This is a genomic window from Legionella navarrensis (assembly GCF_052527415.1).
Genome location: NZ_JBNVZR010000014.1, coordinates 1 through 57,671 on the forward strand (window position 1 = coordinate 1; position 57,671 = coordinate 57,671).

Below are 57,671 nucleotides of genomic sequence, written 5' to 3' on the forward strand. Positions count from 1 at the left end.
CTCCTTTGCCCACCCTACCCCAAGAAGGTAATATCGCCTGAATCATGGCTGATGCCATAATCCATAATTCAGACGATTTATTTATTTCACCGTTATTGACAAATTGAGGCCAGTGTCATGGCATGATGCCGGTGGTTTGGGATCAGCTGAAGGCGAAACGGGCGAGAAAAACGAATTGTTTGCGCTTTGTAACGCCTGATCAGGCGTGATGCTTCGAGCCTCATTCAAACAACCTTCCTTTGTCTGCTCATACAAGGCAATACGGGCATTAATGCCTTGAATGGATAGCTGCGTATGGGCAATCGCTGTACGTAACGCAGGAGTTTCGTCATTCTCAATACGACTCGACTCTTGCATTTGTCGGTTAATTGGCACTGATTCGTCGGCTATGCTCGCTTCATAGTGTTTTTTGGCCCGCATGACATTGAGTTTATCTATACAATGTATAACCAGAGCAGCTAAGAACAAACCGGTTGTTACAGCCAGAAAAACAGCTGGAATCAGAATCGGAACCAGGCTGAACGCTAACGAAGTCAATGTCGTGACCAGGAGGCCAATTCCCAATGCTAAAACTGCGGCGCCTAAGCCCACCGCGCCAAAGAAGATTAACATCCCCTTTATGGCTGATAACTTCCCTCGGTTGGCCGCCAGACTCGGCGCTGACTCTCTCGGTTGCTCTATTTGCGTACCCAATGCCTCATTTCTATTCGTAAACCGGGGATTTGACTCCTTTAACGTTTCAACTTGTGTTTCCTTTTGTAAAAGCTCCCGTTGTTGGCTGTTCAACATGTCGGAGGCTCTGCTCAATTCGCCGCGAGCGCCGCGCTCATGCCAACAGGCTAAGAAATAATTGCTCATTGAGCGCAACACGAGTCTAATCGCAGTCTGTTCATGAGCGCTTAAATTCTTAAAGCCTCCTGTCTCTATATGCGCATAAACCTGCTCTATAAAAACCTCTTGAAAAACCTCTTGGCTTTTTTCTGCCAGACTCAGTAACCTTTCGTATTCTTTCGAGAGTGCTGCGTAAGCCGCTTCAAGCTCTGTTTCTCGTGAGGAAAATGTGGCATCGTCTTCCTGTTCCATCTTACCGTTGAGCGCCTCTGACATCACGCGATTTTTATCGCTCTCATAGGCCTCAGCCAAAACAGCGGTTACCTCCGCCACAACAGAGGGCAGCGGTCTGGTGCTGATAATCGCGTCCTTTAGTGTTGAAAAATCTGCATCTCTGACAAATTCATGTACTTTTGTTGCCAGCAACTGGTTGATGTCGATCTCTGATAAACGCATGCGCTACCTCTCTTGAATTTGTCTAACACGGAAAAGTCTGTTTGCCTGAAACGTCGACATCATACCAAGCCAGGGAAAATTTACAACCATAATGGTCTTAAAAAAAGCAAACATCAATCAAGAGACATCGGTGCATCACCCTGACTCATATGGCATACATGGATTTTGACAAGGCACTTACTGCTCTTCCAATTCGTGTGCTCAAATGAAACGGCAGGAATAATAAGTCAGGTCACGGGTGGAGTCAAAAAATCAGCCGGACCGCGCGTTGAGGCAAAACAGATCTCTCCACAAACATCATCATGACGGGTATACTCTTTCTTTTTCTGCAAACAGGAACAGTTTTATGGCCAAAGCACCTGATTTTGAGCGGTCTATTGCCGAACTGGAAGACATTGTCAAACAACTGGAAAAAGGCGAGCTGTCGCTGGAAGACTGCCTGAAGTCTTATGAAAAAGGCATTACGCTGGCGCGAAAATGCCAGGATGTATTGACCCAGGCCGAACAAAAAATCGAAACCCTTCGCGTCAACAGCATTCAGAATGAAGAGACTCCCGATGACCAGGAATAACATGGCAGACGATCTGCTGCGCCATGAGACCATGCTGCAACAGATTCTGAGCGAAGCTGATATCCCCGCTCAGCGCCTGCGAGATGCCATTGCCTGGTCGCTGTTTCCCGGCGGTAAACGCCTGCGCCCCAGCCTTGTTTATCTCAGTGGTCATCTTTGTGCTGTCTCAGACGACAGTCTGGACCTGATTGCTGCCGCCATCGAACTGACCCATTGCTATTCTCTGGTGCATGACGATTTACCCGCCATGGATAATGACGACTTCCGGCGCGGCAAACCCAGTTGTCATCGTGCCTTTGACGAGGCCACCGCCATTCTCGTGGGTGACGCCATGCAGGCCATGGCTATTGACCTCCTGTTAAGCCGCCTGCCTGCCCACCTTAAATCGGAACAGGTGATTGCGGTCACCCGCGAACTGGTTCAGGCCAGTGGTGCGAGCGGCATGGTCAGCGGGCAAAGTCTGGATCTTTCTGATTTATGCTGTCCAGACATGAACGAATCCAGACTGCGGAATATCCATCACCTGAAAACCGGTCGACTCATCAGCGCCTGCATCAAAATGGTACTGGCCGCCAGCGAGGCAGACGAAACGCGCACGCAGGCCTTGATAAACTACGCATATCATCTGGGTCTGGTCTTCCAGATGCAGGACGATTACCTCGATGCCTACGCACCCCAGGTCATCGGCAAAGGTCATTCTTCCGATAACGCCAATAATAAAATGACCTTCGCCAGCCTCTATACACAGGCGGAACTGCAATCTCTGATTGCGCATCATTTTAGCCAGGTAGAAGACGCACTCACGCCTCTGGGCACCGATGGTGCCGAATTGCTGGCATTAAGTCGATCGATGCAGCGACGAGGAGCGACAATATGACCCACACCAACGAACCCGTTGATGCCGTCATCACCTGGGTGGACGGCCACGATCCCGTGCATCGCGAAAAACTGTCCAGGCACCTGGCCAGTCTGGGTATATCGCGACCGGTTGCCGCAGACCCAACACGCTTTAACCAGTGCGGTGAACTGGAGTATTGTATCAAATCCATTCTGCGCTACGCGCCCTGGATGCGAACCATCTACCTGATTACGGATGCACAGACGCCATCGTTTACAACAGAATTTCCCAAAGACAAAATCAAACTCATCGATCACAGCGATATCTTCACCGGGTTTGAATCCTGCCTGCCGACGTTCAACAGCCTGTCGATTGAATCGGTATTCTGGCGCATTCCCGGTCTGGCCGAACGATTTGTCTATTTTAATGACGACAGTTTCCTGATACGCCCTGTTCGATATGAGGATTTTTTCCGCGGTGAGAACCTCGTGCTGCGCGGCCACTGGAAAACGCAAAGCCAGAACAAATGGCGCAATCGCATAAAAAACTGGCTGCCTTTTATCGCCGAACTCTCATTCCTCAAAGATGCGCCTAACGAACACCGTAACCTGCAGGAAAACAGCGCCAGACTGGCCGGATGGCACAAACAGTTTTTCCACCAGCCTCATGCGCCCTTCCCCATTCGCAAAAGCATTCTGGAAGAATTTTTTAAGGAAAACCCAGGCCTGCTGGCCAACAACGTCCGTTTCGCCTTGCGTGATCCTGAGCAGTTCATGTCTGTATCTCTGACTCACCATCTGGCCATGAAGGACAGACGCATCACCATAGACTCCAGTCTGGATGCCGTGACGATTAACGCGGCCTGCCATTCTCTGAAAAAAATTCATCAGCGTCTGCACATGGCAGATAAAAACAGCAAGGTAGCCTTCATGTGCATGCAAAGCCTCGACGCGGCGCCTCCCGAAGTACAAAGCGAATTACTCAACTGGCTCGAACAAAGCCGTTCTGGAGAACATCATGAATCTGAACCTGGATCTACTCAGCACCGCTAAACTGCTTAAAACAGCCTCAGCCTTTGGCCTGTGGGCTGTTGGTTATATCCTCGCCCGCCAGGTACGCCGCCTGACGGAACGCGCCATGGCCCATCATTTTTCCCGTCATCATGTGGTGCTGGTCAGTCGCGCCCTGTTTTATATGATCTTCATCCTCTTTACCATCAGCGGTCTGCAGCATTTGGGTTTCAACCTCAGCGTGCTGCTGGGTGCTGCCGGAGTATTTACGGTCGCCATCAGTTTCGCCTCACAAACCGCGGCATCCAATTTGATCAGCGGCGTGTTCCTGCTGTTTGAACGCCCTTTCAAAATGGGTGACAACATTGAAATCAAGGGTATTAACGGCACTGTAGAGTCGATTGACCTATTGTCGACCAAAATTAAAACCTCGGACAATAAGCTGGTACGCGTGCCCAATGAAGCTTTGATCAAATCCGAAATTACCAACCTCAGTTATTTTAAAACCCGGCGTATTGATTTGCTCATCAGCGTCGCCTACAGCTGCGATATAGAGAATATCAAGGATATTTTGCTGACTGTTGCCAGCAAATGTCCCAATGTGTTACCCGATCCGGCACCCAAAGTTGCGGTAAACCGTTTTGTTGATTCATCCATTGAGCTCAAAATCATGGTCTGGACGCTCAACGAAGATTTTTCGAGTGTAAAAAATCAGTTGCAGGAAAACATCAAGGAACAATTTGATCTGGCCGGCATAGAATTACCCTCACCACTGGTGACCATTAACCGCGTTTAATCCAGGAATATATAACCATGACCATAGCTTTGCTTGCCACCGGCGATGAAATCATCCTGGGCGACACATTGAATTCCAACAGCTACCAGCTGGCTCATGCCCTGAGTTCAGAAGGGCTGGCGATGGGGCGGCAACTAAGCTGCACCGATCAGGAAAACGACATCGTCGGCTGCCTCGACTTCCTGGCCCGCGATCATAACATTATCATCGTCACCGGAGGGCTTGGACCTACCTCTGACGACCGTACACGCTTTGCATTAAGCCGTTTTACCAACACCCCACTGACCGACTTTCCCGATGCGCTCGAGCATATAAAATTCCGCCTGCGACACAGTAATCTGTCGATTACCTCAGGCAATCAGCAACAGGCCAGGTTTCCTCCCGGCGCCGAGTTATTGCCCAATCCGAACGGCACCGCCATGGGCTGCTTCTTCGCACACAACAACATCTGGTATTTCCTGCTGCCCGGTCCACCGCGTGAATGCCTGCCCATGTTTAATGACTATGTACTGCCGCGACTGCAAAAAACGCAGCATGACGGCACGCAGTTGTTGAAATGGCGTTTGTTTGGTGTGGCCGAAAGTCAGATTGCCCAGCAGCTAGATGACGCATTGCGTCTATTGGATTGCGAAACCGGCTACCGACTGGAAACACCGTATGTAGAATGCAAGGTGCGCTGCCGACCAGACATGCTGGCCGCGGTTCGCGCGGTTGTGGAGCCGGTGGTTGCGTCTCATATTATCTCAGGCATCGATAAAAAAGCATCCGAACGGCTGCGAGACGCCTTGTCTGAGTGGAAAATGCCCATTACGATTCTTGACGACGTCAGCGGCGGTTTGCTGCAATCGTTGATTCAGACTCCAGACAACGAACAATGGCTCAGTTTTTACAATAATCAGACAGGTCGCCTGCTTTGTCACATCAGTGGTCTACGAGAATACTGGAGCAGTCAGCCACGTGTTGGCACCACGTCTTTATCTATTCAAATTAAACACGAAGGCGGCGAGATCAACGAAACCCACGAGCTGCCTTTCCGCAGCCCGCTGGTCGTGCATTACGCCGCAGAATGGTCAAGCTTCCGGCTGTTTCAACTCATCAATCAGATTCATGATCGCATAGCATAGGGGCTTCGTCCCCTCGCCGCTGATGGCCGAAATGGAAAATACCGGCCCGGTCCAATGCAGACCATCGACGATACGCTGCTTCATAGCCTGACGAGCCTCTTCGTCGGGCAGGAGATCCATTTTGTTTAACACCAGCCAGCGGGGTTTATTGGGTAATTCCGGGTCATAATCTCCCAGCTCCTTGATGATGATTTTTGCCGATTCCACCGGATCACTGCCGTCAACCGGCAGCACATCAATCACGTGCAGCAAAACACAGGTTCGCGACAGGTGCTTAAGGAAGCGATGCCCAAGGCCTGCGCCTTCTGCGGCACCTTCAATCAAACCGGGAATATCGGCCATGACAAAGCTTTTATCAGCCGCAACGCTGACCACACCCAGTCCCGGATGAAGTGTTGTAAACGGGTAATCAGCCACCTTGGGTTTGGCACTCGACACCGACCGGATCAAGGTTGATTTTCCGGCATTCGGCAGACCAAGGAGGCCAACATCAGCCAGCACCCGTAATTCCAGGCGAAGGCGGCGCGAATCGCCAGGGGTTCCCGGGCTGGTCTGTCTGGGCGCACGGTTCACGCTGCTTTTATAGCGTGTGTTACCAAGGCCATGAAATCCGCCCTGAGCAACCAGCAGACGATCGCCGGCATGCTTGATATCACCGATCATTTCCTGGGTTTCATAATCGATAACCATGGTACCAACCGGCACCTGGATAATCAGATCATCCCCTTTTTTTCCACTGCAGTTGGCACCCATGCCATGCTGGCCATTCTGAGCCTTATAGTGACGTTTGAAACGAAAATCAACCAGCGTATTTAAATCGCCATTACCTTCCAGGAACACGCTGCCGCCATCACCGCCGTCACCGCCGTCGGGTCCGCCAAAGGGGATGAATTTTTCGCGACGAAAACTCAAACAGCCAGGGCCACCGTTACCGGCATCCACTGTGATGACCACTTCATCAACAAATTTCATGTCTCCACCCCGTTAATGACAATAAAAAAAAAGCCCCGTCAACCGGGGCTCTAGTGGAAAAAGTGCAATCACTCTTCCACAGCAGTAACATTCACAAATTTACGATTCAGAGCGCCTTTCGTATTGAAAGACACCAGTCCTGTGACCAGAGCATACAGGGTATGATCACGGCCGCAGGCTACACCCACACCTGGGTGAAGACGAGTGCCGCGTTGACGGACAAGAATCTCGCCTGCATTAACAAACTGACCACCAAAACGCTTAACACCAAGATACTTGGGATTCGAGTCGCGGCCGTTACGGGTACTACCGCCTGCTTTCTTATGAGCCATTTCTTTACTCTCCTACTTGCCGATCGCAGTGATTTTAACCTGCGTGTAATATTGTCGATGACCCATTTGCTTCATGTGGTGCTTACGACGACGGAACTTGATAATCTTGACTTTCTTGTGACGGCCATGTTCCATAACCAGAGCTTTTACCGCTGCCTTTGCAATGAAAGGAGCCCCAACGGTAACATTATCACCATCAGAAATCATAAGAACATCAGCAAAGCTGACTTCACTGCCAACATCGCCTGACAGCAGTTCCAACTTGATAACATCGCCTTCTTTCACACGGTATTGTTTACCGCCTGTCTTGATTACCGCATACATAACTCTTCTCCAAGCTCGCCGGAATGGCTCACACAAGTTCAACAAAGTGCCATATTCTATGAAATTACGGCTGCGACTTCAAGTTGATTTTAAAATATTGTATACTGCGTCGCTGGTCAAGCCATTGCCAAGGTCGCGAGGCAGGGTTTGACTTATTATTTTTTACTGGAGATTTACATGTCAAGTATCGTTTTGGAAGCACAATCAAGAACAGATATGGGGAAAGGTGCGAGCCGCCGCCTGCGTCGTCTTGAAAACAAAGTACCAGGGATTCTGTACGGTGGCGATAAAAAACCACAGACCATTCACCTGCAACAGAATAAAGTAATCAAAGCCCTGGAAAACGAAAGTATTTTTTCCAGCGTATTTGATCTGCGCGTAGACGGCAAGGTTGAGCACGTGATCCTGAAAGATCTGCAACGCCATCCGTACAAGCCGGTTATTTTACACATGGACCTGCAACGCGTTTCTGCCAAAGACGTATTGATCAAGCACGTTCCTCTGCATTTCATCAACGAGCAGGCTGCCCGTGGTGTAAAAGCAGGTGGTAAGATCAATCATGTCATGACACAGATCGAAATTCGCTGCCAGGCTAAAAATCTGCCTGAGTTCGTCGAAGTCGACATGATCGATGTTGGTAAGGACGATGTACTGCATCTGTCTGATCTGAAACTGCCCAAAGGCGTACAGTTTGCTTCTGACATCAACGATCCGGCACACAACCTGCCTGTCGTAAGCATTCACGCACTCAAAGGTGAAAAGCAGGAAGAAGCACCAGCTGAGGATGCTGCTGAGTAACAACAGGATAAGTACCGAGAGGCGGTTTCATTCCGCCTCTTTTTTTATCCGCTGACAGTTGAATATTTTATGACCATCAAACTGATTGCAGGATTACGAAATCCAGGCCCCGCGTACGAAAACACCCGCCATAATGCCGGCGGCTGGTTTGTCGCAGCCCTCAACGATTACTGGAAAGGCAGCTTTCGTGTCGAAAAAAAAATGCACGCCGAACTGGCCAGCATCGAGGTGAACCATCACTCATGCAAGCTGGCGCTGCCCACTACCTTCATGAATCTCAGTGGTTTACCCATACGGGAAATCGCTCAGTTTTATCGCATACTGCCGTCTGAAATTCTGATCGTCCATGACGAGCTGGATCTGGAGGCTGGTCGCGTAAAATTAAAAACCGGTGGCGGCCACGGCGGCCATAATGGCCTGCGCGACATCGCAGCCAATCTGGGCAGCACCGATTTTCATCGCCTGCGGATTGGTATTGGTCATCCGGGACACAAAGACCAGGTGCACGATTACGTGCTGGGCAAACCCGGACAAAACGACAAAAAACTCATCATGGCAGCTATTGATCGCGCCATCGATGCCATACCAACCTTACTTGGCGATACCATGGCAAAAGCCATGAGCCAGATAAATGGCTGAACCCCTATTAACTGAATCTGATTAACGAGGTAACTCATGGGCTTTAAATGCGGAATCGTTGGTTTACCCAACGTGGGAAAATCCACCCTGTTCAACGCGCTGACCAAAGCAGGCATTCAAGCCGAAAACTACCCTTTCTGCACCATCGAACCTAACGTAGGGATTGTTATCCTGCCTGATCCCCGTCTGGACGCCCTGGCCGAGATCGTCAAGCCGCAGCAGACGTTGCCAACCACCATGCAGTTTGTCGACATCGCCGGTATTGTTAAGGGTGCGTCAAAAGGTGAGGGTCTGGGTAATAAATTCCTGGCCAATATCCGTGAAACCGATGCCATCGCACACGTGGTGCGCTGTTTCAGCATGGATAAATCCGACGTTATTCATGTGTCTGGCCGGGTTGATCCCCTCAGTGACGTAGAAGACATCAATACCGAGCTGGCTCTGGCAGATATGGATACCGTTGAAAAAGCCCTGCTTAAGGTTAATAAAACCAGTAAAAGCGGCAACAAAGACGCTATCTTTGAAAAACAGGCTCTTGAGAAAGTCAAGGCGCATCTGGATGAAGGCCTGCCCGTGCGTACATTGAGCCTGACGCCCGAAGAAGAAGCGGTAACCCGCCGCCTCTTTCTACTCACAGCCAAGCCTGTTCTGTACATTGCCAACGTCGATGACAACGGTTATGAAAACAATCCGCTGCTGGATAAGCTGACTCAAAAAGCTGCCGAAGAACAGGCCAGTATTGTTGCGCTCTGTGCCGCTACCGAAGCCGAGCTGGTCGAGCTGGATGATGCGGATCGCATCGAATTCATGGCGGATCTCGGCCTTGACGAACCCGGCCTTAATCGCGTGATTCGTGCTGGCTATGATTTACTTGGCCTGCAGACCTATTTCACCGCTGGCGTTAAGGAAGTACGTGCGTGGACCGTACAGAAAGGCGCCACCGCACCTCAGGCCGCCGGAGTCATTCACACCGACTTTGAAAAGGGTTTTATCCGCGCCGAAGTGATTGCTTACGATGATTTCATTGCTCATCGCGGCGAACAGGGCGCAAAAGAAGCCGGAAAACTGCGTCTGGAAGGTAAGCAGTATATCGTCAATGATGGCGACGTGATGCATTTCCTCTTTAACGTCTAAACTATGATGAAAGCGCTCGCCGTCACAGGGTGTCTGCTCGTCATTTTACTGGCGAGCATGTATACCTTTGCGGCGTTTTACGTGGGCAGACAGGCGACCGTCGACAACAAGGTCCACTCCGATGTGATATTTGTTCCAGGCTCGAAGGCGTTTCACGGGAAAGGATACAATATCTGTCTGGTCGCCCGGGTAAAGCACGCGGTATCACTCTATCAATCCGGTTACGCATCCCGACTGATGTTCTCGGGCGGTACTGACACAGAAGATAAGATCAACGAAGCCGACACAATGAAAACCATCGCCCTGTCGCTGGGTGTACCGGCTCAGGATATTCTGCTGGAGCGCTCCTCCACATCCACCTGGGAAAATTTTCAGTTTTCCACCAGACTGCTGCAGACTCACGGTCTGCAATCGATGATTATTGTTACCGAGCCCTTTCACTCCCCCAGGGCCGTTCTGACGGCCAGAAAGCTGGGCATGACAGTAAGCAGCTCACCTGCGATCAACAGCGTTTGCTGGCTGAAACACGAGTATTTCTCCCGCTATTTCCTCAAAGAGCCGTTAGCTATCATGTGGTACGGACTGCTGGGCCGACTCTGACCCCGCAGGCTTCTTCTGCCAGGTCGCAGCACTCGCCACGATGCCCGGACTCCTTCCTGGCGAACCATAACAAAACCGATAAAATTGCTCTATAATAATACTTAGCTGCAGATTTTGAATCAAAAAAATTTGCTATCTGGAGAAGGACACTATGCATTTTTATGTAACCGACAGCAAAGGACTCTCCATTGCGCAGGGTAGTGACGCAGCCAGCATGCAAAGTGCTATCGATGCCCTTGAACAGTATCCTTCAGACAGGCAGCCATTTGTTTTATGCCTAAGCTATCCAGGCAAAGACAAGATGGCGCGCATTTCCTTCGGTCGAAAAGACGATGGCCACTGGTACTCCCGTTTCCACTTCTCTCAGACAGAAGATCCCATCCTCGACAGCCTGCCTATACTGCGCATGACAGCCGACGATACTGAGTTCGACGTACCCTTGCACGATGAAACCTTCGCCGATGACCTGAAGATTTTTATCCGTTTGCGCAGCCGCTACGAGTACACCTGGGCTTTACGTGAAAATCTTGAGCGCAGGGGATTGTTGACGCTGTGTGAACAGCTGGATACCTCAACACTCTGCGACTTGAGAAGAGCATGCATTCTGATTAATGAACGCCAACGCAAAAGGATAGAGCCTGAGTATCGGGAAAAATATTATCGAACAATCAGAGTACAGGCCGCAGCCAGTGCCAGGCAGTTTGATTTAACCGGAGACAGGGACACCATATTCGCAGGGGTGACCAGATTCCAGTCAGCCACGAAGGCGTTCATCGAGGCAGAGCTGGGCAAATGAACCCCTTTACGTTTATTTTGATTCCAGCAAACCAATATTACAATCCACCATACGGGCGATGAGCTCCGTCAACAGTGCGTCACCGTGAAAAGCGTGTTTAATAATCTCGTCCGAACTGATGTGACTGACGCCCACGCGCAGATCCCTGCCAATTTCCTCTTCGGTAAGCTGTTGTACGGCCTTAATGATTCGCTCCACTATCACCATGCAACCATCCTGGTTCGCCATAGGCAAAAGAAAATACATATGCTCTTCGTGACGCGATGCCAAATCGCTTTCCCGGAAAATCTGACGCAGGGCAATAAACAACTGGCTCAGCAGACGCTCGGCGTTAGCCTCACCCTGCCTCGCAACCAAATCACTCTCATTGATGATATTCAGGGTCAACACGCAGAAATAGATAGAGCTGTAACGCTCAGCCAGCTTCGTTTGCCAGGCTACTGTCGAGAGAAAGGAGGTATAATCGGTCAGTTTGAAGTATTGCTTGAAATTACGGAAAATACTCTTCTTCACACCACGTACCAGATACTCGGCATGCTCCGTCAGACGATACTCATACAAGCGACGTGAGCCCACTTCATTGAGTGAATAGTTTTTCTGACAGACAAGGCAAACCACGTTCAGTTCCGGTTCCGAAAAGAAGTGCCCGCATTTGTTGCACAGCTTATCTTCAATGGGTTTTTCATAATCCACACCCAGCTCAAGCAGACGCGTATTACAGCCACTGCACAACAAGCGTTCGTGGCGTAAAAATTCCGGCACAGGACCAATTTTCCCGCAGGAAAAGCAGTGCACAAATTTTTGCGCCTTAATATCAATGGATTTACAGCCAGGGCAGTTTCTCTTCAAATTCAGCAGACCCGAATCACAAGAGTTACAGGTCTGTATTTCTTCAAGCAACTTGTTTTGCTCCAGAAACCCCCGCACAACAAGAATCTGCAAAAAACCCCAGGCGTCAAATTCAAGGGATTTGGCAAACAAAACCGAGAACAGGGGAAACTCCAGCGCATAAGGGGACTGATAATTAATATAGCCCTGCATAAACAGGCCGGGTCGCGAATGCATATAGGACATCAGGCGGGATTTTTCGTCATTTAAATCCATCCATTCCTTATCAATAAGCGCAAGACGCTGATGAATGGCTGTCGCTCTCTCTGTCAATCTCTCGTCTGCCGGTCCATCAAAAAGATGCTGGAGATTATCCGCGACATCACCATGATAAAAAACCGGCACAAAAAAATATCCCTCTCGGGAGCGAAGTTCCCGCAACAATTCTATCCAGCTTTGTCCTTCAAGTTTGGATAAAATAACAGCATGAGGCGGCTGCTCAGGCAAATCACCAATTTGTGCTATGGTGTCCATTTTCAAGGGTAACAGCTGTTTTTCATTGATATTACTGACCACCCATACCGTTTGCTGCTGTTGCATCAAATCACTCTCCGCGATGATGGTTATCCAGTCCGTTGAAACAGGCAGTGATCACCTCTCGCCACTCGGCCGCCCCACCTGCCGAAGCAGGCACGTTTGAACGGAGCATTGCTCAAGGTCAAAACCAACCCTATTCTTTTGATTATAGACTAAAAAAAATGAGCCTGTCCTCCTGTTTACAGGATTTTTCGGGACGGGTTCCTGTTCACCAGACATTACAGGCAGATTTGCAGGCTCAACTTGACTTTACACCGCGCCAGCCTTAGCATGGGCTCATGCAAAGATTGGGGATAAAACAATGACGGTAGACCGTTTGAAAGCGCTCGTTTCCAAAGATTTTGATGCGGTTAACGCCCTGATCATCGACATCATTCAATCACAAATCGGCCTGATTGGTGATTTGTCTCAGCACATCGTTGAAAGCGGCGGTAAACGTCTGCGCCCCTTACTGGTACTGGTTTCGGCGCATGCCTGCGGCTACCAGGGTCATGCACACATCGCCCTTGCCGCGATGATCGAATTTTTTCACACAGCCACGCTGCTCCACGATGACGTAGTGGATGAATCCACTCTGAGGCGCGGCAAGGAAACAGCCAACGAAATATGGGGAAGCAAAGCCAGCATTCTGGTGGGAGACTTCCTGTTTACTCAGTCTGTCCAACTGATGGTCAAGGCTCACAACTGGGGCGTGCTGGATTTAATGGCCGACACGTCGCATCAAATCAGCTGTGGTGAAGTCAAGCAATTGAGTAACCGCCATAATTTTTCCCTGTCAATCGACGACTATCTGGACGTCATTCGCTCAAAAACCGCTCTGCTTTTCGCCGCCTCGACCAGCATCGGCGCCCTGCTCAGCGACGCCAGTGACAGCATAAAAACAGGTTTATACAATTACGGGCTGCATCTCGGTAACGCCTTTCAGTTAATTGACGACGCGCTCGACTACTGCTCCGATGCCCAGACCATGGGTAAAAACATCGGCGACGACCTGGCAGACGGCAAAATGACCATGCCCCTGCTGCACGTTCTAAAACACGGCACCCCCAAGCAGCAGCAGTTAATCAAGGAAAGTCTGGCAGAAGGAAAACGCAGCAGTCTTCCCGAGATTCTATTGGCAATAGAAGCAACAAATGCGATAGAATTTACGAAGCAGTTCGCCACCAGGGAAATGGATCTCGCCCTGTCTGCGCTTGAGGTATTACCCGAAACACCTTACAAACAGGCCCTGAAAGAACTGGCCGAATTTGCTGTCAATCGCGATCATTAACATCGGAGTGTAGCTCAGCCTGGTAGAGCACTGCCTTCGGGAGGCAGGGGTCGCAGGTTCAATTCCTGTCACTCCGACCATGTAAATCAATAGGTTACGAAATTTCCCGATCAATATTTCAATTTATAAAGTGCAGATAAAGTGCATTTTTATTGAATACCAGTGAACAAAGTGCATCGGACATTGAAAAAATCCAGGCGTGAAACCTCTCATACCGCCGCTGCTTTACGCTTGCCTTCACATCAGCAGATAGAATTTCATAAACTTGGTTTTAATCATTCAACAAGATTAGTAATGTTACTTGAAACGATTAAGCCAGCAGATTGAATAACAAAATGCTGGCTTAACGTATTTGGGGGGATTCACTTACGCAGAAAAAAAATCGGGCTGAATTTATCCTCGCTGCTGCTCCAGCCATAAATCGAGATCGTCTTTTAAGTATCTGACTGAGCGACCTATCTTGATATACTTTGGCTCCGGTGTTCTGTTAGCCAAGGTGCCATATGACCTATCTTGAGCCAAAAAAGAACGACTCATGCAAATGTAGCTGGCTGCTTCATGCTCTTTAAAAACCTTTTTATCCATCATTGCATCCTTATAGATATAAACTGATTTCTATGTAACTAAGTGCATTTTATACCTACAAAACGTATTGGATAAATATAAAAATACATACAATACGTATTAAATATTTTCCAAGACGTCTTGAATATCCAAAATACGCCTTTCGGCAGAAAATTTATTGCCAAAGCGTTTAATTCCTTTCTCACGCATTCCTGCTGCAAACTCTGAAAAATACCTGTCAAGATCCTCATGAGTCCGCAGACGGTATTGAACAATCAGAACCTGCCTGGCGTCATTATTTTCTGCAGGTGTCAAAATTATTGCCCCTACAAATCCCGGAAACTGGAGCATTTCTGTCACATGTTCCTGTAACCATGAGTAGAACTCCGAATAAATATCCCTTTCAACAAACAGGCTGACTTCGTAAATAACCATCATTTTTCCTTGAATTAAAAATAACCATAAAACACAGCGCGGCGCAGACACTAATCGGTATGCCGGGGTTTATATGATTATTTGCTGTTAACAGTAAATAAGGCATTAAGCCGCCGAATAAGGTCAAGCTGAGACTGTATGAAATAGCCAGAGCCTTACCACGCTGATTCACACGAAAACCTGAAACAATGTATGCTGGAAGAACCGAGTTCAATAACGCTTGTATACACGCATACAGTGCCAAGACCAGCATACAGCCAGTTACGCTTAAATGAGGCAGCCATGCAAAAATGGCATACGAGCATAACAAATACAGGGTGCTTGCTATTTTGATCTGCTTCTTAAACCCTATTTTGTCGGCCAGAATACCACTTATTGGTAAAGCCAGCATATAAATCAGTAACGGTATCAGCGTTATCAATAAGGATTGTTGGTGCGAATGGGTATCAAGGCGCGATGATAACCATGTGGGCATGTGGACGAACGTGATGTAAAAAGCTGATGCTGACAGGCTGGAGACGACAAATACTGATAGCAATCTGCGTTTTTGCAACCCGACAAGATTTAGGTAGCCTGATGCAATAGACGTATTAACAACAAGGTAATTTGGCAAGCGACTCCGAATAAATAACAAAAGAAGACATCCAGTCAGGCTCATAAGAAATGGAATTCGCCAGGCAAACTGGATCAGTTGCTCGTGAGAAAACGTATTTAATAACGATTAAATAGTCACATTTGCAAGCACTAACCCGGCAGTGCCGCCGACAAATGCCAGACTACCCGTGAATCCAGAATGCCCCCTCCCCTGCTCCACAGACATAACAATGGCCGATGGAAACTCCCGATTTTTTAAAAGCCGCAGTCAAGAATCTTCTCTATTTGTTTGATCAGCATATTTTGCTATCGACATGCCCTGGTGGCAGCTTTCTTATGTGAGTGACAATGGGCTGTCCGAAGACAGCCCGGCATCAATAACTTCGCCCTGATTTCCAGCCAGATTTTAAAAGCGTACATAGACACGAAACGGCGAAGCCCCCCCCATAGCCACTACATATAAATATATTACCCATTCTTAGTCTTTGGGCAAACTGCCTAGCGAAAATGTAGCAAATGGCATTTCATTTTTCCCAATCATTAAATTTCAGTACAGATTGGCGCAAGATTACTTGTATTTTATGGGTCTGTAATTTATCTTTCCAAAATTTTTCTCTATCACTTTGAATTTTCCCATTAGCGTGTTCAACTACTTTGAATGGAAGATCAGGAAAACCGCTTAGGAGCTCATTGAGATGAGGATCTAATCCAGAGTACCCAAAAAGCATGATCTCCTCACTTTCAGATATTGCTTTGGCTAAATAATTCCAATAAGTTGATAGCAAAATTGAGGAGGAAATAACCATTGGTTTGTGTTTAACATGCGTCAATACAAGATGCTTTCCTACAGTACCAAAATGGGTATTTTCAAAAAGCTCTGAACGATTCATTTTTTTACAGTTCCATCAATATCGTAGAAAAGTGGAGAGCCATGCAGATGAAGATAATACCCAAATTTCTTTCCTGGGAGCCGTCTTAAATTATTTGGACCAAACCCTGTACTATTCCAAACTCCATCAACTAACCATCCATCATATCCATCGCAAATTTTTTCCGTACACAGAGGCGAATAAAGTAAAGAATCATAATTTAATGTTGCAATATGTGAGTTAGTTTTTTTAATGAATGTCATCAATGGGTTCATGAAGGTGTCAGGAAGGCTTATGTCTGTTTTATGGAAAAAAGCTGCAACATCATGTACAAACTTCGAGATCGTTTTTGGAAAATCAGCAGCATTTGACTGAAGCCACTGCTCAGGAGAGTTTAGTTTTGACAACATCCAACAACAGATTTCTGCCACATAGAGATTATCCATGTCCTCCTCCCCCTCTGGAAAATCAAAACGACTCACCTCAGGAAGACAATCACTAATTAATTTTTTCTCATCGGTAGAAAGATCCCCACGTTCCCACGCCTCCTGAATAGCTACTTTTAATAAAAAGTCGCTATCATTTAATGCCATCCCTAACCCATTACCAAAAATGATCGTTTTTTTCATTTATATATCATCTCAACTGGTTATGATTCATCCATTAATACCAGTATAGACATAAGTTGATTAGCATATTTTCGGGAGAGCTAACTCAGCGAGAAAAACTCATCTGATGCAGCTATTCTATAATACAATCCATAACACAAACGAAATAGAGAGCAAAATACCTGCAACCAGCAACTGATATCGGCCTAACCTCTCTGTCGCCTTTCGCTCTTGAACAATCTGGCGCAGCAACACGCCCAGCTCGTTTTGTATGGATTGTACCGTTTGCCTGGAGCTGTCATTCAGCACCTTCGCTATAGCCTCCTTGTCCGAAAATCTGGCCGATGACATGGAGCACCATGCTGGAATCGAAAGCCTGCTCGGCTGGATAAAACGCCATTGTCAGACCGAATTGGGAGAAGCGCAAAGCTGGAGTGCATTTCATGCCGTTCTGAATTGTCATGGATTAACCATTCGAGAGCGCGGAAACGGCTTGATAATCACCGACCCAAAAGGGCTTTCCGTTAAAGCCAGCTCTGTATCGCGTCAATTCTCCAAAAACAAACTGGAAGAAAAATTCAGGATGTTTACTGCTGGAAATTCCAGCTCAAAGCCTGAAACCCAATACAGTAAAAAACCCATTCATGCCAACACAAGCGCGTTGTATTCCCGTTTTTGCGCCGAGAAGACAACAAACAAAACCCGGCTATCCGAGACATTATCTACTGTCACAACACGGAAAAATCGCCTGATAGAACAAGCAAAGCAGCATGCTCGGCTTAAACGTACGGCGATCAAGCTGATAAAGGGGAGGCTGAACAAAAAGGTTCTTTATGCGCTAACCCATAAATCCTTGCAAACCAAACTCCAGCTAATCCGCCAACAATACACTCATGAACGCCAGCGAGCCTTTGAGCAATACCAAAGCCGCACCTGGCTGGATTGGTTGCAGTATGAAGCCAAACAAGGAAACAAAGACGCTCTCGCAGCATTACGCACTCGCAGGGTAAAACCCGACACCAACAGCTATACCCTGAGCGGAGAGGGTAATCCATCCCGAAATAATTCACCAAACCAGAACATCCCAACAAAGCAGGGAACCAACATTCATCGAACAAATGAATGCACCATTCGTGATGACGGCACAAGCCTGATTCTCTCCATAGGATTTTCAATTCAGGGCTTAAAAACCGCCTTGCATATGGCGCAAAGAAAATTTGGCAACACAATCAAAGTGACTGGCAGCGAAGCCTTCAAACAAGCGATCGTACAAATAGCCGCATCGTTCAAAATACCCATTCAATTTGAAGACAAAAACCTTGAACAGCAACGCCAGCAATTATCGAATAACCTTACCCAACAGGAGTATCAAAATGAGAAAACCAGAAAAATCAGCAGCCCAACAACTGGAAGAAGCACTCAAACAACTGGCACAGGAAACCGGTTCGGAAGACGAAATGCTGGCCGAAACCCTGCAACTACAAGACAGCAAAAGCCCAACCCTGGAAGCATTGGCAGCAGCCCGCCGCCCGAAAGTAAAAACCGCCTGCGAAACCTGTCCGAACTCCGTGTGGTTCAGCTCTCCCGAGGACGTAAAGTGTTATTGCCGGGTTATGTAAATGGTAAGCTGGAGCGCAAAGGAGCCAAATTTGATTACAAATTGTGATGGGCGGTTTCTCGGGCAGAAATGAAGTTTGAAACATAGCCATGCTTTGCATAAATAATCGGTTCGCACAAATAATCTCCACTATTAATATTGCCTTAATAAAAATAATTTATAATTTAATACAGATTTAAATAATGTGAGAATCCGAGTGAAAAATTTAAGATTGAGTGAAGCAGGTACTAATGAATGGGGATACGCTAGAAGCATTGCTTTGCGCCTTATGAGTTCCGGGTATATCTCCAGCTCTTGGGGTGATGGTTATCGTTCCCCTGGTACAGCCCCTTATCTTACTCTCTCCATTTTTTCTGCAGATCCAAACGAAACAGATTACAATTATTATAAAAATTTGTTAATTTCTTATGGTGTCCCGGAAGAAAACATTAGAAAAGGGCATGAGCCCAAAGTGCATTATGGTGATCCTAACAAAACTGGTTGGTCTATTCAGTTTTCAGTGGTGGATAATATTGATGATGTTATTAACATAGTAAACGGTTTTATCAACGATAACCGATATAACATTGTTGATAATGATGATGCAAAAAAAGAGTTGAAAAACTTGCCTGAAGAGTTGGTAAGACTTTCACGTACTAGTACTGGAACAAGCTCCTCTTACCAGCGTAGTAGTAGTAATAGAATCGAAGAAATCAGCCAGCAGATATTAGCCAACGAAAATCAACCTCTTCATAACATTTTTAGTAATGCAGTTCAACGATATAATAATTCACGACAAAATCGATTTACATTTTTTGGATTAATACAACGCTCTTCAACTCAACGAAATACTGCAGTTGATCAACTAAGATCTGCATATGATTCATATAAAGCTGATTATTGGTCAAAAAGCCGTGATGAGAGCAAGAGGGATTTTTTGGCTGCTGTGATTGATATTCGCAATAGAGTTCAGGCAGATCATCTGCGAGGTTCTCGATTTGCAACTGCAGGATTAACCAAAAGCGGACTCGTTCAAGAAATAGACCATGCTTTGACTCAGTGTGTTGAGCAGGGAATATTTACCCAAGAAGAGGTCGGGAATTTACAACAAACAGCTATTGATCACAGCCCAACACGAATTGCAACGTTTTAATTAAAATATAGTAGTTCAAACTTGATCTGACGGATTCGGGTTTTTCAGAAACACCTGTCAAGTCAAGTTTGTGCTGCTACGCATCAGATACTATTTGATAATTGAAGATCATTACTATTTTTCTGAATCCAGTTGTAACGATGAAAAAGCTTATCAACAACAGGTTTTTCCTGGCGTTTCACCCCATCCATCCCAAGCATACTGTTACTGGCCAACTCATTAAAATCACTGAATCTTTTCGGAACCAGATCTTGCTCACTGGGCGCAAACACAGGAAACACGATAAACCCATTGACCTTGTTGCATGCTTCCATTGCCATTTCCTTGCCGGGGTTAATGCTCTGGGTGATTTCCAATCCCTTATCGTCATCTGCCGCGATCACTATGGGCTTATGAGGAAACTTTGCTTTCAGCTCTTGCGCCACAGCCTTTAGATTCCCGGCATCAAATGCGGAAACAGCCGGCATATCCAGAGCCTCTTTCAACATTGCTGCTGTAGCATAGCCTTCTGCAATCACAATAACAGGTGCGCTGGCCAAACTATCAAAACCACCGACCACATGAAAGCAACCCTCTTTGCGGCTGTTTTTCGCGAAACGCTTTGTGCCGTCTTCGGATATGTATTGCAAGCTCCATAGCTTGCCGTCTATGTCCATGGCTGGTGCGCAGGTCATTTTTCCTTCATTACTCAACTATCTGAAACGTTGACCACTATCAAAAATCGGAAATATCGCCTGATAGAGCAGGCAAGGCAACAAGCTCAACTGAAACGTACAGCCATCAAGTTGAGAAAGGGAAGACTGAACAAAAAGGTTTTGTATGCCCTGACCCATAAATCCTTGCAAACTAAACTCCGGTTTATCCGCCAGCAATACACCCATGAACACCAGAAAATTTTTGAGACATACCGAAGCCTCACCTGGCTGGATTGGTTACAGCATGAAGCCAAGCAGGGAAAAAAAGATGCTCTCGCAGCATTACGCAACCGCAGGGTAAAACCCGCCACGAACAGCTATACCCTGACCGGAGAGAGCAACACGTCTCCGAGTAAGCCGAACAATCCAACAAAACAGGGAACCAACATTCATCATAAAAATGAATGCACCATCCGTGATGATGGCACAAGCCTGATTATTTCCAGAGGATTTTCAATTCAGGGATTAAAAACTGCGCTACTGATGGCGCGGAAAAAATTCGGCAGCACGATCAAAGTGAACGGCAGCGAAGCTTTCAAACAAGCGATCGTGCAAATAGCCGCATCGTTCAAAATGCCTATTCAGTTTGAAGACAAAGACCTTGAACATCAACGCCAGCAATTATCAAATACCTTTATCCAACAGGAGTATCAGCATGAACAACACAACAACATCAGCGGCCCAACAACTGGAAGAAGCCCTCAAACAACTGGCACAGGCAACCGGTTCGGAAAACGAAATGCTGGCCGAAACCCTGCAACTACAAGACAACAAAAGCCCAACCCTGGAAGCATTGGCAGCAACCCGCCGCCCGAAAGTAAAAACCGCCTGCGAAACCTGTCCGAACTCCGTGTGGTTCAGCTCTCCCGAGGACGTAAAGTGTTATTGCCGGGTTATGTACATGGTAAGCTGGAGCGCAAAGGAGCCAAATTTGATTACAAATTGTGATGGGGTTTTTCTTTGAAAGATTAACATTAAAAAAATATTTCAATCTGAAGTTACAACGTTTTCTGTTGAAACTATATATGGGGCAGATGAGATGAACATATCTTATCTTATCAATTAATTCAGAATATAACAGGTAAATTTTGACTATATTTAGAAAATAAAGTGTTGTAAAATTTAGGCTCAACGTCTTTACAATATGCAATCCATCCTTTTAATTTTTCAATCTCATCCTTTTCCATTTTACCGAGAGAGAAGTGATTTATCATCGCTCTAATCAGTTTCTTTTTATCTCTCCCTATAGAAATGCTTTTGGTGGGTGTTAAGATTAGTCCGGTGATCCTAACCCTCTGCTTAAATGTGCATTTTCTTTCTTTTTTTATGTTGAGCTCCATATTCAAATAAGGAATTTCACTCAAAAAATCATTGATTTTCTCTCTTATAATTTCAAGCTTATAATTCTGATTTGAGGAAAAAGTCATGTCGTCTGCGTATCTAGAGTAGCATATATTGTTCTTGATTGACCACTCTGTCAATTTTCGATCAAAATCAAACATTATTATATTTGATATAAATGGTGAGCTTGGTGCCCCAATGCTTAACTGAAATTCATTTTTAAAATAATCTGTATATAAATTTAATAAATAATCAGGGTTGTTTTGATTTGATTTTATAGAATCATAAGCCTCTTTATTTCTCATGCTTTCTTGAGATTTTTTAAATGTAAAAAATAGCTTTATTAAATTAACAATAATCAACCGATCGTAATTTTTTTCTTGTAAAAACAGAAAAAAATCATTGGCCTTTATAGACGAAAAAAAATCAACGAAGTCAAATTTGTAAAAATATCGGCTATTTCTATGTGTTTTTATGTTTTCTAAAATCCCATTTTTATTTTTCCGATATGCTTTTGCAGATTCGTGAATCGGAAACAATCCCTCTAAATGAGATAAGTATGACCGTTGTAAATTTTTTAATTTTTCTGTTGGCTGAGCAATTGTTCTTCTACCGCCACTCTTTTTATCAATCTCATAAAACTTATAATGGAATGGTAGAGTAGCCGATAAATTTGTTAGCAAATCTATATAGATAGCCCCTTTTTTTTGTATATTTTCAATGTCATTTCCGTTTTTTTTCTCCTGTCTAATTATATCGGCTTTCATTTTGTTTAATGGCGATTTATTCAAATATATTTCATTAATAACTGCGACTCTTGTTTCGTTGATTTTTTTTGACTCCTTTCCTTTTTGATATGCATATTCAAGAAAATAGCTATTATTTATTGCAAGATAAAATCTTTCCTGCCCAATGATTCTTGTTTTTATTAAATTTAGTTTCTCTAAAACAAAAATCATTTCTTCAAAGTCTTTTTCCATGTTTTTTTTATTTTCATTGTTACACGCAATTTTAAGAGTTTTAATAAATATTTTCTTCAACCCTTTTTCATCGGCAACAACAAATAAATTAATTAAGTCAATAAGCAATAGAATATGATAGTATTCATTTGTAAAATCACATGAATAAGTCTCATATTTTGTTTTCCAATCTAATAAATCAGAATAAAGATGAGGTAAATTTATTTCGGGATCTGTATCATTAATACAAAATACTTTTTTTTCCTCATGAAATTCATAGTTCTTAATTGGCCCCCATCGAATAAATGAATTTGATTCCTCCCCGATATAAAATTTTTCACTAATTATGATAAATAGCTTTCTTCGTATTAGGGGATCACTTACAAATGCCCCTAATTCACAAGCAGAGCCATAACTTTCACAGATAAGAGGGATTATGGATACAAGAGCAGCATAGTATTTTTCTAGTTCTAAAAGATCTTTTGAGAACATTTGCCCACCCTGCCAATCCATAGCTTTTTCCGCAAGAATGACATTGTGTCCTTGAGTAATTAATTTATTTCCAAATTTTTGGCGAAAAAAACCAGCATCGACAGCGCTTCCACCACATAGAAATATTAATTCAGGAGGCGGATTAGTTCTGACGTTTTTAAAATCGATCGTTTGAATATAGCGTTTAATTATATCCAATGAATTCCCTTTTATATTAGTTGGTTTTTATCTTAAAAACCGAGATATCGGATGAATTTTATCAAGAATTGGTAAAATTCATCCGATATCTCGGATGAAAAAGCAACCAATCTGATTCATAGCTTGGTGAAACACCCAGCATAACCGTCTATTCCGCATAAAAACCATTAGAAGTATGGATTATCATACAGACTTCGTCAAATAACGCTTTTTATCTCTTTCATTTGGTTATTTGCTAGTAGCCAAATTTTTCAAGGTTATTAAGTGATTATTTTAAGAGCAGGAAATCCCCTTGGTAATTCAAGCTCCGCAGTCACCAGAAGCGAGTAGAAAAGATTTGATTTTAACCACAGTAGTTTATTGTTAAGTGCGGGTCGCTTCTGTTAGTACAAAATATGTATTTCAGCATGACATGTATTGCGGACATGTCGCCTAAAAGAAATATCTGACAATTTATCCTCGTCTGCATATTCCTTAGCTTCTAATATCTATCCTTATGCATAGAATTTCCAACTTATTCTTACCATTTGCCGATTTTTCAGATGTGCTTGTCAGGCTAAACTTGAACTACTGTAGATTACTTACTATTCGGTAATTGAAGCTAATGATGGTAGTGTGTAAACAACTATGCATGCTCTCCTAAATTGCTTGTGATTATCGTAAGTAAAGAAAACCGACACTGTTATTTAAACACTACCAACGTACGACGGCGCCACTTACCGTGTGGATTGGCATGAGCATATGCCGTAGCCTCTATCATCCTATGATGCAATTTATTGCTTTCATTTAACACATTCATTATAATGTTTATACTAATAAGCCATTAATGCGCGAAATCTCAATACCCACGATTAAATGCCTTCTAAATCAAACTTAAAAATACCTTTGCTATATATTTGATCACCATCAGAAATAAAGTATCCTTGACTGCCATCAATCTCTAGATTGAATATTGTTTTAAATATTTCTGTAAAATGAATCATTTTATTCCACGTTACACCTCCATCCATAGATTTATAAATTGTAGATTGAAATAGCACATATAGTTCTGATTCAGATTTGAATACTACCTGAAAGTTTATGTCGCACCTGGCATTTTTTTGGCAAGAATTAGGAATTGTTTTTATATCATTTCTTCTGCTAGCATAAATACTACCAAATCTTGTTAATGTTTCAATTGTAAGATTATTATTGTCGTTAAAAATCTTAATAATTTTGTCTTCATTAATATAAGTACAAGATTTATTTGTGATCTGTGGGTATTTAAAGCTTGAGAGTATATTATAACATTTATCTTGCTGATCCAATTTACCCAAAAATCTCCAGCTCACTCCTTTGTCATCACTTTTAAATAACCCGTTTATGGTTAAAACTACTATATCATTTTCATTGTTAAATGCCATATTTCCATAAGGTAGTCTCTCAACTGGCAGGTTGATATTATGAACATCGTCATTTTCAATATTTAATGAAGTGTATATTCCTGACGTGGTGCAGTAAATTCTTTCTGATTCAACTTTTATGCTTTTTGAATCACACATAGCGCTTTTTAAGTTACGTAATTTAATCCAAGAATCACCATTGTCCGAACTTTTCAAAAGCGAAATGTATCCATCTTTGTCAGAAGAAATTAAATATATAACATTTGGTTCAGATGAAAAAAAACTATAAATTCGTACTGCGTCATCAACTTTTATTTTCTCCCATGTTAATCCATCATCTTGAGAGCGAAATAGTAAAGATTTAATTTTACTATTATATAAGCCATTTTGTGGATATTGCATCGAAAATATTGTTCTAGAATTATTTGTTTTGAAAATATTTTTTGAAGCAAAACCATTCGCTTCAAAAAATGGATCAGAAACAACTTCATTGTCAATATTTAGATACTGCTTATATAAGCCAAAGCCTGTTCCAATAAAAAACTTTTCATTTAAATTTACAGTTTTCACAGCATTAGAAATATTTTTGTACTTCGAGACACCATATCCTGGTTGTAGATACAACTCTAAATCAGTTTTGTTATTCTCTATTCTATATACATATCCATCACTAAAGCCAATATACTCATAATTCCTATCATGGGAAATCAAGGTAATTCTTTTTTTATATTTGTCTGTCTCGGAGGATATGTATATTGTTTCCCATGTCAATCCAGCATTTATTGATTTTACTAATATTTGTCCAACAGAATCATCTATCAAAATATAAACTGCATACTCAGTGGCATCAATCTTAGAGTATGGTGCTCCTAAATTCCGACCAAAAGATGACATATTTACCCAAGTTTTTCCACCATCAATTGACTTTTTGAAACCTTCAAGTGGATTTTTATGAGAGGGTGATGCATAAATAAGATTTTCATTTACATAATCTATTGCATCACCATTTGGGCAAGATTTTTCTTCAAAATTATCGTTTGAAAAATTTCCTTTATATAAACAATATCCATCATATAAAATTAATTCATTATTATTTGTTAATTTCATGTAGTTAGCTGAAATAGGCTTTGGAACAATTACTTTAGACCAAGAGTAGCCTCCATCTTTAGTTACAAAGATTTGACTCTCCCATTGCCCCGGTGAATACAGAGCATAAATCACATTGCCATCATTCGTTTGGATCATCTTTACTGGTCTAGTGTATGAATATATATATCCAGACGGAACATAGGTTTGAAATGGTAAATTACCGTTTATTGAAAACCAATTTTCCCCACCATTTATTGTTTTATACAAACCGTTTGCCGTGCTAATGAATCCAATTTTCTGTAAATCATCTAAGAAGAAAATATGATTTATTATTCCTTGATACGGGCCTTGAATTTGGATAATTTCACTAAATGAATTTATTGATATTAGGAGGAGTAAAACGGTGATATATCTTTTCATTGGGAAGCCATAGAGAAAATTATGGCTGAATTATAAACACTTTGAAGACTGTGATCAAATAATGCCCAAAATCCGCATGGATTGAATGCCCAATAACTTTAACTTCTGGAGTTGAATTATTTAATTTTTAAGTTTTTTTATCCATATTCTGTGTCAACGGAATATGGATAAAACGATCGAGACCTAATATGTAGTAGTTTAAAACTTGTTCTGATGGTTGCCTATTTTCTAGGCATTTCTATCGGGTCAAATTTAAACCATTACACATTACATACTATTAGATAATTGAAACTCTGTGCTGTTTTGTTGCTGAGTCCTTCTATATCGATGAACAAGCCCATCAACAATCGGTTCTACCTGTCGTTTAACTCCCTCCAGCCCAAGCGCACTGTTATTTGCCAAATCATTAAAATCGCTGAATCGTTTAGGAGCAAGCTCTTGTTCGCCAGCCGCAAAAACCGGAAAAACGATAAACCCGTTGACCTTACCACATGCTTCCATAGCCATGTCCTTGCCAGGATTAACGCCTTGAGTCACTTCCAGCCCCTTATCGTCATCCCCAGCAATCAAAATGGGTTTATGCGGAAACTTTGCTTTCAGCTCCTGCGCCACTAATTTTAAATTCCCGGCATCAAAAGCCGAAACAGTTGGCATATCCAGAGCTTCTTTCAGCGTGGCAGCCGTTGCATAACCTTCTGCAATTACAATAACAGGTGCGCTGGCCAGACTGTCAAAACCACCCACCACGTGAAAGCAACCTTCCTTGCGACTGTTTTTGGCAAAACGCTTTGTGCCGTTTTCTGTGATGTATTGCATGCTCCAAATTTTGCCGTCTTTGTCCATGGCTGGAACATAGGTCGTTGTGCCTTCCTTGTTAGTATAAACGCCGGAAAATACAGGAATCTGCTTGCTCTTGAGATAAGGGGTTTTTGACCGAATCGGCAGAAGCGTGTCGAGCTTTAACTGGAGTGTTAAGGCTGTTTCCTGCTGTAGTTTTGCAAGGCGCTCGGTTCGTTGTTTCAGTTTATCCATGGCCTCTGTAGTCAATCTTTGCTTCTGCTCAGCATTCAAGGTATAGCCTTTGCTTTTCCATTTAAGCTCCACACCCGTGCGGTTATTTTTCATATAGCCTGCTTGGCAGGCCGTCCGTGTGTGCGACATAAAAGCCGGATTTTTCGCCTTTTTTATCGCCTTCTACTGCAATGCGGTGGGTGTTGCCGTCCATGATTGGGTGATTGCTGGATACGATACAGCCGACGCTAAGTAGCGTATCTTTAAACTCTTCTGTGATATTCGTTGCAGGCTGGGCGTTTTGATTGCTGGGTAGCCAGGCACTTAAGCGGTCAAGGGGTGCGCCTTCTCTGGCGTACCAGCATTTCTCCGTTCTATCCCAGACGATGGCTGGCCTGCCGTCTTCCAGCTTTCCTGCAATGGCTTTCGCCTGCTCTTTTTGTTCGTAGGGAATAACCAGTCTTGTATTTTCAGATAACGGCTGTTGCATGAGGGGAATATCCTCTGGCTTCTCATCCATGATTAAGGGCGTTTGTTCCAGCGTCTGGGTTAAGGCCAGCAGGTGAGACTGAATTTTTTCGGCATCTGCGGCAGCGCGGAATATTTCCAGTGGGTCGTTCTCCAGTACCCGGATCCATGATTTGATATAGGAGGTGTGTTGGGATGGATCGTGGCCTGTTCTCAGCTCGTCTCCCAGCAGCATGCTGGCGATTTCATCCCGCAGTTCTTCACGGGCATAACCTTCACTGCCGAAGGGATGGAGTAAATCCCGGTTTAATCTCGATTCGTGGCCTATCCAGTGTGACAGCTCGTGCAGAGCGGTGGCGTAGTAAAGTGCCGCTTCTTCAAACTAATGTTTGGGTGGCAGATGGATGCTGTCGGTTGCGGGTCTGTAAAAGGCGCGATCGACCTCGCTGTGATAGAGCGCGGCGCCTGAGTTTTGCAGGATCGCCTCGGCAATCAGGGATTCAATATCCTTATGTTTTTTCTCCTGTTTCAACTCCTGAGTGGGTTCGTCTGTCCAGCATTGCTTTTCAAGCCAGTTGGCCAGGTATTTCCAGGGAGGAACCCAGCTGCCAGCGGCAGTGGCTTTTGTGCGTTCGGCGATTTGGGTAGCAAGTGATTGCATGATGGTGGTGAACAGCGACTCATCGAGAGGCAGCTTTTGGAAAACCTGCCAGGCCTGTTCACGGGATTTTTTTTCGGGATAGGCAAGCCAGAACTGATCGAATTTGCTTAATAAATATATATAAATATTATCTTTTATAAGAGGTGTGACGGCTTTATTTTGAACGGAAAAATCCCTTGAGGCCAAAGGACAATTTAAAATCAGTTTCATATCTTCGGATTGCAAAGAAATAACGCCGGCACGCTCAAGACCTGCCAGTGCACGCCTGACCTGAGCACGGGAATAACTGACGCTTTTGATACCTTGATGCGGTTCGGTGTAGAGCTGCTCAGCAATGGATTGCAAACTGATCCCGCGCTTGATACCCACGACTCCGGTCTTCATGTCCATGTTAGGCCTAATTCCTCTCAAGTACGCCAGCTGCTGGATGTGGGGTAAACCACTTAACGCTGCCAGCTCATTTTCTGTTATTACAAAATCCATTACATTCCCTTTGAATTTCCTCTGACCTGTAACGTCATCAAAATTAAATAAAATTAACTCCCTGTTGATTTTGTACTCATGCTCAAATACATTGATCAAAGCAGTGGCAACAGATGGTGGATCAAGACTTCATTTTTTTATGATTTCACTGCCCCCAAATACGTATTGATGAAGGCATTGTTCGATTTCTATGCCATAATGTATGTGTATTTAATAAAATTATACCTATAATACGTGTTATGCGTATAAATAATTTATTCAGGTTTGGTATGGTGCAAAACAGTGAAGAACAAAGAAGTAACATTGGCAAGCGCATCAAGGCCGCCAGAAGTTTTGCCGGTATTTCCCGTAAAGAGCTGGAAAGCAAATACGGGATCAGCATGCACACGCTGCAATCCTGGGAGCTTGGCAGAAACCCTTTGACCGAAAAAGCTGCGGCCAAACTGGTAGAAATTCTGCATAGCACGGGTATTAGCTGCACTACTCAATGGTTATTGGAAGGCATCGGAAAAAGTCCAAGTATGATGTCATCCGAATTCGTACCCTTTCAGGTTAACAACGAATTTGACTCCTTGCTTAGCCAGGAAACTACGCTTCAAAATGAAATTGAATATTTCAAATCCAATAATCCCAATGCGGTAGTAATTATGGTATCTGACGACACTATGGAGCCAGTGTACGACTCCGGGGATTTTGTGGGAGGCGTTCAGTATCGCAATGCCAACGATATTGAAGAATGTATCGGCCATGACTGCATCGTTGAAATCGGGGAAGGCACTTATTTCCGCCGATTGATGAAAAGAAAAGATAGATACGCCCTGGTCTGCCTGAACGCTCAAACTCAGCTTGAGGAACCAGTGGTATTCACAAAGAAAATACTGGCTGCTGCTCCTGTAATCTGGCATCGTTGGAAATTTATCAAACCGGATTAGAACGCAGCAAAACCGGAGGTATGCCACATGATTGACTTATATTACTGGCCAACGCCAAATGGCCATAAAATTACAATATTCCTTGAAGAAGCAGGCCTACCCTACCGACTCATACCGATCAATATTTTCAAGGGCGAGCAGTTCGCTGAGCAATTTTTGAAAATCTCTCCCAATAATCGAATCCCGGCCATTGTAGACCATGATCCAACGCCCATAGCTATTTTTGAATCGGGAGCAATCCTGCTCTATCTCAGTGAAAAATCAGGACAGTTCCTACCAACGGATGCGCATAATCGGTATGAAGTGCTTCAATGGTTATTCTGGCAAGTCGGCGGCCTCGGCCCAATGGCCGGTCAAAACCACCATTTCAACATGCGGGCACCGGAAGTTACCTATGCACGGGAAAGATACATCAACGAAACCACACGTTTGTATACGGTTCTTGATAAGCATTTGAAGGGACGTCAATTCATAGGCCAGGATTACTCCATCGCGGATATGGCTTGTTATCCATGGATCCTGCTTCATGAGAAGCAAAGCCAGAATCTGGATGATTACCCTGAATTGAAACGCTGGATGGACAGTATTCAAAGTCGTCCTGCTGTGCAGAGGGCTTATGAGCGGACGAAGGAGTTTGATGTTGATCAGCCTATGACTGAGGAAGCTAAAAAAATTCTATTTGAACAGAAAAAAAACCTTTAATTTATATTGCGATAGCTAATAAATACGAATAGCATAGCCATTAGCAGTTTCATGACACTAAATGGTGCATTATGTTGTTTGAAATCCCAGGAAAAGATCCTCTGTATGAGTTAATACGCACAAGAAATAACAAACAGGATCAGAAAGCAAAAGCATACTGGAATGGTATTTATAGTAAAATACAACAGTTCTTGGATCATAATTTTAAAATAGAACTTTCAAACGATTTTATGGCCAGATTATGGGAATTAAAAGTAGCCAGCTATCTAAAAATGTTAAGCGAATCCCATATATTGAATCTTAATGAATTTAAAACAAAAAAAAGTGCGCCTGATTTTTGCATTTCACTTAATGATCAAACTTTTTACATCGAGTGCGTAACCGCCAGCCCAGGCACTGTAGATTCTTTAAAACATCCTTTGACATCTACGCCCATTTGCAGATCTACTCCTAGAACAGAATATAAAGAAAGAATAACTCAAGCAATCAATGAAAAAGTAATCATTAAATATAATGGAAAAAAGTCAGATGGTTACAAACATATCATGGATGACGCCGGACTAATCATCGCATTGTCATCAGCAAAAATTGAAATCCCTAATCACCCTTATGATAGCCTATTAGATTTAAGCTGTTTATTTGGTATTTCTGAACGAAATATGGATGTAAAAACCGGCGAATTATTTTACGAATTTCAACCAGAGTTTCGGAAAAAATCAACTGGAAATCCAATTCCATCGACCTTTTTTTTAGATGAAAAATATTCTTATATTAGCGGTATTATTGTCTCTCATCATGCTCATGTATTCTATCCAGAATATGAAGAGTTTAATTGGCCAAAATCCAAGAATGACTTTATTCTAATCCATAATCCCAATGCTAAGAAACGTATCCCATCACAATATTTTCCTGTACAAGAAGAATATGAAACAACTATTGACAATAACCTTGTCCGAATCTCTCAATTAGTACCTGTTGAACATTCAACCATAAAGTCCGATGTCGAAGAGGTACCAGCTTAAAAAGATATTCAACTAAACCATCCATTCAATTTTCTTAACTGCATTAATCTTATACTCCGGCGCCAAATGCGCATATCTCAACGTCATTTTAATATCAGAATGCCCCAGCAGCTCTCGAACCGTATTCAGATCAACACCAGCCATAACCAGCTTGCTGGCGAAATGATGGCGTAGATCATGCCATCTGAATTCCGTTATCTGGGCTTTATCTAAAATAGTCGCCCATGATCGCTTTACGTGATGGAACGGCTGATCATTTTTGCTTGGGAATACAAGGCCACTTTTGTCAACGCTCTTTTTATGGAGCTGCATCATAATCCTGTATGATTCATCGTTTAATGGAATGTAACGGGATCGGCCGTTTTTGGTGATGTCTCCAGACAGTATTAACGATCGTTCCTTCAGATCGACCATAGCCCAGGTTAAATTGAATAACTCGCCCCGGCGTAGGCCGGTGTTGATGGAAATCAAGACCATTGGCATAAAGTAATCAAAGCATTCATCGCTTTCAAACTCAGGATATTGCGGATAATCTCTTGCCTTTCGCCATTGATTTGCATTGGCTCTATCCTGTTTTAACTGTGCATCTCTGTCCAATAATGCCTGCCGTAAGCGTGTTTCTTCCTCGACTGATAAATATCTCACTTTCGGGGAGCGATCAATTTTAAATTGCTTTAAGCTTTTTATGGCGTTTTCTTTTAAAAAACCCCATTCTGTCGCTTTGGTCATGACGGCTTTCAGCGTTGTGATGTTTCGGTTAATAGTAGCGGGGGCTGTGCCTTCGTTAAGCCGCTTGACTCTCCATTGCTCCAGAACTGCTGGTGTAATATCTGTCAAAAGTTTCGAATTCAGTTTGTTAAAACATCGGTGAAGAGCGGCCAGTGTTTCTTCACCTCTTTTATGGTGAGCCAGAACCCAAGGCTTGTAATCATTTTCAATAAACTCTTTTAATGTTTTCGGCTTGTTGGATCCCCGCTTATTTTCAGGTTTGATGCCTTTGTTGAAATTACTTAATACCTCAATGGCCTTTTCACGAGCTTGCGCCGCTGAAATAACGCCCACTTTACCCAGAATAACGCGCCCACCACGAGCATACTGGCACATGTAACACATACTTCCGGTTGGATGCACTCTGATCAGAAAACCCTTTAATCCAATGTCTCTGACGTCATACGCTCTTTTTTCTTCGGGAACCAGAGTTTTGATCAAAGAATTACTTATTTTTGCTTGCATCTTTGTTTTTCATCCTCTTTTCAATAGTCTTGATTTCCCGATCAAAATCAGACTCAATTTTTTGTTGTTTATTAAATTTTTCATATTCAGAAAACGCTTTCTGTTCCGCAAGCTTCCGTGAAACCTTGCCGTAGTCTTCCAAAATCTTATACTCATTAAACTCAAGGAATTTATTTACACTCACGGAAAATTCCTCCATCGTAAATGTGTTTCTGCGTTCAATGATCCCTTCTATATAATCAAAAAAAGCAGTAACTGTGCGCTCAAGTTTTTTTATTTCCTCTTCCGTGAGATAGTTTTTACCAACAGTGGTATCCGATTTCAAAATTCGACCATCAGGTGCATTTTTGTAAGTCAGCATACCCATTAGTGGTTTGCTGGCGTCCGCTTTGGTATAAATAATTTCCGATGCCGTGTGGCCAGTAATAGCAAAGTGAAATTTATCCTGGACGTGGGCATAAAACTGACGTGTTATCTCCGAGTTTCGATCGTAATCAATACTGCATTCAGCAAAAATATCCGTAATCTGCTGATAAATGCGCCGCTCACTGGCGCGAATGGAACGCACGCGCTCCAGCAACTCACGAAAATAATCTTTACCAAAGTAACGACCATTTTTCAAACGGTCATCATCCAACGCAAAACCTTTAATGATATAGTCTTTGAGCAATTTTGTTGCCCAGACTCTAAATTGTGTGGCTTGCCTGGAATTAACTCTGTACCCCACTGATATGACGGCATCCAGATTATAGTATTCAACTTTGCGTTGAACCTCTCGTGTGCCTTCTTTTTGAACTGTTTCCAAAATGGAAATAGTTGCTTCACGCAACAGCTCCCCATCGTTATAAATATTATCCAGGTGCTTGGATATCGCGGGGATTCCTACACCGAACAATTCAGCAATTCGCTTTTGAGTCAGCCAAAGGGTTTCATTATTTAACAAGACCTCTACTTTAATTTTACCATCAGGAGTGGCATAGAGCAGAAACTCTGTTATTTCATCATTAATCGTCAACTCATTTATCGGCTTTTTGCTCATCGGCTACCTCTTGCAAGATCAGTAATTCATTGTTGTATGTAATTCTACCTTGACCGCCACTTTATAGCTGAGCACACTGTAAAATATTATGCTCCTGTTAATTGTGCATGCACTGCCTGCACAATTATAAAGTGCAAATAAAGTGCAATTTATTTATATATGGTAACATGACAGTGAATGACTACGCATCAAAAATACGCATAACACAATGAAATCAAATAATATTTAATTCATAGAGATACATAGGGATACACTGAGAATCAACAGTCTTATCCTTCGGGAGGCAGGGGTCGCAGGTTCAATTCCTGTCACTCCGACCATATAATACAAAATCAAGAGATACGTCACATGATTGACCTGTATTACTGGCCAACACCCAATGGCCGGTCAAAACCACCATTTCAACATGCGAGCACCAGAAGTTACCTACGCACGGGAAAGATACATCAACGAAACCACGCGCTTGTATACTGTTCTTGACAAGCATTTGAAGGGGCGCCAATTCATTGGTCAGGACTACTCCATCGCAGATATGGCCTGTTATCCATGGATTTTGCTTCATGAAAAGCAAAGCCAGAATCTGGACGATTACCCTGAATTGAAACGCTGGATGGAAAGTATTCAAAACCGCCCTGCTGCGCAAAGGGCTTATGAACGGGCGAAGGAATTTGATGTTGATCAGCCGATGACGGAGGAAGCAAGGAAAATTTTGTATGGTGGGAGTATTAAATAGTGAAAAAATCTGTATGACGCTCTCGCTAAAAAATAAATTAATTGTAGTAGTGTGATTACCGAGGGAAACTGACGGACTAATTACCAGGCGACTTTGTCGTTATACAATATAACTTGGAGATGAGTCATATAATAAAAATGTGATAACTGGTCACACACATTACCACTGCGGCCACATTAAAATAGCATTCTCTTTTGACAGCGTAATAAGCCCATGGCTTTTTTGTCAAAAAACGATATGCTGATATTTTATTAAATCAGATTTTATTTATATGCCAAAAGTTATCTTAATGAATGAAATTATGTCAGATGGTATCGGTGATTTCTCACATTTCCTTGATATCTATCTTTTTTTGCGTGATCATCCTGAAACTCGTAACTTTGAATTAATACCAGTAATCTGCTGTGACAGAGATCCTGTTAAAACCAATGTTGAATCACGGTTTAACAAAATTCTGAATAAAATTAATTCGTATAATATCCCTCTCTATTTCTATGGTGATAAAGAGGCATATAATAATGATTTATCAAAAAATATATCACTAATTCAGTGCTTCACTGAAGCAGTGCAAATTATTAATATTTCATACCCTGCTATTGGCGTCTTCAAAAAACTGCTGAGTTATGCTAATCCAAAAGCAAGGTTAAAATCGATAGGAGAACATGAATATAATTTTGCCCCTGAGGGATGGATATCTCGATCATTGGGTCTTGGCCCCTATAGTTATGGGATTAAGTGCAAACAGATTGAGCCATTAGAACCGGCTGATGCGTTTGCTGTAATTGAAAATTATAACCCCTTATTTACGCAAGCATTGTTGAAATTCACGAGTTCTGATACTTTTTTTTCATTCCAGGAAAATAACATATTTACTTCAGCTTATTTTCAGCCCACAAGAACAGCTGATTTAAAATTATTTTTATTATTATTTTCTGTTAATCAAAGTCTGCCAGGGAACAAAAACATTGCTATATATTTATCCACAAACACAGCCAACAAATTTGCAGAGGAAATTAGCGGCTCACCTGAATATAAAGAAATATTGAGTAATACAGACCTCCAGCGAATTGAATGGATTTATCCTGATGAAGCTCAGATCAACATTGAAATTAATTTAACTGGCAAAAGAGTAATAAGAATTTTCTCTGGATTCAACCTTTGTGATAAGGCATACAGCGCACTATTTCAATGTATAGGGATAGCGGCGGTAACCGGCGATAATACTCTGGAGCAGGCGATCTCATCGCATGTATTACCTTTTTATCGCTCATATAATTATGGAAATAAGAGAGCAACATTATCAGCAATTAAAAACATAATTAAAGAAAAAATCGAGATCTCGTCTGAAAAATTGCGCCAGGATTTGCAATTATTTTTTGAATACGCTCTTGTACCTGAAAGAGATGATAATCCACGATGGTTAAAAACATATGGGCAATTTGCTGAAGAATTTAAGCACATGGATTTGGTCTCTATGATCAATATCTGGCCTGAAATTGCAAAATATATTAATGATAAATACAATTTTTTTAATCAGTTGGAAGATATTTTTTTTGAGGATTTAGATCCAGAATTACTCGCAACAGCTAGAGCATTGGATAGCGAAGGAAATAATCAGGACTTGCGGTCCCAGGTTGTATTTACCCAACAAGAGAGGTTCAGCTTTTTCTCAGCAAGTAAAAATAAAATTCTTATTGGAGGAGCTGTTGCAGCGACGGCAGCAGCATCGTGCGTATACTGGGCTATCAGCACGTTATAAGATAAAGTATGGCTTTACTTTCTCAAATCCTGGCCATAACCTATGGCCAAATTCAGTACATGCCACACCTGCTCGGCATGTGAAAGGCGACAAGCTCGATCCGGTTACGCGTACCCCCAGGTATTATGATTGGGTTTGGGAGTCGATGGCAGCTTATGGGAAAACGGTTTTTTGGAAATTAACCCCGGATTATATAAATGCAGTGAAAGGAGCAATGCAATCTAAATGAAACAAATGTTATCTTGCGTAATAAGTTTTTATACATCCCTATTATTTGCAGCACCCCCAGCGGAAGTAATTAGTTCATGTGTTAATAATCATGCCGTTAGCCCTACTGTCACGATAGATGCGCTTGAACAACCACGGCTTATAGAAATGCCTGAAACTGGTTGCGAAGATCACTATGAAAATTCGATTGATAATTTGACGTATGGAGGTATTTTCTGTAATGACTATGGATATATAACATTAAATAATCAACGAATAAAACTAAGCGATGCCGTCAATTATTCTGTGAATCCCGCAATGAAACCCGGTGAAAAAGGCGATAAATTAGATTTATGGGCTAGATGGTTTAAAATAGACTTTTCAAATAATACCTGGTTATGTATTGTATCCGCACCATCCTCTGGAGATGGTGGGAGTGAAGCAGAATACTATATTGTAGAGAATCCCTATTCTTCCAGTCCAATATTAAATTATCATTTTTTTAAAGATGACCTAATACCTGCCGGATCGTACACAGATTAAATGCGTGTACTCTTGCATTAATGTATTTACATCAACTTGAAGAAACCATAGGCGCAGAAAAATAATTCGATTGCGTTCTGATAATTGCTGTAGTTGAAATTAGGGTTGTAACGATTTCCCAAGCTGGATCTAAAAATGATGGCTTAAAAGCAAAATTGGTTAATACAATAAATAAAATTATGATTAATCCCCGGGGAAAAAAGCCATAACACTGTGCTAAGAAATATAAAATAAACTATCATTCTTGCGTTTCTATGTAATTTTGGTTTTAAAAAACCGGGCAGGTCACAGGCCTGAGCGACGCTCTTTATCTTCCATTTATTATCACGCCTTGTATAAATGATCAAAATACTACCACAAACATCTTTTCTTGCATTATAATAATTCATAGTGAACATTTAATAAAACGAGCATTCGATTGGACATTAAAAATAAACATGAAGTAACCTGTGGGATTCTAAAAGAGCCTTCCTGTTTAAACAACGCTCGCGCGTTGTTGTATGAGTCCTATATAAAGCATCTTGCGTGGGAAATTACCCATGACAACCCATCAAACATTAAAATTAATCATGTAGATGAGAAAACTACCTTAACGGATGACTACGATGATTTTTCCATATGGTTTTCGATAAGCTGTAAACAAGAGGTTATTGCCTGTGCCAGGCTTTGTCGTGAAGACCAGAATGGCTTATTGGAATTAGAGCGCTATGAGAATGCCACGCGCAGCATCAAGCCCCTGCTGGATTTAAAAAAAGAACTCAATATCATCGAGCTCAATCGCGAAGCAATTTTACCGCAATATTCAGACCAGAAGGACTTATATGGTCTGATATTGCTGAAAGAAGTGTTTGAGTACTGTCTATCTGAAAATTTAACCATACTGACCACCAGCAATATTCCGGATTGGACTTCAATATATGAGCTGATATCATTCAAGTGCCTGGATGATTACACGTTTAAGTACTTTGATTCAGAACCATCTCCCGTCTCTGTCTACCTGGCTAAGCCTGATGATATTCGAGAGTTACTAAAAAATATCCATCACTGCCTGGAAAGTCGCGAGAACCTGACACATCGCTCTGGACAAGGCGCCCATTAAAAAACAAGGTTAATGTAATGTACGATTTTAATGTGTTTGAAAATGCTCGCCAGCAATACGCTGTTCCGAGTCTGCCTTTTCTAGACGCTCAGCGAAAGCAGGCTTTGACAGAAAAACCATGGCAAGGCTTGAAAATACTTCATAACGTTCCGTTGACGTTGGCAACCCTGTTTAAAATCGAAGTACTGGCTTTGGGCGGCGCTGAGATCACCGCCACCAGCATCAAAATATTACCTCCCGAGAAACGCGCCATTGATTTGTTGAGGCAAGCCCGGTTTAAGGTGCAACTTGAACATCAGTTTGATGAGGAGTTTGATTTCCATCTTGATTGCTGTGGTGAGCTGCTGGTTTTGCCTCCACCAAGGCTTGGAGCAGTTGAACTTACCCAGACAGGAAGCAAATTATACCAGAATTCTGTCCTGGATTACCCGGTCGTTTCTGTTGATGACTCGCGGCTTAAGTTGCTGGAAACATTTTTTGGTACAGGCGATGGGTTTTTCCGTGCTTTAAGTCAGCATTATCAAGACGAGGAAATACGCAACAAAGCCTTTGTCATATTTGGTCATGGAAAGGTTGGGCGTGGCATTATTTACGCCTTGAGGAAAATTACAAACAACATCACTGTCATTGACATCGATATTAATCCCGCCACGTGTATTCCAGGTGTTACCTACATTGACGCTAACGATTACCATCGCGTGAAACAAACCATCAGCTCATCCTGGTGCGCAATAACGGCGACTGGAATAAATGGCTTAATAAGTAATTTTTACAAACTGACCAAAAAAGATTTTGGTTCATGTTTTCTAACCAACATGGGTGCCGATGATGAATATGGGGATAATTTTTCGTTGAATGATGTTGCATTTAATAAAAAACCCTTTAATTTCTCCCTGGACTACCCTACCGCATTACACTACCTTGATCCCGTTTTTTACGCTCACAACATGGGTATTGATTTAATTTTATCCGGCAAAACCGCTAAGGGATATAATGTTTTTCCTGATGCGCTGGCGCAGATCATTCTTGAAAAATGGCAGTTTACTCATAATGAAAATATTGATAACACCCTTGGCTGCTGATGTTTACAAATGCTAAAAAAGTCATTGCAAACCCCGTCCTGAACAATCACAACCTGATTAATTAACAAGCACACTCCCTGGTAAAATGTACTACAATTTAAGTGGAAAGGACTCTTCGGACACGTTATGACAAAAATAAAAAACGGCATGATGCAACATCTTGTTAACAGCATGCCTGGCATGGTTTTTTGGAAATCAACCGAGCTACGCTATCTCGGTGCGAATAAGAGATTCCTGCAGTTTTTAAATTTGGAACATCTTGAGCAGTTGCTGGGAAAAACAGATAAAGACCTGAATTGCAGCGCTCAAGAGCGGGATTATTTCAGTAAATCCGACTGGCAGGTGATACAAACCAAAGAGTCTCGGCATGCCATACAAGAGCGCTTACAACGCCCGGATGGCAGCGTGGTATCCTTGACAACCGATAAACACCCGCTTTATGACGACAATCAACATCTAATCGGTATTTTATGTCTGTCATCCTTTGAAACAAATAATCAATCTGCCGTACAAACCTACCTGGAAAATATAATAGCCAGTGTACCTTATTATATTTTCTGGAAAGATACTAATCTGGTATACCTCGGATGCAACCAAAAATTTTCAGGCCTGGTGAATAAAACACCGCAGGAAATTATAGGCAAAACTGATTTTGAGCTGGGATGGAAAGAAGGCGAAGCCGAACTGTTTGCTCAGGGTGATAAAGAGGTCATGTCAGGGCAGCCCAAGGTAAATGTCGAAGAAACGCTGCTAAAGCCTGACGGCTCCAAAACCATTATGCTCGTGAGCAAAGTCCCCGTTTTTGATAAAAATTCAGCTTGTATCGGTGTGCTTGGAGTTTCCGTTGACATTACCGAACGAATAAAAATGGAGCATGATCTTATCCTGGCTAAAGATGCCGCAGAATCATCCAGTCGGGCAAAAGCCGAATTTATTGCCAATATGAGCCATGATATCCGCACGCCATTAAGTGGAATTGTTGGGATGTCCAAATTATTGGAGGATAGCGCACTCAGTGATGAAGAAAAGCAGTATGCCCGCTGGGTTAATGAAAGCGGCAACCAGTTACTGGAGCTGTTAAATGGCGTACTGGATGTCATATCAGCTGACAACATCCAGGAAAGCGACCTGCATCAGGAATGCTTTGACCTTTATACAACCATTGAAAACATTGGTCGTCTGGAGCTTCCAGCCATGCGGGCAAAGAATATTGAATTTAAGGTCATGATTGACAAACAGGTTCCTCGCTACGTCATCAGTGACAAAACCAAGTTTCATCGGATTTTATTAAATCTGTTAGGTAATGCCATTAAGTTTACAGAAACAGGCTATGTCAGGATTCAGATAAAATTTCTCGGTCATAAAAACGGTGAGGTACAGCTTGAAACAAGCGTCGAAGACACGGGCATTGGCATACCTGAAGCGGCACAGGCCAGTTTGTTTGACCGTTTTTATCGAGCCAACCCCTCTTACAAAGGAATATACCGTGGTCACGGATTAGGTTTGCATATTGCACAAAAATACGTGGCTTTACTGAAAGGTGAAATCAAGCTGACGAGCCAGGTAGGGAAAGGAACTCGCTTTTACTTTACCTTGTCTCTCAGGGAAGGTACTCGTAAAGCAGCGAAGCAGGCCGAGGCAAGCGAATGTTCGCGCCTGCCAGCCCCCTGTCCCCCAACGACATCCCTCAAATCAGAAAAACCTCATCTTCTGCTGGTTGAAGACAACATTATTGCCCTGCGCCTTCTTGAAACTCTGTGCACTCAGAATAACTGTCAGTTTACATCGGCCACAAATGGCGAACAGGCGTTGGAATCAGCTAAAGCGATGCCCTTTGACTTAATAGTCAGTGATATAGGATTGCCGGGGATTACTGGGATTGAGCTTGCCCGCAGAATCCGTGAAGAAGAAAAGCATCACAACAAACCTGCCGTTCCCATTGTTGGACTTACAGCCCATGCCTTGGAGGAAGCAACCCGACCCGGCCTGCAGGCGGGGATGAACAAAGTCATACAAAAGCCTATCCGGTTTGATACGATGCAGTCACTGATTAAGCAGTATGTATATTCTACTTCACAGCCCGACGAACAGCTCTCGGTCAAACCAGCAACAGGTCTCGGTTTGGACTTGCCCGAAACAGAACAACAGTTATTTGAGTTAGAAGACTACCCATTGCTTGACATCGAACAAGGGATTAACAGCATGGGAAATATTGAAACATTAAAAGATTTATTAAAGGACATGCTCGCGTTACTTCCCATAGACGAAATGGAACTGGAAAAAGCCTACTCTGCCAAAAACTGGGGACTTGTTGAAAAAACAGCCCATAAAATCAAAGGTGGTGCTGTTTATTGTGGTACGGTGAAAATGAAATATGCCTGTCAGTACCTGGAGCGATACCATCGAGCTGGCTATAGCGAGCTGCTGGAAAAACTGTATCATCAACTCATTCAGATCATAAATGAGACCCGGCGTTCTATTGCTGACTGGTTGAAATAGCAGGCCTTGTCGAGATTTTAAAATCATGAAAAAAAATGGCCGAATATTGAACTATAATTACTATAGGTAACTACCTGGGTACGTCATCCAGAGCGTAGCGAAGGATCTCAAGTTGTTTAGCATTGAGCCAAAATCAGGAAATCCTTCACTACGTTCAGGATGATGCGGTTTCATTATGTTGATTGAAAGAACAAATTTATCCACAACCTGAGTAGTTACTACCATACGACAGAATTGTTGGAGTCAGTCATGTGTAATTTAAGGGATGTATTAATTTTTCTTGCCGGCGCCGCCTTTTTTCATACCATAAGCCATATTATTTTGCCTTATTTTATAAATATGCCGTTAGATATAGGGTTCATGGTATTAACACCAAAATTGAATTTCTGGGTTATTGGGGTTAGTGCCTTAATTACAATTGCCTTGTTGTGGTGGGCTCATAAGCTTCGTAAAAAAGAATGAAGATCAGCTGACACACGTCGGGCCCCTTGCTCGCCCGACATGTCATATTCTGTCATGCATCAAACACACTGGTTATCTTGTCTCCATTATGGCGCGGTATTATGGGGGACAGGCTCAGGCGTTTCGGCTGGCAGCATTTCTGGCGTGCAGAAACCATATGCCAGGACAAGCAACGCCCTGTTAACAATTAACTCGCTGGTGACATCGAGACAGCCGGTTTTTCTTAACTCTACCAACTCATCTTTACTGAAAAATGAATCGAGTATGTAGGCATCTTTTGATAAGGCTTTCCTGGTTATAATGCAAATGAGTCTGCTTTCATGAAAGCAAAGAACGACGCCAGGATTTTTATTTTCCATAGCTAACGACAGAGATGGAGCCCACTTGTAAGCGAATAAGGCACTTTTCGTTGAATCGTGGTCACGCGCCTCAGAGGAGGAATGGGATAGTATGGCTTTTTTGACATTGCGTGCCAAATCCAACAGTAGTTTGCCGGAAGCGGTTAGCCCACCACTGCCAGTTATCTTTTTGCCAAAAATGGCTCCGATTAATAAACCGGCGCAGCCACCAACGGGGCCCCCAAGCATGGTTCCAGCAGTGACACCTGCTCCGGCAGATCCAAAAAAGCCTATTAGTTTCGTACCAGCATGTCTATGCCGGCAAAGCAATTCCGCATCTTTATTTTCCATACGCAAAATGATGAGCAAAATATCGGCAGCCAATACCAGCTGGCTCACTTCCAAACGCTCTTTGTCTGTCGGGCATTGGGAGTAACGATTATGATACTCATCAGTTGCGTTATCTATTTGCGTCAAGACATGCCCCAGGACTCTGGCCTTGGCTGTCTGCAAAGCATCTGAACCACAGGAAGAGAGTTCCTTTTGTTTTTTGCGCAATTCTTCAATTGTAATGTCAGTTGCCACTAATAACTTATGATAGCCAAGTAAGGATTTTTCAGATGCCGCCATTTTAATACTCCCTGTTTTATCCTGAAAAGCGGAGGTTGAAAACAGGGTGATAGTAACGCATTTTTTTTTATAAATCAGTTCTTATTCAAAAAACTCTGCCGATTGGAAGGGGGTTATGGCCTGTGCTCCGGCCTTCGCCAGGTCGTGGAAAAGGGAGAGCCTTTGTCATCAGAAACGGACGCCCCCTCGTCTCCCAGAGTTTAACGTCCCCCTGTCCCCTGCATGTTTGCAGGGGAATTTAAAATACAATCGATAAAGCCCCGCCACCATCATGTCAATAAAAAACACAGCCTGCTCAATGATAATGTCATAATTCTGCACTAATATTAAGATCAGAAAAGCAAAAAAATGCTTGTAGCCTTTGGAAGGAATAGTTATGAAGCAAGCACAGACGTTGTTGGCTCGCCAGGGAATTTATGACAAACGAGGTGCTGTGTATGCCTACGAACTGCTGTATCGCGGCAGAGATGAGCGCCATTCGCACGTAGATAACCGTGATGAACAGGCAGGGATTCGGGCGACATCATCTGTTATTATTCAGCTGTTTGCCAATTTTGATATCGATGCCATAATCGGAAAAAAAACAGCGTTTATTAATTTTACCTACAGCGACATTGTGCGCAAAACTCCGGCACTCCTGCCCAAAGACAGAATTGTTATTGAAGTTCTGGAAACCACAAGGGTTGATCGCGATGTAATCTGCGCATTACAGGACCTGCATCAGGAAGGTTATAAAATTGCACTGGATGACTTTGTCTGGCGGGAGGAGTGGCTTCCTTTGCTTGAAATAGCTGATTTTATCAAAATTGATGTTCTCGGTCTTAACCAAGGGGAGATGAGCCGGCGATTCGCGCAGGTAAAAGCGTTTAAAGGCAAACTGCTGGCCGAAAAGATCGACAATAAAGAGCAGTTCAAACAATGCATTGCTCTGGGTTTTGATTATTTTCAGGGCTTTTTTCTAAACAAACCGGACATATTCAGCGGACAGCCCTTAACAGAAAACAGAGCGCAGATACTCCACCTGCTTACCGAGTTAAACAAGGAAGACATCTCAATAGCCAGTCTTGAACACAGCATTCTCGAAATTCCAAAGCTCAGTTATCGAATTTTACGTATTTCCAACTCGGTATATTATTACAGTGGTAAGAAAAACCGCTCGCTCACCGATGCTATTTTTCGCCTGGGTTTGACCAACGTACGCAACTGGACCAATATGCTGTTGCTGGCCAGCTCATCTGACGCCTCACCCGATCTCCTGGAGCGGACATTAATCCGCGCAAAAATGTGCGAGCTGCTGGCTCGAACAATCAACTATCAAAACCCACAGCAGGCCTTTACTGTTGGTATTTTTTCAACCCTGGACGGTATGCTCAACGAGTCACTGGATGTCCTGCTGGCCAAAATACAACTGGAAGAAAACATTAATGAGGCCCTGCTTTATCGTACGGGGCAGCTGGGTTACTTTCTCAGGCATGCCATAGATTACGAGGAGGCCCGCTTTCATAATTTAAGACAGAGTCCCTTCGAACGCGAAGATCTTATCAGTTGTTATTTTGCAGGCATTCAATATGCAGACAGTATTATCAAATCCCTTCGTTAAGCAAGCAAAGCGCTTCCTGCCGTCCTGAAGAACAGATACGAAATCAATCCCGCTTTTCTTTTATGCTATAGTTAAGTAACAAAGGGATTGGTGATAATGAGAGAAAAAGCGAGTTTGTGGCTATACAGTAGTATCATTTTTTCCAGCCTGACGATAGTTCTTGGTGGGTCGGTGGTGGCTGGCTGGCATATCGGAGCCACCCAGTTGCTGCAATACCAATCCGAAACCATAGCGATGGTATACAACACAGCCCTTTCCTTCGTGGTTCTTGGTATCAGTATCCTGCTGTTGCTTTTTCATCATTACAGAATCAGTCAGCTCCTTACAATACTCGTCATGACCCTCTCCTTTCTGGTTATTTTTCAAACCATGTTTGATATCAATCTGCACCTCGACGAGCTTTTTTTCAAACATTACTACAATATTGCCAACGCCTTCCCCGGACGTATGGCTCCCAATACAGCCGTTTCATTTATTATGGCAGGAGTGGTTATTCTCATTATTGGAAGAGCCCGCTGGAGTTATTGGATGGGTATTGCGGCGTCCGTAATAGCCATTCTTCTCTTGTTTATGTCATTGTTCTTTGCAAGCGGTTACATCTCATCGCTTCAGGCCGCCTATGAATGGAGTCGCTTTACACCCATGGCGCTTAATACAGCCCTGGGATTCATACTGTTGTCTTCGTCGCTGTTGTTTTCCCTTATATATATATCCAGACATCACCCCGAGTCCATATGGTCGGCAATGCCCGCGATACTTGGCCTGGGAATGTTTTTAATTAACAGCCTGCTTGCCTTGTCCGTACATCAGCAGGAATTAATCAGTCATGTAGACACGTGGCTGCCGCTGATAATTTTTATACTTGGTACAGTTTTTACCTTGCTTTTTACCTTACTACTCTATTATGTGCAGCTGGAAAGAAAACGTTCGGAAGAGGAACAAAGACTCAGAGCGCTGACCGAAGCGACGCTTGATGCGACAGGCGATGGTATTATCGCGTGGAATAATAAAGGGATTATCACCCATTTTAATCATAGATTTTCTGAATTCTGGCGATTACCTGAAGAAAAAATTAAAGGTCAGACTGTTTTAAGTTTACTGGCAGAGATGTGTAATGAAGCAGAAAATGAGCAGCGCTTTTATGAAGATATGACCACACTCATCCAGCCCTCAAAAAATTATAACCAAATGACGCTTACGCTAAAATCAAATCGATTTATAGAAGTCCATGTGCAAAACTCGAAAACACCGGGACTTCCATTTGTTCAGGTATTGAGCTTTCATGACGTTTCTGATGCAAAAAATCTTGAAAAAGACATGTTGCATCGCAATACCTATGATCAATTAACCGAGTTGCCCAATAAAGTCCTGATCATACAACTGCTGGATAAGGCCATTCATGATGTTTTACAAAACAAACATCAAGTAGGTGTGTTTATCGTTGATATCAGTAAATTCACACAAATCAATGACGTATTTGGTCGCAGTAAAGGTGATGAGCTCATTCGCATCATCGCTGAAAAATTAAAAACCGGTATTGGCAGCCTGGGTACCCTATGCCGGCTTGGTGGGGACGAATTTGTTGTTATTGCTTCGTTGAAAGATGGCTCCGATGGCCAAAAGCTGGTTAATAATATTGTATCCGTATTAAAACCCAGTATTGCGTTTTATGACAGTCAGATCAATATTACCTGTTCGATAGGTGCATCGATCTGTCCCCAGGATGGCCTGCAGGCTGAGGAGTTGTTGCGCTGCGCGGACATTGCCATGATTCGCGCCAAAAAACAGGGGCGAAATTCCTTTATGTATTACGCCAGAGAGCTTGGGGCATATACCTATGACAGGATGCTCATGGAGAATGAACTTTATGTTGCTCTGGACAAAAAGGAATTCGAGCTGTATTTCCAACCATTGGTCGAGCTGAAAACCAACCGGATTTTTGGCTGTGAGGCCTTGCTTCGATGGCATAATTCAAGGCTGGGCCTGTTAAGTCCCGATAAATTTCTACCCATTGCGGCAGATCTGGGGCTGATGAGCGATATTGGAGCCTGGGTCATCAATGAAGCCTGCAGTCAATTACATTACTGGAGACAGGAGGGACTGCCCCTTCTCAAAATGTCTGTAAATGTTATGGCCCACCAGTTTCATAACAATCGTTTGCCTGATGATATCAACAAGGCGCTTCGGCGTTACGATTTGCCACCTGAATGCCTTGAAATTGAATTGACAGAGCAGGTTCTTATTGACGGCTCCAAAGAAGTATTCAACATTCTGAACCAGTTAAAGCAGGAAAAAATAACGATTTCACTGGATGATTTTGGTACAGGGTACTCCAGTCTCAGCTACATTAAGAAATTTCCTCTGGATAAATTAAAAATTGATCAGTCCTTTGCCCATGATTTACTGCAGAATGAAGATAACAAAAATCTGCTCAAGGCCATTATTCACCTGGCTGAATCAATGAAATTATCGGTTTTGTCTGAAGGAATAGAAAACCAGGAGCAATTGAATTTTCTTATCGCCAATCGCTGTATCTATGGCCAGGGTTTCTATTTTGCCAGACCCATGCCTTCATCAAAATGTCTGCATTTTATTAAAAAATACAAACCCGGTGTTATCAGCGCCATCAGAGAAAACCTCCGAAGTTTTTAATTATCCCTTAAGCACAACTGTGCAGACCATTGGCTAACACATCACATCCAGAACACTCTTACCCATAAATACAGAAGTATCATGCCAACAACAGGTATGATCACAAAGGCGAAAAAAAGCCGTATCTGAGTTCTGTTCTCTGACGAGGAGCGGTAATAGTTGATAAATTTCCTGAAAATAGACATCCAGCCCAGCCTTTTATTTTAGATGATGTAAGTGACAAATCCTGTTCATTATAAACAGCTCCTCACTGAAAGCGCAAAACGGTTACAGTTGCAGGGCCTCAACACAGCACGATAGAAAACAAATCAGCCTCTCGTTGTTATTATCCCCGGCATACATGGCTTTAGACATGCTGTGCACAGGTTTATCCACAGAAAATGTGGATAAGGTGCATGCTCATGGCAGTGTATCAGGCAGGCTGAAACTCAATGCTGGCAAGGGGCGGGATAAATAAGATGATAAATACGGATGAAAACAGGCGGCTTGACAAAAATAAGTATCCACAAGGGGATAAAATCGGATATATGACTACCGGGTTGGTTATCATAACAAAAATAAAATGAAAAAACAGTCTTGACTCACATTATTTTTTCTTGAATTTTCGACAAGTGTGTACTACCGGGGTTTCGCCTTGATTTTTAATGTAAAATTAATTTTTTACCCCTGCCCAGGACCAACATGACAGAAACAAGTACTCAGGCTAGACTGAATAGTACAAAATAACGCCTAAGGCTGTTGACAGTCAGGAGAAAGGAATCATGTCAAGCCATGAAGAACACGCGCAACAGGGATTTCTTGAAGAATGGTTGCTGGACTTTGCGGATTATTCAAAAAGGCATTTGCGGGTCATTTTAAAACGCCTTCCACGAGTAGACGCCAAAAAACTGATCTTGATTCATACAAATCGAGTCCAGACCTTCTTCTGGGAGAAAAAGCCGGTTGGCACGCGCCAGATATTTGATGCCATCAAACATAATCCGTTTATTGAAACGCTGGAATTAAGCAATGATTTTGTCAAATCATTTTCCAGACCAATGACCAGGCAACGTTTGTATATCAATGCCAGGCAGCTGGCGCATATGAAGGGATTAAAGCATTTAATTCTGCACAATCACGAATGGGACACACTGTTTGTGCACAGTTTATTTGCGTTCCTGGTTGACGAAACCTGCCGGCTTGAAACGCTGGAATTCAAACATCCCCTGTCAGACAGCGATTACCAACAATTGCTGGCCCATCTTCAAAAAGCACCATCGCTGACAATCTGTAAAGGGATAAATTTTAAAATAGAACGCCCGCCAATGCCTCTTCGTGAATTGACGGACACCTGTTCACGTTGTGAATAAATTCACAGGTACGTTCATCACAGATTACAACGCGCTGTAGGCTGGACCTGATGAATCCTTATCCAGGCACGCTGAAACAGCATCGATGCCAAGGGCCACCGGATAGGTAAGGAGTGCTGAAGCGGCTGCCAGGACTGCGGCACCCAGGGACAGGGCACAGGTGAGGGCCGTACAAACGGGCAACACAGGTACCACCGTCAAAGCGACACAGGCGGCGAAACCCAAAAACAATCCTGCGTACATATCCCCTTTATCCTTGTTGGCAATACGCATAAAAAGTGACGTATAGGGAGATATCGCAAATTTAGCCGTCTTGTTAAACAGAGTACCGTAATACGAAGATAATTTATCTGTAGCTGACATAGCTTTCTCCAGAGGTTAAATTAAACAAACAGTCAGACTGACCACTTGCATAGCGTAACACCTGACTATTAAGTAAACATTAAGAGATCATGGAAAGCGCAAAGACGGTGGGATGTTTTCGTCGTCCGGCTCATCGCCAGACGAGGCTGCGCTATCGATTTGGCGCATATGTTCGAGCATCTTTTCTTCGAGACGCGTGATGCGTTGATAAGAGCGCGGGCGTATGGCATGCGTTTCACATCGTTCCATACATTCACCCACGGTATTTTTTTCCTTCCATTTTAACGTGTACGTCAGCTCGTCGGCTATGAAGGCATTGTCCTGATATAAGGGTGTGACCGTAACATGAACCACCTCTGTAAGACCATCCATCAGCTTCTGTGCGATAAAACGCTCTATTCTACCGAGTGTTTCATAGTTTGAAGCGGCGGTTCCCGGGATGAGATTTTCAACACTGTCGGCCCCGCCGAGAAAGCGGGCAATCAGGTGAGACCAGTGGTACTGATTTCCTTCATCAACCACCTTTGTACCATCTTCAGCGCAATATTGAAACGCCACTTTACAGCTGCCCCCGACCAGCTGATTCTGGCCTGTGCGGCGCGGCCTGCCTGCCTGCTCAATCAGCTTTTGCAGGGTGCAGGTATACTGGATGGGTACCGCCTTCGGAATACTGAACGCAATGGGCTTCCTGTCACGGAGATGCTCTTCACCGCGAACCTGTTTAAACGCCTCTTTTTCTGGTGTCACAGGTTTATACACCACAGCAGAGCGGTTAGTGAAGAAAGGATAAACCCGTGTTTTTTTGCCCGGTGTTTTAAAGAGCTTACGATGAGCGGCATCCGGGGTGGCCGGCAACAGATGCTCAACAACCCGTACATTCAGATCTTTCAGAGGCGTACGCGGAAGTGAGCCGGTCTCTGCATCGGATAACAGGAGTCTGTTTTCTGTCGTGTCAGCGGATCGACTATAACGGGTATAGCGTCTTCTGAGCGCGTGATACGTCTGAGGTGCTGCGTGCTGTCTGGGTGAAAGATGACTTAACATCCTTGCCATTGACACCTCACTCATATCAAGAACCAATGCCAGGGTTCTGAGCAACATGGGCGCAGTTAAGCGCTTTTTGCGAGAACGAAGACAATGTTCCTGCAGCTCCTGCCACTGCGAGCTGTTCAAATCAAGCTGTAGAACGCCAGGCAGGGTCTTTTCGACGCGTTGACGAAAAGCCTCTGAGGCCTGCTGCTTTACATACGGCATAACAAATATCCACAAAACGACCTATAAATTGATTATAGTTTATCACAAAAACGAGCATCGCAGGGATTGCTTCACTTTTTTCGCGAGAAGCAGTCAATATCTTGAATGGAACTTGCTGACATCTTGCCGATATCATCGGGATTATAGACATTTTTGCAAAGATCAGGCAAAATCGCCGGATCTTTGTCTATACTCAGCAGATATGAAAAAAATTCTGGTACTGCATGGCCCCAATCTCAATCTACTGGGAACACGGGAGCCCACCATATATGGTTCAGCCACGCTCGCGGAGCTGAATGCGGCTCTGTTGAATCAGGCACGCGCGGCTGGCTGTGAACTAAGTACGCTTCAAAGCAACAGCGAAAGCGTACTCATCGACGCCATACAGCAGGCCATGACCGCCAATACGGACTATATCATCATCAACCCGGCCGCCTTTACTCACACCAGTATTGCCATTCGGGATGCACTGGCTGCAAGCCATATCCCGTTCGTTGAAGTACATATTTCCAACATTTACGCACGCGAAACCTTTCGTCATCATTCCTATATGTCAGAGCTGGCAGAGGGCGTCATATCAGGGTTTGGTGTCAAGGGGTATCAGCTGGCATTGCAGGCTATTTTGGATGGGTTCAGTCAGGCAGGTTAAGCCTTCTGACTGTTCCTGAAATGACATAACCATCAAGAGAGTTCATAGTAATGGATATTCGTAAAATCAAAAAACTGATCGAGCTGCTGGAAGAAACCGGTATCTCTGAAATTGAAATCAAGGAAGGGGAAGAATCTGTTCGCCTGAGCCGCCACAGTTATCCAGCGGAAACACCTCAGCCGATACGCTACCTGCCTCAGGCGGCCGCTCAGCCAATACCGGCGCCCGTCGCTGCTCCTCAGGCACCGGCTGTAACGGCACCCGTGGAAAGCGCTCAAAAAGGCGAAAGCGTTCCTGCTGGTCATAAAATCCGCTCGCCCATGGTTGGAACCCTGTACACCAGCCCATCGCCAGAAGCTCCTGTATTTGTCAGCGTGGGTCAAATGGTCAAGGCAGGCGATACCCTCTGCATCATTGAGGCCATGAAAATGTTCAATGAAATCGAAGCCGATAAAGCCGGTAAAGTGGTTGCAATACTGGTTAATAATGGCGATCCGGTTGAGTATGATCAAACCCTGTTTATCATTGAATAAGAGGCGTCCCCATGCTCAATAAAATTGTTATTGCCAACCGCGGCGAAATAGCCCTGCGCATTTTGCGTGCCTGCAAAGAGATGGGTATTCAAACGGTTGCGGTTCATTCCGATGTGGATAAAGACCTGCTGCACGTGCGACTGGCCGATGAAACGGTCTGTATAGGCCCTGCCAGTTCACAAAAAAGCTATCTGAACATTCCCGCCATCATTTCGGCGGCTGAAATCACCGACGCCGTTGGTATTCACCCCGGTTATGGCTTTCTGTCTGAAAATGCCGATTTTGCCGACATTGTTGAACAAAGCGGCTTTACCTTTATCGGCCCCAGAGGTGACACCATCCGTATGATGGGCGATAAGGTTTCGGCGATTGCGGCCATGAAACAGGCCGGCGTGCCCTGCGTGCCCGGTTCGGATGGCCCCCTGTCGGATGATGATGAGCTTAACCTTGAACTGGGACGTAAGATCGGTTATCCGGTTATTATCAAGGCAGCCGGCGGTGGTGGTGGCCGAGGCATGCGAGTGGTTCAGACCGAATCGAACCTCTTGAGCGCTATTGCCCTGACGCGCTCGGAAGCGAAGGCTGCTTTCAATAATCCCATTGTGTACATGGAAAAATTCCTTGAAAACCCACGACACATCGAATTCCAGGTTCTTGGCGACGGCCATGGCCAGGCCATTCATCTGGGTGAGCGTGACTGCTCAATGCAGCGCCGTCATCAAAAAGTCATTGAAGAAGCACCGGCTCCCGGCATCACGCCAGAATTACGCAGTGAGATCGGCGCGCGTGTTATCAAGGCCTGCTGTGACCTGAAATATCGTGGTGCTGGCACCTTTGAATTCCTTTATCAGGATGGCTGTTTTTATTTTATTGAAATGAATACCCGGATTCAGGTTGAACACCCGGTTACCGAAATGATCAGCGGAATCGACCTGATCAAGGAACAAATCAAAATTGCCAGTGGTCTGCCCTTCACCCTGAAGCAGGAAGACATTGTTCTGCGAGGACATGCGCTGGAATGTCGTATTAATGCCGAAGATCCACGGACGTTTATGCCTTCGCCTGGCACCATTCGTCTGCTGCATCAACCCGGCGGCCCCGGCGTTCGTTTTGACTCGCATATCTATAGCAGCTATACGGTTCCACCTAATTACGATTCCATGATAGGCAAGCTGATTAGCTATGGCGCTACGCGTGAAGAGGCCTTTGGCCGTATGCGCAATGCCCTGGATGAAATCATTATTGACGGCATTAAAACCAATATTGAGCTGCATCAACGACTGGTTCGTGACGAGCATTTCCAGCAGGGTGGCACCAATATCCATTACCTGGAAAAACTTCTCAAGGAACAAGCGTAATGTGGTATCAGCTGACTATAGAGCATTGTCCACGCGCTGAAGCCGATATGGCCAGCGATGAGCTGGAAGAAAGCGGTGCCGTTTCGGTGACACTGACCGACAGAAACGATGACGCCATTCTGGAGCCGGAGCTGGGCACCATGCCCCTCTGGCCAGAGGTTGTTGTTACAGCACTGTATACCGACGAAGAGCTTGCCAGCCTGAGCCGGGCTACGCTCAGCACCCGTCACCCAAACTGGACATTCAGACTCGAAATACTGGAGGATCAGAACTGGGAACGAGCGTGGATGGATAATTTTAAGCCACAGAAGTTTGGTAAGCGTCTGTGGGTTTGCCCATCATGGTCAACCCCACCGGATCCTGATGCGGTCAATCTGATTCTTGATCCAGGCCTTGCGTTTGGTACCGGCACACACCCAACGACCAGTCTGTGTCTGCAATGGCTGGATCAGGCGGATCTTCAAGGCAAATCCCTGATTGATTACGGCTGCGGATCCGGAATTCTGGCACTTGCCGCCCTGAAACTGGGTGCCGATAAGGTCTTTGCTGTCGATATTGATCCACAGGCCTTGCAGGCAACACAGAACAATGCCCTGGCAAACGGTATCAACGACCAGCACCTGAACATTGATTACCCATCAAATCTTAAGGGCAACGCAGATATCATGGTTGCCAATATTCTGCTCACACCGCTGATTGCCCTGCGTGATTCGTTTTCTGGCTTGATCAAGGAAAATGGATTGCTGGTTTGCTCTGGTATCCTGCGTGAGCAGGCAGACAGCCTGATAGCGGCCTACGAAGGCTGTTTTGCTCTCCAGACGCGCATGGATCAGGACGATTGGTCCCTGCTGGTGTTCACCCGAACAGTCTCCTGATTAAGAGTGAATCGCATGGGTGGGCACGCCGCTATCGCTACGTTGCCCACCCTGCTTCAACAACGGCTTTCCTCAGCCAGGCAGCCTTGTCGTGGCCGTCAGGCTGAAATCTTCGTCCAGCTCCCTGCTGGCGTATTCCGGTGACTCCAGATCAAAATGCAGACCGTTCACATCAATCTCACTCAATTCACCGCGTCTCAATTGCCTGACCTGCTGTAAAAGCTTTTGTTTTTCACCACCACGTTGGGTAAACAGCCTGTTCAGGAGAGATGGTACTTCATTTTTACCCATTTGCTGACGCAAGGCAGTGATAGCGCATTTAACCTTTATTGGATCAATGCCATTGTCCATCATATGCTCCGCTTCGGCATCCGTAACGGCAAACCGGTGCGCATCTTTTGGATCGAGAGCGTTTTTGTCATCAGGATAGACCCAGTTAGTAAAGGCACAGGTTAAAGCCGCTCCAATCACAGCCAGGCACACCGCACCACCAATAGCGAGGCCCACTGGATTTGACAATCCAAGCCCAATACCGAGGAATATCAGAGGAATAGCGGCCAGATAAATACCAATACAGGATCCCGCAGCGGCACCGGCGAGAATGCCCGCAATATTAAGACCGGCTCTAAACCAGCCTTCATCGTAAACAAAACGTTCTACGCTGTTCAAAAAGGTGCTGAGCATGTAGTAAAACGCAATCAGGGCTGAAAGAGCGATAAAGCCGATGAACAGGATGGCAAAGAAATATTTCAGGGCTTTATTATTCTCGGAGTGATGACCGTGCTGATGACCATGAGCTGGCATCATGGAGCTGAGCATCATCCATGTGAATAAGCCATCGGCATCGTGACAGTAATCATGATGAGCAACACAGTCATCACGGTGATAAATGGTCACGAGCTGGGGCTGCTGATAAAACATGATGCGCCGTTCAGTTTCCAGGCCTTGATACGCGGGACAGGCATTAAAAAAAGTATCCAGCACTTTTTTGGCCTTCAACTGTTCGTGCTCGCTTAAACCACAAAGACTGCTGGCAGGGTTATGCAGCGAATGATAAAGCCGGTTATAAAGCGCATTATAAATCTGAGTGGCATCCAGTCCCTGAGCGGACAACTCCGTGTAGTCACGTGCCAGCCCCAAATACAATTGGGCCAGTTGATTGTCTGTCATTTTGTTGAGCGAAGCCGTTCTTTTCGGCATGGTAAATACTCCAGGAAACATGAAAACGCCGCTGATTATAATGAATTAGAAGGGTAGCGTCACTTAAATAATGCTGATAATTAAGACAAAATGGATGGCTTTGGATAAGAGTCTTCTCTGTATTGGACAAAAACTCCAGGCTGTCATACCTGCGCAGGCGGGAATCTATCCTGGAACTGACCCCGAGCCTGATTTGACGTAACTGCTCAGGTTGTGGATAAATTTGTTCTTTCATTCAACCTAATGAACCCACGTCATCCTGAACGTAGTGAAGGATCTCCTGATTTTAGCTCCATGCTAAACAATTTGAGATCCTTCGCTACGCTCTGGATGACGTACCTGGGTAGTTACGATTTGACCATAGTTCCCCGCCTGCGCGGGGAAGACAATAATATCGGGGAAGGGCAAATTATATAAAATGACATTCAATTTTTGACAATTTTTGCCGTTTTAACCAGATTATTGATGTACAGATCATAATCCATCAGACCATAACTGGCTTCGATCTGTTGAGCAATGCTGGCGCGTTGCTCATTGTCCAGCGACTTGTAACGACCATTATTGATTTTTTTCAATCGCACAATCACATAATCACCATTAACAAGTCCCCTGCCGTCCTTGCTCTCAGGACGAGCAATGCTGAAGGCAAGATCATTGATCATGGCATCTGTCTTATCAGAATCGCGGGTTGCATCATCAACCTTTTTCCAGACCAGCTCCTTTTCATCCACGCCGGCAGTGGCCATCGCTTTTTCCGTATTACTATCGCCAAGCAGAGTCTTACCCAAAGCCTGAGCCTTCATTTCGGCCTGCTGCAAGGCAAGCTTATCCGTAATCAGATCCTTTACTTCCGACAAGGGTTTATTGGATGCTGGAATATGCTTGTTAACACGCAGCACGATAACGCTGTCGTTATCCAGTTGTACGGGTTCGCTGTTATTACTCAACTCCATCACATCGTGGCTGAAGGCTGTGTTTATTATCTGCTTGTTCTTGGTAATTTCTGTATTACCACCCGCACGCGAAAATGGCTCGGACTGTTCTATTGGTAATTTCAACTCGTCGGCAGCCGGCTGTAGAGTATCCGGTGTCTGGTAGGTTAAATCGGTCAGTTGTTCGAGAATCCTCGCATATTCTGCCTGAGCCATTTCACCAGCCAGCTGATCGGAAATCTGTGTTTTGACATCGGCCAGTGGTTTAAGTTTGGCGGGCTTGTAAGCGATCAGCTTAAAGATCTCATAACCATTTGATGTGAGCAGAGGCTCAGATATCTGACCAGGGAGGGTCAACGTCGACAGAGCCTTATCAAATTCGGTTTGTCCAGCGGCGATCCAGGGCAGGGTTCCTTCATTGTCTATCGACAATTTGTCCGAGGACATGTTTTTGACCAGTTCTGAAAATTGCGCCGGATTGTTTTGCAGGGCCTGGTAAGCCTCATCAGCATTTTGTTTCAGCTGATTTCGAGTATCCTCGTCGGCGTCTTTAGGCATGGCAAGAAGAATGTGAGCGACTTTCCATTGAGCGGGTGTACGGAAGCTGGTCTGATTATCGTCGTAGTAGCGTTGAATATCTTCGTCTTTGATTTTCAAACCATCGCGTATGTGCTGCATGGACAGACGAATATAATCTACGCTGACCTTCTCTGGTGACAGAAACTCCTGTCTGTGTGTTTTATAGTACTCTTCAACCTGAGCCATCGTAACATCATTTTTATTAAGGAACAGAGAGGTAGGAATCTGCATGTAATCGTAATCGCGTGTCTGCATGTAAAGCTTCACAAAACGCCGGATCTCAGCAGGCAGAGCAAATGAACTGCCGATAAACGCAAAACGCTGTTGATTCAGCAACATACCCTGACGCACTTCATTCTGAAATGTTTCTGGCGTAAACATGGCCCCATTTAAAGCCTGCTGGTAGCGTTCTGTTGAGAAACGACCGTCCTGCTGAAACTGGGGAATAGCCAGAATGGCGGCGTTGGCCTGTTCGGCGTTTACTTCAAATCCACCGGCACGGGCACCCTGAACGGAAATCAGGTTGGAGACCATGTCATCCAGAACCTGTTTTTTAAGGGCAATTTCGCTGGCAGCGGTTAACTGGGAGGGATCTCTTTGCTGGCGATTTCTTCGATAACTGATTTCAAACTGTTGCTTGCTGATTGCCTGACCATTGACGGTGACTTCCGCATCCGATGATTGATGCGATTGCATATAGTAATCAACTCCGAACAACGTGAATGTCAGTGCTATCAGAACAATGACTACCCAAGCAACTACACCTTGTATGCGTTCGTTTAGCTTCTGCAACATGATCGGAGTTCCATATAGTATATAAATTGCGCGCAAGATAAAAAAAACGCGCCGTACGGCGCGTTAATATGGCGGAGTGGACGGGGCTCGAACCCGCGACCCCCGGCGTGACAGGCCGGTATTCTAACCAACTGAACTACCACTCCAATTCATGGTGGGTGCTGCAGGGATCGAACCTGCGACCCTCGCCTTGTAAGGGCGATGCTCTCCCAGCTGAGCTAAGCACCCGAATAACTACGCTTCCTGTACTGCTTCTTTCAGCGACTTCCCTGCTTTAAACTTGGCAGCTTTCGACGCCTTAATCTTCAAGGTCTCAC

53 protein-coding genes, 3 tRNA genes and 1 pseudogene (1 of these 57 running past the window's edge) are annotated in these 57,671 nt (G+C 44.0%); 31 read left to right on the top strand and 26 right to left on the bottom strand.

Annotated elements, in window-relative coordinates; translation table 11 throughout:
• Positions 1–81 precede the first annotated feature (81 nt).
• The gene (locus ACQUTA_RS09200) at positions 82–1,287 is read right to left on the bottom strand and encodes a hypothetical protein (RefSeq protein WP_444987949.1); all 1,206 of its coding nucleotides are present in this window, start codon (positions 1,285–1,287) and stop codon (positions 82–84) included.
• A gap of 346 nt (positions 1,288–1,633) precedes the next feature.
• Between ACQUTA_RS09200 and ACQUTA_RS09205 the strand changes: the two genes are divergently transcribed.
• From ACQUTA_RS09205 to ACQUTA_RS09225, 5 genes are read left to right on the top strand one after another with little or no spacing between them, the layout of a single operon-like run.
• Positions 1,634–1,858, top strand: a complete 225-nt coding sequence (locus tag ACQUTA_RS09205; RefSeq protein WP_444987950.1) for an exodeoxyribonuclease VII small subunit — start codon at positions 1,634–1,636, stop codon at positions 1,856–1,858.
• A 1-nt stretch (position 1,859) separates the two neighbouring features.
• A complete protein-coding gene (locus ACQUTA_RS09210) occupies positions 1,860–2,735 on the top strand; it encodes a polyprenyl synthetase family protein (protein WP_444987951.1) in 876 nt (291 codons plus the stop codon).
• A complete protein-coding gene (locus tag ACQUTA_RS09215; RefSeq protein WP_444987952.1) occupies positions 2,732–3,748 on the top strand; it encodes a stealth family protein in 1,017 nt (338 codons plus the stop codon). Before ACQUTA_RS09210 ends, ACQUTA_RS09215 begins: the two co-directional genes overlap by 4 nt.
• Entirely contained in the window at positions 3,714–4,502 is a 789-nt protein-coding gene (locus ACQUTA_RS09220; protein WP_444987953.1) for a mechanosensitive ion channel family protein, read from the top strand. Before ACQUTA_RS09215 ends, ACQUTA_RS09220 begins: the two co-directional genes overlap by 35 nt.
• A 17-nt stretch (positions 4,503–4,519) precedes the next feature.
• The gene (locus tag ACQUTA_RS09225) at positions 4,520–5,626 is read left to right on the top strand and encodes a competence/damage-inducible protein A (protein WP_444987954.1); all 1,107 of its coding nucleotides are present in this window, start codon (positions 4,520–4,522) and stop codon (positions 5,624–5,626) included.
• Here the strand turns inward: ACQUTA_RS09225 and cgtA are convergent.
• The 3 genes from cgtA to rplU all read right to left on the bottom strand — a co-directional run bounded on the left by cgtA (position 5,573) and on the right by rplU (position 7,254).
• Positions 5,573–6,598 (bottom strand): Obg family GTPase CgtA, encoded by a 1,026-nt coding sequence (gene cgtA, locus ACQUTA_RS09230; protein ID WP_444987955.1) that lies wholly within the window; start codon positions 6,596–6,598, stop codon positions 5,573–5,575. The two genes, ACQUTA_RS09225 and cgtA, sit on opposite strands and share 54 nt — an antisense overlap.
• 68 nt (positions 6,599–6,666) lie before the next feature.
• A complete protein-coding gene (gene rpmA / locus ACQUTA_RS09235; RefSeq protein ID WP_444987956.1) occupies positions 6,667–6,930 on the bottom strand; it encodes a 50S ribosomal protein L27 in 264 nt (87 codons plus the stop codon).
• Between the two features lie 12 nt (positions 6,931–6,942).
• Complete coding sequence (rplU, locus tag ACQUTA_RS09240) at positions 6,943–7,254, bottom strand: 50S ribosomal protein L21 (RefSeq protein ID WP_444987957.1); 312 nt, start codon at positions 7,252–7,254, stop codon at positions 6,943–6,945.
• 177 nt (positions 7,255–7,431) lie between these two features.
• Between rplU and ACQUTA_RS09245 the strand changes: the two genes are divergently transcribed.
• From ACQUTA_RS09245 to ACQUTA_RS09265, 5 genes are all read left to right on the top strand, one after another.
• Complete coding sequence (locus ACQUTA_RS09245) at positions 7,432–8,052, top strand: 50S ribosomal protein L25/general stress protein Ctc (protein WP_444987958.1); 621 nt, start codon at positions 7,432–7,434, stop codon at positions 8,050–8,052.
• A 69-nt stretch (positions 8,053–8,121) separates the two neighbouring features.
• On the top strand, positions 8,122–8,691 hold the full coding sequence (gene pth / locus ACQUTA_RS09250; protein WP_444987959.1) for an aminoacyl-tRNA hydrolase: 570 nt from the start codon (positions 8,122–8,124) through the stop codon (positions 8,689–8,691).
• A gap of 36 nt (positions 8,692–8,727) precedes the next feature.
• Positions 8,728–9,825 carry a redox-regulated ATPase YchF gene (gene ychF, locus ACQUTA_RS09255; protein ID WP_444987960.1) on the top strand — a complete coding sequence of 366 codons (1,098 nt, stop codon included), beginning with the start codon at positions 8,728–8,730 and terminating at the stop codon, positions 9,823–9,825.
• A 3-nt stretch (positions 9,826–9,828) separates the two neighbouring features.
• Positions 9,829–10,425, top strand: a complete 597-nt coding sequence (locus ACQUTA_RS09260) for a YdcF family protein (protein WP_444987961.1) — start codon at positions 9,829–9,831, stop codon at positions 10,423–10,425.
• 151 nt (positions 10,426–10,576) lie between these two features.
• Complete coding sequence (locus ACQUTA_RS09265) at positions 10,577–11,221, top strand: hypothetical protein (RefSeq protein ID WP_444987962.1); 645 nt, start codon at positions 10,577–10,579, stop codon at positions 11,219–11,221.
• 12 nt (positions 11,222–11,233) lie between these two features.
• Here ACQUTA_RS09265 and ACQUTA_RS09270 read toward each other — a convergent pair whose 3' ends face one another.
• Positions 11,234–12,649, bottom strand: coding sequence for a TackOD1 domain-containing metal-binding protein (locus ACQUTA_RS09270; RefSeq protein WP_444987963.1), 1,416 nt, complete (start codon positions 12,647–12,649; stop codon positions 11,234–11,236).
• A 298-nt stretch (positions 12,650–12,947) separates the two neighbouring features.
• On the opposite strand from ACQUTA_RS09270, the gene ACQUTA_RS09275 reads away from it, so the two are divergent.
• Positions 12,948–13,916 (top strand): polyprenyl synthetase family protein, encoded by a 969-nt coding sequence (locus ACQUTA_RS09275; RefSeq protein ID WP_444987964.1) that lies wholly within the window; start codon positions 12,948–12,950, stop codon positions 13,914–13,916.
• Between the two features lie 3 nt (positions 13,917–13,919).
• Positions 13,920–13,996, top strand: a tRNA-Pro gene (locus ACQUTA_RS09280).
• A 313-nt stretch (positions 13,997–14,309) separates the two neighbouring features.
• Here the strand turns inward: ACQUTA_RS09280 and ACQUTA_RS09285 are convergent.
• From ACQUTA_RS09285 to ACQUTA_RS09305, 5 genes are all read right to left on the bottom strand, one after another.
• Entirely contained in the window at positions 14,310–14,501 is a 192-nt protein-coding gene (locus ACQUTA_RS09285; protein ID WP_444987965.1) for a helix-turn-helix transcriptional regulator, read from the bottom strand.
• A gap of 99 nt (positions 14,502–14,600) precedes the next feature.
• Positions 14,601–14,918, bottom strand: a complete 318-nt coding sequence (locus tag ACQUTA_RS09290) for a DUF4286 family protein (RefSeq protein ID WP_444987966.1) — start codon at positions 14,916–14,918, stop codon at positions 14,601–14,603.
• Positions 14,884–15,606 carry an MFS transporter gene (locus tag ACQUTA_RS09295; protein WP_444988034.1) on the bottom strand — a complete coding sequence of 241 codons (723 nt, stop codon included), beginning with the start codon at positions 15,604–15,606 and terminating at the stop codon, positions 14,884–14,886. The genes ACQUTA_RS09290 and ACQUTA_RS09295 overlap by 35 nt, the downstream gene beginning before the upstream one ends.
• A 427-nt stretch (positions 15,607–16,033) precedes the next feature.
• The gene (locus tag ACQUTA_RS09300; protein WP_444987967.1) at positions 16,034–16,399 is read right to left on the bottom strand and encodes a hypothetical protein; all 366 of its coding nucleotides are present in this window, start codon (positions 16,397–16,399) and stop codon (positions 16,034–16,036) included.
• The gene (locus tag ACQUTA_RS09305; protein WP_444987968.1) at positions 16,396–17,007 is read right to left on the bottom strand and encodes a hypothetical protein; all 612 of its coding nucleotides are present in this window, start codon (positions 17,005–17,007) and stop codon (positions 16,396–16,398) included. Before ACQUTA_RS09305 ends, ACQUTA_RS09300 begins: the two co-directional genes overlap by 4 nt.
• Before the next feature lie 250 nt (positions 17,008–17,257).
• Between ACQUTA_RS09305 and ACQUTA_RS09310 the strand changes: the two genes are divergently transcribed.
• Positions 17,258–18,652, top strand: a complete 1,395-nt coding sequence (locus ACQUTA_RS09310; protein WP_444987969.1) for an LPD7 domain-containing protein — start codon at positions 17,258–17,260, stop codon at positions 18,650–18,652.
• 148 nt (positions 18,653–18,800) lie between these two features.
• Entirely contained in the window at positions 18,801–19,736 is a 936-nt protein-coding gene (locus ACQUTA_RS09315; protein WP_444987970.1) for a hypothetical protein, read from the top strand.
• Positions 19,737–19,819: 83 nt separating this feature from the next.
• Here the strand turns inward: ACQUTA_RS09315 and ACQUTA_RS09320 are convergent.
• A pseudogene (locus ACQUTA_RS09320) lies at positions 19,820–20,419 on the bottom strand (toprim domain-containing protein); the annotation flags it as partial.
• Positions 20,420–20,551: 132 nt separating this feature from the next.
• On the opposite strand from ACQUTA_RS09320, the gene ACQUTA_RS09325 reads away from it, so the two are divergent.
• On the top strand, positions 20,552–21,379 hold the full coding sequence (locus ACQUTA_RS09325) for an LPD7 domain-containing protein (protein WP_444987971.1): 828 nt from the start codon (positions 20,552–20,554) through the stop codon (positions 21,377–21,379).
• Between the two features lie 119 nt (positions 21,380–21,498).
• On the opposite strand, the gene ACQUTA_RS09330 is transcribed toward ACQUTA_RS09325, so the two are convergent.
• From ACQUTA_RS09330 to ACQUTA_RS09350, 5 genes are all read right to left on the bottom strand, one after another.
• Complete coding sequence (locus ACQUTA_RS09330; RefSeq protein WP_444987972.1) at positions 21,499–23,421, bottom strand: retron St85 family RNA-directed DNA polymerase; 1,923 nt, start codon at positions 23,419–23,421, stop codon at positions 21,499–21,501.
• An 851-nt stretch (positions 23,422–24,272) separates the two neighbouring features.
• Positions 24,273–26,312, bottom strand: coding sequence for a beta propeller repeat protein (locus tag ACQUTA_RS09335; protein WP_444987973.1), 2,040 nt, complete (start codon positions 26,310–26,312; stop codon positions 24,273–24,275).
• 267 nt (positions 26,313–26,579) lie between these two features.
• Positions 26,580–27,437, bottom strand: coding sequence for a toprim domain-containing protein (locus ACQUTA_RS09340; protein ID WP_444987974.1), 858 nt, complete (start codon positions 27,435–27,437; stop codon positions 26,580–26,582).
• Complete coding sequence (locus tag ACQUTA_RS09345; protein ID WP_444988035.1) at positions 27,427–28,140, bottom strand: zincin-like metallopeptidase domain-containing protein; 714 nt, start codon at positions 28,138–28,140, stop codon at positions 27,427–27,429. Before ACQUTA_RS09345 ends, ACQUTA_RS09340 begins: the two co-directional genes overlap by 11 nt.
• A gap of 33 nt (positions 28,141–28,173) precedes the next feature.
• Positions 28,174–28,935 (bottom strand): LvrA C-terminal domain-related protein, encoded by a 762-nt coding sequence (locus ACQUTA_RS09350; RefSeq protein WP_444987975.1) that lies wholly within the window; start codon positions 28,933–28,935, stop codon positions 28,174–28,176.
• Between the two features lie 269 nt (positions 28,936–29,204).
• Between ACQUTA_RS09350 and ACQUTA_RS09355 the strand changes: the two genes are divergently transcribed.
• From ACQUTA_RS09355 to ACQUTA_RS09365, 3 genes are all read left to right on the top strand, one after another.
• On the top strand, positions 29,205–29,867 hold the full coding sequence (locus ACQUTA_RS09355; protein WP_444987976.1) for an XRE family transcriptional regulator: 663 nt from the start codon (positions 29,205–29,207) through the stop codon (positions 29,865–29,867).
• Positions 29,868–29,894: 27 nt separating this feature from the next.
• Positions 29,895–30,569: a glutathione S-transferase N-terminal domain-containing protein gene (locus ACQUTA_RS09360; protein WP_444987977.1), complete on the top strand. Its 675-nt coding sequence runs from the start codon at positions 29,895–29,897 to the stop codon at positions 30,567–30,569.
• 71 nt (positions 30,570–30,640) lie between these two features.
• Complete coding sequence (locus ACQUTA_RS09365) at positions 30,641–31,591, top strand: hypothetical protein (protein WP_444987978.1); 951 nt, start codon at positions 30,641–30,643, stop codon at positions 31,589–31,591.
• Positions 31,592–31,603: 12 nt separating this feature from the next.
• Here ACQUTA_RS09365 and ACQUTA_RS09370 read toward each other — a convergent pair whose 3' ends face one another.
• Both ACQUTA_RS09370 and ACQUTA_RS09375 read right to left on the bottom strand, forming a co-directional pair.
• On the bottom strand, positions 31,604–32,824 hold the full coding sequence (locus ACQUTA_RS09370) for a site-specific integrase (RefSeq protein WP_444987979.1): 1,221 nt from the start codon (positions 32,822–32,824) through the stop codon (positions 31,604–31,606).
• Positions 32,805–33,863 carry a virulence RhuM family protein gene (locus ACQUTA_RS09375; protein ID WP_444987980.1) on the bottom strand — a complete coding sequence of 353 codons (1,059 nt, stop codon included), beginning with the start codon at positions 33,861–33,863 and terminating at the stop codon, positions 32,805–32,807. The genes ACQUTA_RS09370 and ACQUTA_RS09375 overlap by 20 nt, the downstream gene beginning before the upstream one ends.
• A 406-nt stretch (positions 33,864–34,269) precedes the next feature.
• Between ACQUTA_RS09375 and ACQUTA_RS09380 the strand changes: the two genes are divergently transcribed.
• The 6 genes from ACQUTA_RS09380 (at position 34,270) to ACQUTA_RS09405 (ending at position 41,785) form a co-directional block, all read left to right on the top strand.
• Positions 34,270–34,596, top strand: coding sequence for a glutathione binding-like protein (locus ACQUTA_RS09380; protein WP_444987981.1), 327 nt, complete (start codon positions 34,270–34,272; stop codon positions 34,594–34,596).
• Positions 34,597–34,867: 271 nt separating this feature from the next.
• Complete coding sequence (locus ACQUTA_RS09385) at positions 34,868–36,355, top strand: hypothetical protein (RefSeq protein WP_444987982.1); 1,488 nt, start codon at positions 34,868–34,870, stop codon at positions 36,353–36,355.
• A 225-nt stretch (positions 36,356–36,580) separates the two neighbouring features.
• Positions 36,581–37,105: a hypothetical protein gene (locus ACQUTA_RS09390; RefSeq protein ID WP_444987983.1), complete on the top strand. Its 525-nt coding sequence runs from the start codon at positions 36,581–36,583 to the stop codon at positions 37,103–37,105.
• A 418-nt stretch (positions 37,106–37,523) separates the two neighbouring features.
• Complete coding sequence (locus ACQUTA_RS09395) at positions 37,524–38,204, top strand: hypothetical protein (RefSeq protein WP_444987984.1); 681 nt, start codon at positions 37,524–37,526, stop codon at positions 38,202–38,204.
• 17 nt (positions 38,205–38,221) lie between these two features.
• Complete coding sequence (locus ACQUTA_RS09400) at positions 38,222–39,286, top strand: Rossmann-fold NAD(P)-binding domain-containing protein (protein WP_444987985.1); 1,065 nt, start codon at positions 38,222–38,224, stop codon at positions 39,284–39,286.
• A 126-nt stretch (positions 39,287–39,412) separates the two neighbouring features.
• Positions 39,413–41,785: a PAS domain-containing protein gene (locus ACQUTA_RS09405; RefSeq protein ID WP_444987986.1), complete on the top strand. Its 2,373-nt coding sequence runs from the start codon at positions 39,413–39,415 to the stop codon at positions 41,783–41,785.
• 548 nt (positions 41,786–42,333) lie between these two features.
• On the opposite strand, the gene ACQUTA_RS09410 is transcribed toward ACQUTA_RS09405, so the two are convergent.
• Positions 42,334–43,215, bottom strand: a complete 882-nt coding sequence (locus ACQUTA_RS09410) for a hypothetical protein (protein WP_444987987.1) — start codon at positions 43,213–43,215, stop codon at positions 42,334–42,336.
• A gap of 376 nt (positions 43,216–43,591) precedes the next feature.
• On the opposite strand from ACQUTA_RS09410, the gene ACQUTA_RS09415 reads away from it, so the two are divergent.
• From ACQUTA_RS09415 to ACQUTA_RS09425, 3 genes are all read left to right on the top strand, one after another.
• Positions 43,592–44,815: an EAL and HDOD domain-containing protein gene (locus ACQUTA_RS09415; protein WP_444987988.1), complete on the top strand. Its 1,224-nt coding sequence runs from the start codon at positions 43,592–43,594 to the stop codon at positions 44,813–44,815.
• A 96-nt stretch (positions 44,816–44,911) separates the two neighbouring features.
• Positions 44,912–47,467, top strand: a complete 2,556-nt coding sequence (locus ACQUTA_RS09420) for a putative bifunctional diguanylate cyclase/phosphodiesterase (protein WP_444987989.1) — start codon at positions 44,912–44,914, stop codon at positions 47,465–47,467.
• Between the two features lie 761 nt (positions 47,468–48,228).
• Entirely contained in the window at positions 48,229–48,816 is a 588-nt protein-coding gene (locus tag ACQUTA_RS09425) for a hypothetical protein (RefSeq protein ID WP_444987990.1), read from the top strand.
• Positions 48,817–48,840: 24 nt separating this feature from the next.
• Here the strand turns inward: ACQUTA_RS09425 and ACQUTA_RS09430 are convergent, their stop codons facing one another.
• Both ACQUTA_RS09430 and ACQUTA_RS09435 read right to left on the bottom strand, forming a co-directional pair.
• Entirely contained in the window at positions 48,841–49,179 is a 339-nt protein-coding gene (locus tag ACQUTA_RS09430; RefSeq protein ID WP_444987991.1) for a hypothetical protein, read from the bottom strand.
• Positions 49,180–49,266: 87 nt separating this feature from the next.
• Positions 49,267–50,433, bottom strand: a complete 1,167-nt coding sequence (locus ACQUTA_RS09435) for a DNA/RNA non-specific endonuclease (RefSeq protein ID WP_444987992.1) — start codon at positions 50,431–50,433, stop codon at positions 49,267–49,269.
• Between the two features lie 202 nt (positions 50,434–50,635).
• Between ACQUTA_RS09435 and aroQ the strand changes: the two genes are divergently transcribed.
• From aroQ to prmA, 4 genes are read left to right on the top strand one after another with little or no spacing between them, the layout of a single operon-like run.
• Entirely contained in the window at positions 50,636–51,082 is a 447-nt protein-coding gene (gene aroQ / locus ACQUTA_RS09440) for a type II 3-dehydroquinate dehydratase (protein ID WP_444987993.1), read from the top strand.
• Between the two features lie 50 nt (positions 51,083–51,132).
• Positions 51,133–51,615, top strand: a complete 483-nt coding sequence (accB, locus tag ACQUTA_RS09445) for an acetyl-CoA carboxylase biotin carboxyl carrier protein (protein ID WP_444987994.1) — start codon at positions 51,133–51,135, stop codon at positions 51,613–51,615.
• Between the two features lie 11 nt (positions 51,616–51,626).
• Positions 51,627–52,973, top strand: a complete 1,347-nt coding sequence (gene accC / locus ACQUTA_RS09450) for an acetyl-CoA carboxylase biotin carboxylase subunit (RefSeq protein WP_444987995.1) — start codon at positions 51,627–51,629, stop codon at positions 52,971–52,973.
• Positions 52,973–53,848 carry a 50S ribosomal protein L11 methyltransferase gene (prmA, locus tag ACQUTA_RS09455; RefSeq protein ID WP_444987996.1) on the top strand — a complete coding sequence of 292 codons (876 nt, stop codon included), beginning with the start codon at positions 52,973–52,975 and terminating at the stop codon, positions 53,846–53,848. The genes accC and prmA overlap by 1 nt, the downstream gene beginning before the upstream one ends.
• 72 nt (positions 53,849–53,920) lie before the next feature.
• On the opposite strand, the gene ACQUTA_RS09460 is transcribed toward prmA, so the two are convergent.
• The 5 genes from ACQUTA_RS09460 to ACQUTA_RS09480 form a co-directional block, all read right to left on the bottom strand.
• Positions 53,921–55,048, bottom strand: a complete 1,128-nt coding sequence (locus tag ACQUTA_RS09460) for a hypothetical protein (protein ID WP_444987997.1) — start codon at positions 55,046–55,048, stop codon at positions 53,921–53,923.
• Positions 55,049–55,473: 425 nt separating this feature from the next.
• Positions 55,474–57,354, bottom strand: coding sequence for a SurA N-terminal domain-containing protein (locus ACQUTA_RS09465; RefSeq protein WP_444987998.1), 1,881 nt, complete (start codon positions 57,352–57,354; stop codon positions 55,474–55,476).
• Positions 57,355–57,423: 69 nt separating this feature from the next.
• A tRNA-Asp gene (locus ACQUTA_RS09470) sits at positions 57,424–57,500 on the bottom strand.
• A 6-nt stretch (positions 57,501–57,506) separates the two neighbouring features.
• Positions 57,507–57,582 (bottom strand) — tRNA-Val (locus ACQUTA_RS09475).
• A gap of 6 nt (positions 57,583–57,588) precedes the next feature.
• Positions 57,589–57,671, bottom strand: the 3' end of a protein-coding gene (locus ACQUTA_RS09480; protein ID WP_444987999.1) for an HU family DNA-binding protein. It continues 196 nt past the right edge of the window; only the last 83 of its 279 coding nucleotides appear in the window; the start codon falls outside the window, past its right edge — the gene reads right to left on this strand; it ends in the stop codon at positions 57,589–57,591.

Excerpts from the sequence above, each read along its gene's own strand:
- ACQUTA_RS09405 (WP_444987986.1), top strand. The coding sequence starts at position 39,413 with ATGACAAAAATAAAAAACGGCATGATGCAACATCTTGTTAACAGCATG.
- ACQUTA_RS09350 (WP_444987975.1), bottom strand. The coding sequence starts at position 28,935 with ATGGATTTTGTAATAACAGAAAATGAGCTGGCAGCGTTAAGTGGTTTA.
- ACQUTA_RS09410 (WP_444987987.1), bottom strand. The coding sequence starts at position 43,215 with ATGGCGGCATCTGAAAAATCCTTACTTGGCTATCATAAGTTATTAGTG.
- ACQUTA_RS09370 (WP_444987979.1), bottom strand. The coding sequence starts at position 32,824 with ATGCAAGCAAAAATAAGTAATTCTTTGATCAAAACTCTGGTTCCCGAA.
- ACQUTA_RS09465 (WP_444987998.1), bottom strand. The coding sequence starts at position 57,354 with ATGTTGCAGAAGCTAAACGAACGCATACAAGGTGTAGTTGCTTGGGTA.
- ACQUTA_RS09340 (WP_444987974.1), bottom strand. The coding sequence starts at position 27,437 with ATGAAAAATAACCGCACGGGTGTGGAGCTTAAATGGAAAAGCAAAGGC.
- ACQUTA_RS09435 (WP_444987992.1), bottom strand. The coding sequence starts at position 50,433 with ATGCCGTATGTAAAGCAGCAGGCCTCAGAGGCTTTTCGTCAACGCGTC.
- rplU (WP_444987957.1), bottom strand. The coding sequence starts at position 7,254 with ATGTATGCGGTAATCAAGACAGGCGGTAAACAATACCGTGTGAAAGAA.
- ACQUTA_RS09200 (WP_444987949.1), bottom strand. The coding sequence starts at position 1,287 with ATGCGTTTATCAGAGATCGACATCAACCAGTTGCTGGCAACAAAAGTA.
- ACQUTA_RS09290 (WP_444987966.1), bottom strand. The coding sequence starts at position 14,918 with ATGATGGTTATTTACGAAGTCAGCCTGTTTGTTGAAAGGGATATTTAT.
- ACQUTA_RS09215 (WP_444987952.1), top strand. The coding sequence starts at position 2,732 with ATGACCCACACCAACGAACCCGTTGATGCCGTCATCACCTGGGTGGAC.
- accB (WP_444987994.1), top strand. The coding sequence starts at position 51,133 with ATGGATATTCGTAAAATCAAAAAACTGATCGAGCTGCTGGAAGAAACC.
- accC (WP_444987995.1), top strand. The coding sequence starts at position 51,627 with ATGCTCAATAAAATTGTTATTGCCAACCGCGGCGAAATAGCCCTGCGC.
- ACQUTA_RS09310 (WP_444987969.1), top strand. The coding sequence starts at position 17,258 with ATGGATTGTACCGTTTGCCTGGAGCTGTCATTCAGCACCTTCGCTATA.
- ACQUTA_RS09390 (WP_444987983.1), top strand. The coding sequence starts at position 36,581 with ATGAAACAAATGTTATCTTGCGTAATAAGTTTTTATACATCCCTATTA.
- ACQUTA_RS09380 (WP_444987981.1), top strand. The coding sequence starts at position 34,270 with ATGCGAGCACCAGAAGTTACCTACGCACGGGAAAGATACATCAACGAA.
- ACQUTA_RS09420 (WP_444987989.1), top strand. The coding sequence starts at position 44,912 with ATGAGAGAAAAAGCGAGTTTGTGGCTATACAGTAGTATCATTTTTTCC.
- ACQUTA_RS09210 (WP_444987951.1), top strand. The coding sequence starts at position 1,860 with ATGGCAGACGATCTGCTGCGCCATGAGACCATGCTGCAACAGATTCTG.
- ACQUTA_RS09245 (WP_444987958.1), top strand. The coding sequence starts at position 7,432 with ATGTCAAGTATCGTTTTGGAAGCACAATCAAGAACAGATATGGGGAAA.
- rpmA (WP_444987956.1), bottom strand. The coding sequence starts at position 6,930 with ATGGCTCATAAGAAAGCAGGCGGTAGTACCCGTAACGGCCGCGACTCG.
- ACQUTA_RS09275 (WP_444987964.1), top strand. The coding sequence starts at position 12,948 with ATGACGGTAGACCGTTTGAAAGCGCTCGTTTCCAAAGATTTTGATGCG.
- ACQUTA_RS09415 (WP_444987988.1), top strand. The coding sequence starts at position 43,592 with ATGAAGCAAGCACAGACGTTGTTGGCTCGCCAGGGAATTTATGACAAA.
- ACQUTA_RS09220 (WP_444987953.1), top strand. The coding sequence starts at position 3,714 with ATGAATCTGAACCTGGATCTACTCAGCACCGCTAAACTGCTTAAAACA.
- ACQUTA_RS09400 (WP_444987985.1), top strand. The coding sequence starts at position 38,222 with ATGTACGATTTTAATGTGTTTGAAAATGCTCGCCAGCAATACGCTGTT.
- ACQUTA_RS09335 (WP_444987973.1), bottom strand. The coding sequence starts at position 26,312 with ATGAAAAGATATATCACCGTTTTACTCCTCCTAATATCAATAAATTCA.
- ACQUTA_RS09460 (WP_444987997.1), bottom strand. The coding sequence starts at position 55,048 with ATGCCGAAAAGAACGGCTTCGCTCAACAAAATGACAGACAATCAACTG.
- ACQUTA_RS09430 (WP_444987991.1), bottom strand. The coding sequence starts at position 49,179 with ATGTCAGCTACAGATAAATTATCTTCGTATTACGGTACTCTGTTTAAC.
- ACQUTA_RS09270 (WP_444987963.1), bottom strand. The coding sequence starts at position 12,649 with ATGCAACAGCAGCAAACGGTATGGGTGGTCAGTAATATCAATGAAAAA.
- ychF (WP_444987960.1), top strand. The coding sequence starts at position 8,728 with ATGGGCTTTAAATGCGGAATCGTTGGTTTACCCAACGTGGGAAAATCC.
- ACQUTA_RS09285 (WP_444987965.1), bottom strand. The coding sequence starts at position 14,501 with ATGGATAAAAAGGTTTTTAAAGAGCATGAAGCAGCCAGCTACATTTGC.
- ACQUTA_RS09385 (WP_444987982.1), top strand. The coding sequence starts at position 34,868 with ATGCCAAAAGTTATCTTAATGAATGAAATTATGTCAGATGGTATCGGT.
- ACQUTA_RS09300 (WP_444987967.1), bottom strand. The coding sequence starts at position 16,399 with ATGAATCGTTCAGAGCTTTTTGAAAATACCCATTTTGGTACTGTAGGA.
- ACQUTA_RS09365 (WP_444987978.1), top strand. The coding sequence starts at position 30,641 with ATGTTGTTTGAAATCCCAGGAAAAGATCCTCTGTATGAGTTAATACGC.
- ACQUTA_RS09225 (WP_444987954.1), top strand. The coding sequence starts at position 4,520 with ATGACCATAGCTTTGCTTGCCACCGGCGATGAAATCATCCTGGGCGAC.
- ACQUTA_RS09375 (WP_444987980.1), bottom strand. The coding sequence starts at position 33,863 with ATGAGCAAAAAGCCGATAAATGAGTTGACGATTAATGATGAAATAACA.
- ACQUTA_RS09305 (WP_444987968.1), bottom strand. The coding sequence starts at position 17,007 with ATGAAAAAAACGATCATTTTTGGTAATGGGTTAGGGATGGCATTAAAT.
- ACQUTA_RS09360 (WP_444987977.1), top strand. The coding sequence starts at position 29,895 with ATGATTGACTTATATTACTGGCCAACGCCAAATGGCCATAAAATTACA.
- ACQUTA_RS09265 (WP_444987962.1), top strand. The coding sequence starts at position 10,577 with ATGCATTTTTATGTAACCGACAGCAAAGGACTCTCCATTGCGCAGGGT.
- pth (WP_444987959.1), top strand. The coding sequence starts at position 8,122 with ATGACCATCAAACTGATTGCAGGATTACGAAATCCAGGCCCCGCGTAC.
- ACQUTA_RS09205 (WP_444987950.1), top strand. The coding sequence starts at position 1,634 with ATGGCCAAAGCACCTGATTTTGAGCGGTCTATTGCCGAACTGGAAGAC.
- aroQ (WP_444987993.1), top strand. The coding sequence starts at position 50,636 with ATGAAAAAAATTCTGGTACTGCATGGCCCCAATCTCAATCTACTGGGA.
- prmA (WP_444987996.1), top strand. The coding sequence starts at position 52,973 with ATGTGGTATCAGCTGACTATAGAGCATTGTCCACGCGCTGAAGCCGAT.
- ACQUTA_RS09425 (WP_444987990.1), top strand. The coding sequence starts at position 48,229 with ATGTCAAGCCATGAAGAACACGCGCAACAGGGATTTCTTGAAGAATGG.
- ACQUTA_RS09355 (WP_444987976.1), top strand. The coding sequence starts at position 29,205 with ATGGTGCAAAACAGTGAAGAACAAAGAAGTAACATTGGCAAGCGCATC.
- ACQUTA_RS09260 (WP_444987961.1), top strand. The coding sequence starts at position 9,829 with ATGATGAAAGCGCTCGCCGTCACAGGGTGTCTGCTCGTCATTTTACTG.
- cgtA (WP_444987955.1), bottom strand. The coding sequence starts at position 6,598 with ATGAAATTTGTTGATGAAGTGGTCATCACAGTGGATGCCGGTAACGGT.